This window comes from Micromonospora sp. BL4 (genome assembly GCF_003667505.1).
Classification (GTDB): Bacteria; Actinomycetota; Actinomycetes; order Mycobacteriales; family Micromonosporaceae; genus Micromonospora.
The window spans coordinates 1-57671 of sequence record NZ_RCVJ01000043.1 but is presented as its reverse complement, the minus strand read 5'-3'; the positions used below and the strand labels follow the sequence as shown (position 1 = coordinate 57671).

Genomic DNA, 57671 nt, shown 5'->3' with positions numbered 1-57671 from the left:
TGTCGAGCAGGGTGACCTCGTCCGACTCCGCAGTCGGCTCCGGCTCGGTCACCTGGACGTCCACGTTGTAGAGGAAGCCGACCGTCTCCTCCTTGATGCCGTCCATCATGGTGGCGAACATGTCGAAGCCCTCGCGCTGGTATTCCACCACCGGGTCGCGCTGGGCGTACGCCCGGAGGTTGATGCCCTCCTGGAGGTAGTCCATCTCGTAGAGGTGCTCGCGCCACTTGCGGTCGATCACCTGGAGCAGCACCATCCGCTCCAGCTGGCGCACCCCCTCGGCGCCGAGCTGCTCCTCGCGCCGGTCGTACGCGGCGTGCGCGTCCTCCTTGAGCCGGGCCACCAGGAAGTCGGCGTCCATGCCGGCACGGGAACCGCCGGCCTCCTCCTCCAGCTCGTCGATCGTCACACCGACCGGGTAGAGCTGCTTGAGGCTGGACCAGAGCTGCTCCAGGTCCCAGTCCTCGCCGTAGCCCTCGGAGGTGGCGCCGCGCACGTACGCCTCGACGGTTTCGTCGATCATGTTGCGGACCTGCTCGGAGAGGTCTTCCCCGTTGAGCACCCGGAGCCGCTCGGCGTAGACGACCTGGCGCTGCTTGTTGAGCACTTCGTCGTACTTGAGCACGTTCTTGCGGATCTCGGCGTTCTGGCCCTCGATCTGGGCCTGGGCGCTCTTGATCTGCCGGGTGACCATCTTCGACTCGATGGGCACGTCCTCCGGGATGTTGAAGCGCTCCATCACCGCCTCGACCGCGCCGGCCCGGAAGCGCCGCATCAGCTCGTCCTGGAGCGACAGGTAGAAGCGGGACTCGCCCGGGTCACCCTGCCGGCCGGCGCGACCGCGCAGCTGGTTGTCGATCCGCCGGGACTCGTGCCGCTCGGTGCCCAGCACGTACAGGCCCCCGGCGGCCGCGACCTCGTCCGCCTCGGCGTCGCAGGCCTGCTTCCAGTTGGGCAGGACCTCCTCCATCGCCTTGGCGTACTCTTCCTCGTTCTCCAGCGGGTCGAGGCCACGCTGGCGCAGCTCGTTCGCGGCGAGGAACTCGGCGTTGCCGCCGAGCAGGATGTCGGTGCCGCGGCCGGCCATGTTGGTCGCCACGGTGACCGCGCCCTTGCGCCCCGCCTGGGCGACGATCTCGGCCTCCCGAGCGTGGAACTTGGCGTTCAGCACGTTGTGCGGGATGCCACGGCGGCGCAGCAGCTGGGAGAGGATCTCGGAGTTTTCCACCGAGACGGTGCCGACGAGCACCGGCTGGCCCATCTGGTGCCGCTCGGCGATGTCCTCGATGACGGCGTTGAACTTGGCCTTTTCCGTCTTGTAGATGACGTCCGGCCGGTCCTCGCGAACCATCGGGCGGTGGGTCGGGATGGTCACGACGCCGACCTTGTAGACCTTGTTGAACTCGCTCGCCTCGGTCTGCGCCGTACCGGTCATCCCGGACAGCTTCTCGTAGAGGCGGAAGTAGTTCTGGAGGGTGATGGTGGCCAGGGTCTGGTTCTCCTGCTTGATCTCCACCCCCTCCTTGGCCTCGATCGCCTGGTGCATGCCCTCGTTGTAGCGACGGCCGTGCAGGATGCGACCGGTGAACTCGTCGACGATCAGGACCTCACCGTCGCTGACGATGTAGTCCTTGTCGCGCTTGTAGAGCTCCTTGGCCTTGATGGCGTTGTTCAGGTAGCCGACCAGCGGAGTGTTCACCGACTCGTACAGGTTGTCGATGCCGAGCCGGTCCTCGACCTTGGCGACGCCGCGCTCGGTGACCGCGATGGTGCGCTTGGAGTGGTCGACCTCGTAGTCGCCCTCGCCGTCGGTGCCGGCCTGGAGGCGGGCCACCACGCCGGCGAACTCGCCGTACCAGCGGGCCGAGTGCTCGGCCGGGCCGGAGATGATCAGCGGGGTACGCGCCTCGTCGATCAGGATCGAGTCGACCTCGTCGACCACCGCGAAGTTGTGACCCCGCTGGACCAGTTCGTCCTTCGACCAGGCCATGTTGTCGCGCAGGTAGTCGAAGCCGAACTCGTTGTTGGTGCCGTAGGTGATGTCGCACTCGTAGGCGGCCTTGTGCTCGCTGGCCGGCCGGTTGGGCAGCACCACGCCGACGGTCAGCCCGAGGAACTCGTGCACCCGGCCCATCCAGGCCGCGTCGCGCTGGGCGAGGTAGTCGTTGACCGTGATCACGTGGACGCCCTTGCCGGAGAGCGCGTTGAGGTAGACGGCCATGACCGAGGTCAGTGTCTTGCCCTCACCGGTCTTCATCTCGGCGATGTTGCCGAAGTGCAGCGCCGCGCCGCCCATCACCTGGACGTCGTACGGGCGCTGGCCCAGCACCCGGGCGGCCGCTTCGCGGGCCACCGCGAACGCCTCCGGCAGCAGGTCGTCGAGGGTCTCACCCTCGTCGAGCCGCTCCCGGAACTGTTCGGTCATGCCGCCCAGTTCCTCGTCGGTGAGGTTGACGTAGTCGTCCTCGATCGAGCTGACGGCGGCGGCGATGGCCTTGAGCCGGCGCACCATGCGGCCCTCGCCCGCGTTAAGGACCTTTTCCAGAATCGACACGGATCAACGCTCCCCTAGACAGTCTCGAACCATCGTAGGCGCTCCACCGGCGCGATGGTCACTGGTGGCGGCGGTCCACCCCGCCGAACCCGACATAACTCGCGCAGCGGGTGCGTCGCGCAGGTTATCCGGTTACGCCGTGGGCGAACGTTCCGGCACGATGCACGGGTGGAGCCTGTGGAGATCATCGAGGACGGCCTGCTGCTGCGGCCCTGGCGGGACACCGACGCCGACGCCGTGCACCGCGCGTGCCAGGACCCGGACATTCAGCGCTGGACCACCGTACCGCGCCCGTATCTGCCGGAACACGCCTACGGATTCGTGACCGAGTTGAGCGGGCGGGCGTGGGCGGAGGGCACCGGCGCGCCATTCGCGGTCTGCGACCCGGTCACCGGCGAACTCCTCGGCTCGTGCGGGCTCGTCTCGATCACCAGCGCCGGCACCGGCGAGATCGGCTACTGGACGGCCCCGTGGGCGCGCGGGCGGGCGGTGACCGTCCGGGCCGCCCGCGCGGTGGCCCGCTGGTCCTTCGACACGCTCGGGCTGCGCCGGCTCATCTGGCAGGCCGAGGTGGGCAACCACGCCTCCCGGCTGGTCGCGCTCCGCGCCGGGTTCCGGATCGACGGCCGGCTGCGGCTGGCGGACCCGGCGTCCGGCGGCAGCGCGGACGGCTGGGTCGGGTCGCTGCTGCCCGGCGAGGTGCCCGCCCCCGGGGCCACCGGGCCGGCCGGCCCGGGCACCCTGGCCGCTCGGCGGGCCGCCGCCTTCGGCCGCCCGCAGCCCACCCTGTTCGCCACCGCCGGGGCCGGTGAGCTGCTGCTACGGCCGATGGAGGAGCAGGACCTGGACGCCGTGGTGGAGACCTGCCGCGATCCGGAGACCATCCGCTGGACGACGGTGCCGGACCCGTACGAGCGCGCCGACGCGCAGTGGTACCTCGGCTTCATCCGGGACGCCTGGGCACGGGGGGACGCCGCCTGCTTCGTGATCGCCGACCCCGATGACCGGTACGCCGGCTCGATCGACCTGCGGCTCTCCCCCGCTGATCCGCTGCTCGCCGACGTCGGCTTCATGGCCGCCCCGGCGGCCCGTGGCCGCAGCTACATGCCGGCCGCGCTGGCCGCACTGAGCGCATGGGGCTTCACCACGCTGGGCCTGGCCCGGATCGAGTGGAAGGCGCACGTGGGCAACACCGCCTCCCGCCGGGTCGCCGAGAAGGCGGGCTTCGCATTCGAGGGGACGGCCCGGGGTGGCCTGCAACACCGAGGTGAGCGGGTCGACGTCTGGACGGCCGCGATGCTCGCCCAGGACCTGACGTGACTCCGCCGCAGGTGATCGAGGCGCACGGGGTGCGGCTGCGGCCGTTCCGCGCCGAGGACACCGCCGACGTGGTCGACGGCTGCGCCGATCCGGCGAGCCAGCGGTTCGTGTCGAGCCTGCCCTCCCCGTACACCGAGGCCGACGCCCGCTGGTGGATCGACGCCGGCGCACCGGCGGCCTGGACCGGCGGCGGTGCTGCGTATGCCATCGCCGACTCGGCCACGGACCGGCTGCTCGGCGCGGTGGGTCTCAACAACCCGCTGCCCGAACGGGGTCAGGCCGAGATCGGCTACTGGGTGCGGCCGGCAGCGCGCGGACGCGGGATCGCCGCCGCGGCCACCCGCGCGCTGAGCGAGCACGCGTTCGCCACCGGAACCGTCCGGCTGGAGCTGCTCACCGAGGCGGAGAACGCGCCCAGTCAACGGGTCGCGCTGGCCGCCGGCTTCGGGTACGAGGGCGTACGCCGGTCGGCCGGCTCAGGTCGGGGCGGTGGCCGGCACGACCTGCTGGCTTGGGTACGCCTCGCCGACGACCCGACCGGCCCGACCGCCCGGCTGCTGCCGGACCTGCCCGGCGGGGCGCTCACCGATCAGGTGGTGGCGCTACGCCGGCTCGCTCCGGACGACGCCGAGCTGATGTACCGGTTGCACAGCCGGCCGGAGGTGGTGGCGAACCAGGCGCCGCCGGTGCCGCCGGAGCGGGCCGCGATCGAGCGGCGCTGCCGGCTCGCGGAGAGCGCGTGGCTGACCGGGGACATCGCCCGACTGCTGATCACCGACGTGGCCACCGGCGAGCCGGCGGGCAGTTGCGGGTTGTCGTACACGGATGTGGCCAGCGGGGAGGCGTCGCTCGGCTACGCGCTGCTGCCCGACTGGCGGGGCCGGGGGTACGCCACCCGGGCCGTCCGGCTGCTCGCCGGTTGGGCGTTCGGGCCGGCGGGTATCGCCCGGCTGACCGCCGGCACCGTCCCGGAGAACACGGCCTCCCACCGGGTGCTGGAGCGGGTCGGCTTCGAGCGGGAGGGCCTGCAACGTGGCCGGCTGCCGGGTCTGGCCGGCACCCGCCTGGACGACCTGACCTTCGCCCTGCTACCCGCCGACCTCCGCTGAGCAGATCACGGAGTCGTGGTGGACGGTCCGCACCGGTTCGCGGCTCCCGTACCACCACGACTCCGTGGTCAACGCGGGTCGGAACCGGTCAGGTGGCGAGGGAGATGATGCCGTAGTCGTAGGCGTGCCGGCGATAGACGACGCTGGGGCGGCCGGACTCCTTGTCCTGGAACAGGTAGAAGTCGTGGCCGACCAGTTCCATCTCGAAGAGCGCGTCGTCGATCGTCATCGGTTCCGCCGGGTGCACCTTTTCCCGGGCGATGTGCCACGGCTGCTCGTCGTACTCGTCCTCGGCCCGCTCGGCGACGGCCGTGCCGGCGCGGGCGCCGTCACCCGGCGCGCTCAGCGGGGCGGCCACCAGATCCGCGACCGGTAGGCCGGCGGTGGCGGCGGAGACGGAGATCGGCGCGTGCCGGCCCCGGTGTACGCGGCGACGGTCGGCCGCACGGCGCAGCCGGGTGTCGAGCTTGGCGATGGCCGCGTCGAGCGCGCTGTAGAAGTCATTCGTGCACGCCTCGGCCCGGATCACCGGGCCTCGGGAAACGCAGGTGATCTCCACCCGCTGGCAGTGGTCGGCTTGGCGCGGATTGCGCTCGTGAAACAGCTCGACATCGACACGAATGAGTTTGTGGTCGTAGCGTTCGATCTTTGCGAGTTTCTCGGCTACGTGCACCCGGTAATGGTCCGGCACTTCGACGTTACGGCCCTTGACCACGATGTCCACGTGACCTCCCTTGTTCGGACGGTCTTCGATCCGGTTACCCGGCCGCGCGCCCTGGGGAGCCCCGCTGGCGTCGACCGGTCAGTGCGGCTACGCCTCCTCTCACCGCCGGAGGCGGGTGGAATGACCTCCTACCCCCGACAGCGAAACGCTAACTCCTGTTCGCCCGGCAGTCACCCCATGTTGCCGAGACCGCCCGGGATTTTTCGCAGCTCATACACCAACGGGTGAAACGGAAACACGAACGGTTACGAACGGCGTCTTTTCTCGGTCGCCGCGAGCACCGCGGCGACACCCGGCGCCTGCCCGGTGGCGGCCAGCACCCGGGCCGACGCGGCCAGGGTGACCCCGGTGGTGACGATGTCGTCCAGCAACACCACGACGGGCGCCACGCCCGACGCGCCGCCCCCACGCCGGGCACCCGGACGCGGCCGGAAGGCCGCCTCGGCCGCCGCCGCCCGGCCGGCGCTGTCCAGCGTCACCGAGTCGGGCCGGGGCAGCGCCCGCAGCGGCCGGTGCACCCGAACCGGCCAACCGGCCCGGCTCAGCCGCGCCGCGCAGTGCCGGGCCAGCCGGTCCAGGTGGTCCCCGTAGCGGGCCCGGGCCGCCGCCGCGGTGTCCGGCACCGCCACCAACGCCAGCGGACGGGCACCGCCGACCGCCGCCGCGACGACCTCGGCGAGCAGCGCGCCGAGCGGGCGGGCCAGCCCGTGCCGGCCGTGCTCCTTGTACGCCAGCAGGGCCTCGCGCAACGGGCCGGCGTACGGACCGAGGGCGACGCAGGGCGGCAGGCCCGGCGGGGCGGGAGTCGGACGGACCGGGCGCGGACGCAACGCGCTCAGCGCCGTCACGCAGGTCGGGCAGATCCCGTGCCGCAGACCGGGTCGACGCTCTCGACAGCCCGCGCAGTCGGTGGGCAGGACCAGGTCGCCGAGATCGGCCCAGAGCCCGCGCACGACGTCAGTAGAGGAAGAACGGGGCCGACGGGTTGCTCGGGCGGAGCCCGGCCGGCGGTGGAGCGACGTCCCGTACCTGTCCGGGCTCGATCCGCTCGAACGGGCTGCTGCGGTAGGCCACCCCGTTCGCCTCGTACATGTATCCCACGCTGGGTGACGGCACCTCGTCGTTCGTCGGGTACGCCGTCAGGTGGTTGACCTTGGCACCCACGTCGGTCTTCAGCGGCGTCTCCAGGGCCCCGTCCACGCTGATCCCGTAGATCGCCGGCTGGCCGGCCGACCCGGCCACCACCAGGCGGCCCTCCCCGCTCCAGTCCACGGCGCTGAGGCCGGTCAGCGAGGTGACGAGCGCCCGCGGCGGCCCGATGGAGACCCCGCCGCCGTCCAGGTTGACCGCCGCGACGTACAGCCGGCCGCCGGCGATCAACGCGACCCGCTGGCCGTCCAGAGCTGCGGCCACCGCGGTGACCTCCGGGGTGGGCAGGTTCAGCGGCACCTGGTACATCCCGGCGGCCTCGTCGAAGCGGTAGAGACGGCCGTCGGCCACCACCAGGCCCCGGCCCGGGCGGGAGTCGACCGTGCGCAGCCAGACCGGACGGCTGATCGAGGCGTAGTCTTTCCCGCTCCGGTTGAGGGCGGGGCCGGTGCCCACCGCGAGTCGGTGCCTTCCCTTGCCGCTGTTCACCACCATCGCGGCGAGGATCCGGCCCTCGGCCCGCGCGAGCCCCGCGGACACGATGTTGCGGTTGACCTCGGCCGACAACGGCACGTCGCCGCTGGGCTCGCCGGGGAAGTCGAGCGGGCGGATGGCGCCCTCGTAGACGCCGTACCGCTGCGGGCCCTCGATGATCGGGTAGAGCGCCTCGGAGTTTCGGCGCGCCTCCAGATCCTGCACGGGCAGCGCGTTGTTGCGGATCTTCAGCGCCAGCTCGCCCCGCAGGTCGCCCAGCGACCAGGCCAACTGGGTGATCAACCGGTCGATCTGGGTCTGGTCGTCACCGGACATGTCCAGGTTGACCTCCCACCGGTTGTGCGCGCCGGTGGCGTTGTTGACCAGCTCGGTGCGGTCGGGCAGCCCGACGACGCCGGGGCGCAGCCAGTCGGACGGGCCACCGACCAGCCACTTCACCACCTCGTTGACCCGGCGTTCGTCCGGTACCGCCGCCGGCAGATAGCGCTGATCGGGCACCAGACGGCTGCCGTCGGAACTCCAGAAGTAGATCGACTCGTCCTGGTAGTACTGCTGTAGGGCGTTGTCGCTGAGCAGCAGCACGTTCGGCGGGTCGAGGACGTACAGGCCGGCGCGCTCGTCGTCGCCGCCGAACGCCGCGCTGCGCACCCGGAACTCGTACCCCGTCTCGGTCGCCACCGGCGGGGCCAGGGTGCCGTTGGACCGCAACAGGCCGAGCTGTTGCACCTTGATCTTCACGGTGGTGGTCAGGTCGCTGTTGCCGGTGAAGACCGCCTCCCGCAGCCGGACCACGTTCAGCGCGACCTCGCTGCCCTTCTTCTCCTGCAGTTTGGACTGGTGCTCCGGCGCGACGAACAGCTTGACCCGCTCGTAGGCCCGGTCCGGCTCACCAGCGGCGGCGTCCAGGAAGTTGCGCACGAACGCGTCGATGTCGCTGCCGCTGGCCGTGCGCGTCGGCGGCTCACTTCGACCGCCGTTGTTCGAGCCGGCCTCCGTCGCGGTCCCGCCCTTGCCGTCCACCCGCACGTCGGACGACGCCGGGATGCCGCACGCCCCGCCGAGCAGCAGCGCCGCGCCGAGTGCCCCGACCATGACCTGGCGCCTCACGATCGCACCTCCGCACGGTGGCCGTCCTCGGCGGGCGCCGGGGCGATCGCCAGCGTGCCGTCGGCGCCGGGACCGATGGCCAACGGGCCGCCATCCCGGGGGCCACCGAACGGCAGTGCGGCGTCGGCGGGCACCAGCCGCAGCGGCGAGGTGGTCAGCCGGTCGCCCGCGCGGGCCGGCAGGGTGAGCCGGAACTGCGCGCCCTGCCCGGGCGCACCCCACGCCTCCAGCCAGCCGCCGTGCAGCCGGGCGTCCTCGAGGCTGATGGACAGGCCCAGACCGGTGCCACCGGTCTGCCGGGCCCGGGACGGGTCCGCCCGCCAGAACCGGTTGAACACCAACTTTTCCTCGCCCACCTTGAGCCCCACGCCGCGATCCCGGACGGTGATCGCCACGGCGGTCTCGTCGATGCCGAGAGTGATCAGCACGGGACGTGCCTCACCGTGCTCGACGGCGTTGCCGACCAGGTTGCGCAGCACCCGCTCGACCCGGCGCGGGTCGACCTCGGCGATCACCGGCGTGCCCGGCAGGTCCAACTCGATCGGGACGCCCACGCGCTCGGCCAGGCCGGCGAGCCGGTCGACCACCCGGTGCACCACCGGCACCAGGTCGGTTGGCTCGGCGTCCAGCATGGCGAAGCCGGCGTCGAACCGGCTGATCTCCAACAGGTCGGTGAGCAACTCCTCGAACCGGTCCAGCTCGGCTTGGAGCAGCTCGGCGCTGCGGGCCACCGCCGGGTCGAACTCGTCGCGCTCGGCGAAGATCAGGTCGGCGGCCATCCGGACCGTGGTCAACGGGGTACGCAGCTCGTGCGAGACGTCGGACGTGAACCGGCGCTGCAACCGGGACATCTCCTCCAGGCGGAGGATCTGCCGTTGCAGGTTGGTCGCCATCTGGTTGAACGACGCGGCGAGCAGGGCGAGGTCGTCCTCGCCGTTGACCACCATCCGCTGGTCGAGCAGGCCGGCGGAGAGCCGCTGGGCCGTCCGCGCGGCGACCCGGACCGGATTGACCACCAGCCGGGTGACCAGGGCCGCGAGCAGCCCGAGCAGGATCACCAGGGCGACCCCGGTGGCCACCACGGTGGCTCGGGCGTCGGCGGCGGTGCGGTCCTGCTGGGTCAACGGCACGAGGTAGTAGAGCTCGATCTGACCGAACCGGGTGGGCACCGGCGAGCCGTAGACCAGATATTTGGTGGGCTCTCCGGTCAGCCGGCCGGTGCGGATCTGGCTGGCCACCTTGCCGCTGGCGACCGCGGCCCGCAGCTCCTGGCTGATCAGCGGCTGGACGTTCGCCGCGGGCGCGGTGCGGGCCTGGATGACGTTCGGATAGCCGTCGGCGGTGATCGCCACCACCACACCACTGATCTGCTCGGGGTCGCCGCCGGCCAGATAGTTGACCGTGTCCTCGATGGTCTCCTGGAGCTGCGCCTCCTGCGGCTGGCCGTACAGCGAGACCTGCTTGGCCGCGTAGCCGGCGCCGCTGTTCACGCGCTGCCGGACGTCGGTGCGGGCGCTGTCGAGCAGGATCGTGGTGATCTTGTCAGCGATCAGGTACGCGAAGCCGCCGACCAGCAGGCTGGAGGCGACGAGCGTGATGGTCACCACCCGGACCTGGAGCGAGCGGCGCCAGGTCTGGTGCACCCGCGCCACCATCCGGGCGGCTCGCCCGCTCAGCGCACGCCAGAGCTCCCAGCCGGCGCGGGGCCGGCGGGCAGTCGTCTGAGGGTGCGGGGGCGGGGAGCTTGACACAGTGTGACCAGGCTATCCGGTCCCCGCCTTGTAGCCCACGCCCCGCACGGTGAGGATGATTTCCGGCCGCTCCGGATCCGGCTCGATCTTGGCGCGCAGCCGCTGCACGTGCACGTTGACCAGCCGGGTGTCGGCTGCGTGCCGGTAGCCCCAGACCTGCTCCAGCAGCACCTCGCGGGTGAAGACCTGACGCGGCTTGCGGGCGAGCGCGACCAGCAGATCGAACTCCAGCGGAGTCAGCTTGACCTCCTCGCCGTTGCGGCTGACCGTGTGCGCGGGCACGTCGATGGTGATCTGGTTGCCGGGTGGCCCGATGGTCAGCATCTCCGGTGCCACGTCCTCGCCCCGGCGCAGCCGAGCCCGCATCCGGGCGACCAGCTCCTTGGGCTTGAACGGCTTGACCACGTAGTCGTCGGCGCCCGACTCCAGGCCGAGCACCACGTCGACGGTGTCGCTCTTGGCGGTCAGCATCACGATCGGCACGCCGGACTCGGCTCGAATCGACCGAGCGACATCGATGCCGCTCATCCCGGGCAGCATCAGGTCAAGCAGGACGATATCGGGACGACTATCGCGGAACGCCGCCAACGCCCGCTCGCCGTCGGCCACGAACGAGGGCAGGAAACCCTCGCTGCGCAGCACGATGCCGAGCATCTCGGCGAGTGCGGGGTCGTCGTCGACCACCAGTACCCGGGCTCTCATGGGATTAATATTGCATCCCCGTTCAGTTCGGTGGGACCGGCGTCACCCGGTAACGGATAGCGCCGCCGGCAAGCGTCGCACCGCGACCCGCGGCGGCGGCGCCACGTGATGCGGGCCCGGCAGGGAAGAAATCCTGGCCGGGCCACCCATGATCCCCCTTCGGTGCCGCCCGGCGCCACCGCTGCCTCGGCCGGTCGGCCTGTCGCGATCCGGACGGCCGTCAGCCGAAGAGCGTCCGCCCCCAGTGGTCCCCGCCGTCACGCACACCGGGCGGGCAGGCGAACAGGCCGCTGGAGACGTGCCGGAGGTACTCGTTCATCACGTCGTGCCGGGCCAACTGGGTCTGGATCGGCACGAACTGCCGGCGCGGATCCCGCTGGTAGGCGATGAAGAACAGACCCGCGTCGAGCCGGCCGAGGCCGTCCGAGCCGTCGACGAAGTTGTAGCCGCGGCGCAGCAGGTGCGCGCCGTTGTTCCGGCTGGGGTGGGCCAGCGTGACGTGGGCGTGCTCGGCGATCAACGGCTGCCCGTCGTCACCGCGCGCGACGAAATCCGGCTCGTCGAACTCGTCGGTGCGGCCCAGCGGGGCGCCGCTGCCCTTCGTCCGACCGACGATCTCCTCCTGCTCGGCCAGCGAGGTCCGGTCCCACGTCTCCACGAGCATCCGGATCTTGCGGGTGACCAGGTACGAGCCTCCGGTCATCCAGTCCGGCCCGTCGCCCGGCTGCACCCACAGCTGGTCGCGCAGCAGGTCGGTCTCCTCGGCCTTGAGGTTGGCCGTGCCGTCCTTGAACCCGAACAGGTTGCGCGCCGTGGCCTGGTCGCGCGAGGTCGACGAGGTACGGCCGAAGCCGAGCTGCGACCAGCGGACGCTCACCACGCCCATGCCGAGCCGGGCCAGGTTGCGGATCGCGTGCACCGCCACCTGCGGATCGTTGGCGCACGCCTGCACGCAGAGGTCGCCGCCGGAGAGCTGCGCCTGCAACGCGTCGCCGGGGAACTTGGGCAGCTCGGCCAGCGCGGCCGGGCGCCGGTCGGCGATACCGAACCGGTCCCGGCCGTCGGCGTCGCGGAACAGGGTCGACCCGAAGCCGATGGTGAGGGTGAGCTGCGAGGGGGGCAGGCCGAGCGCCTCGCCGGTGTCGTCCGGCGGGGCCTCCGGCACCCCGCCCACCGCGCCGAGCACCCCGGCGTCCCGCCCGGCGGTCATCCGGGCGGCGGCGGCCGTCCACTCCTGGAGCATCTCGACCAGCCGGGCGCGATCCTTGGTGATCACGTCGAAGGCGACGAAGTGCAGCCGGTCCTGGGCCGGCGTGACGATGCCGGCCTGGTGCTCGCCGTGGAACGGCACCGCCCCCGCCGGATGGTCGCTGGCCGCGGCCGGGTCACGGGAGCCGTTGATCAGCGCGCCCGCGCCGGCCGCCACCCCGGCGACTCCGGCCACCCCGGCGCCGGCGAGCGTGATCGCTCGCCGGCGGGTCAACCTGCTCCCGCTCATCGACTCGACCCTCCCTGACGTCCGGTCACTTGGCGACGACTGCGGCGACCTTGCTGATCGGCTCGGCGAGCGCGTTGATGCCGTCGGAGAGCTCCTTGAGCTCGGCCTTGCTCAACGCGGTGTGCAGCTTCCAGCCGTCGCCGTCGCGGTGCTTGCCGAGCAACGCCTCGACGTTGGCGAACTCGGTGTCCAGCTGCTTGACCAGCTCCGGCGAGCGCTGCTCCAGCGCCGGACGGAGGGCGGACACGGCAGCCTTGGAACCTTCCAGGTTGGCGGCGAAGTCCCACAGGTCGGTGTGCGAGTAGCGGTCCTCCTCGCCGGTGATCTTGCCGCTGGCCACCTCGTCGAGCAGTTCCTTGGCGCCGTTGGCGAGCTGGAGCGGGGAGAGCTTCTCCGCGTTGGCCTTGGCGACGATCTCCTTGACATCGACCAGCAGCCGGTCGGCGATCGGGCCGTCCTTGCTGATGTCGCCGGACTGCCAGAGGTCCTTCTCGATGCGGTGGAAGCCGGTGAACTCCATCCCCTCCTCGATGACCTCCTCGCGACCGTCGATCTTGGGGTCGAGGTCGCCGAAGATCTCGGCCACCGGCTCGATCCGCTCCCAGTAGGTGCGGGCGACCGGGAAGAGGGCCTTGGCCTTCGCCACGTCGCCGGCCTTGACCGCGGCGACGAACTCCTCGGTCTTCTCCAGCAGCGCGGCGGTCTGGCTCTTGACGTAGCGCTGGTAGTTGTCGGTCGCGCCGGCCAGCGCGGCGTCGGCGGTCAGCGGCTCGGCCGATCCGCTGACCTTGAGCGCGCCGCGGATGCCCTTGCCGCTCATACCCGGCTTGCACGCCGTCTCGTACGTGCCGGCCGGCAGCTCCACGTGCAGCTCGCGGCTCAGCCCGGGGGCGATGTTCTCGACCTCGCCCATCACCCGGTCGCCGGAGGCGTACACGTAGAACTCGGTCACCTTCGCACCCGAGTTGGTGATCTTGAAGGTGGCGGTTCCGGCGCCGAGGTCGGTGGTGCCGACCTCGCAGGCGGTGTCGCTGGCCTTGACCACGATCGGGCCACCGGCCCCGGTCGCCTCACCCTTGTCGGAGTCGGAACAGGCGGCGACGCCGGTCGTGGCCAGCACGCCGGCAGCGGCCAGCGCGAAGAATCGGGTGGTACGCATCTGAGCTGTCTCTCCTCGTGGGGTCAGGCACGCTGCGGCGTGGACGCCGCCTCGGCCCCGGTGCCGGTGTCGGCCCCGCGCTCGGTGACGGTGGTGGTGGTCGCGGTGTCGCTCGCGCCGGTCGTCGGGACCGCCTCGGCCGCGGGTCCGGTCGGCGCCGCGACGGGCGCCGGCGTACGACGGGCCGGGCGCAGGAAGAGCAGGAGGACCGGTACGGCGTACCCGATCCAGGCGATCGTCTCCAGCACGGTGGGCGCGGGGGTCACGTTGAACATCCCGGCGAGCAGCGCGGCGTACCAGGTGCTGGGGTCGAGCGTGGTGGTGATGTCGAAGGCCAGGTCGTTCAGTCCGGGTAGAACGCCGGCCTCCTGGAAGTCGTGCACGCCGTACTTGAGGATGCCGGCGGCGACCAGGATCAGCAGCGCCCCGGTCCAGGTGAAGAACTTGCTGAGGTTGATGCGCAGGGCGCTGGCGTAGAGCAGCACACCGAGGGCCACGGCGGTGGCGATGCCGCCGATCAGCGCGAGCAGCGGTCCGCTGTCGCCGGCCGCGCCCTGGGCGGCGGAGTAGAAGATCAGCGCGGTCTCCAGGCCCTCCCGGATCACCGCGAGGAAGGCCATCCCGGCGACCGCGAGGGACCCGACGGCCAGCGCCTCGGTGAGCTTGCCGCGCAGCTCGCCGGCGATGGTGCGGGCGGCCCGGCGCATCCAGAAGATCATCCAGGTGACGAAGACCACGGCGGCCACGGAGGTGATCGCCTCGAACAGCTCGCGGTCCTCGGAGCGGGCCAGCAGCGAGCTCGAGGTGTACTCGATCAGCCAACCGAAGAGCACCGAGAGCGCAACGGCCAGGGCGACGCCCGCCCAGACCTGGGGCAACCGGTCCCGACGCTGCGACTTCACCAGGAAGGCGACCAGGATGCTGACCACCAGGGTCGCTTCCAGACCCTCCCGCAGACCGATCAGGTACGTGGCGAACATCCGAGCTCCGAGATCATTAGGAACGCCTCAACTAACTTAGGGCAGCCATACCTTGCTCCTGTTCAGAGGCCTCGTCAAGTCGTTCTTGACGAGGTCACCGGCCCTGGGCGGATCGAGGATCAACCGGCGCCGCGCCGCTGTGAAAAGATGCCCGCCGTGAAGGCATTCCTGCCGTGGCTGGCGGTGCTGGCCGTTGTGCTGCTGCTCAGCGCCCTGCGCCTGCGGCCGCTGGCCACCGCCGTCTCGCTCGGCTGGCTGGCCTGGTGCGTCTGGACCTGGTTCCGGCCCACCCGCCGCCGATCGGGCTGACCCGGCGGCAACTCCGCCCGCCCGCACCGGGTGCGGAAACGACGAACCGGGCCGGCCGCGAGAGCAGCCGACCCGGTACGCGAGCGTCGATCAGTAGCGGTAGTGGTCCGGCTTGAACGGACCCTCGGTGGAGACGCCCAGGTAGGCGGCCTGCTCCTTGGTCAGCGTGCTCAGCTTGGCGCCGAGCGCGCCCAGGTGCAGTCGGGCCACCTTCTCGTCCAGGTGCTTGGGCAGCACGTAGACGCCGACCGGGTACTCCTCGGTCTTGGTGAACAGCTCGATCTGGGCGATCGTCTGGTTGGCGAACGAGTTCGACATCACGAAGCTCGGGTGCCCGGTGGCGTTGCCCAGGTTCAGCAGGCGGCCCTCGGAGAGCACGATGATGGCGTGCCCGTCGGCGAAGCGCCACAGGTCGACCTGCGGCTTGATGTTGACCCGCTCGACGTCGGAACGCTTGGCCAGACCGGCCATGTCGATCTCGTTGTCGAAGTGGCCGATGTTGCCGACGATGGCCTGGTGCTTCATCCGGGCCATGTGCTCGTTGGTGATGACGTTGAAGCAGCCGGTGGCGGTGATGAAGATGTCCGCCTGCTCGACCACGTCGTCCAGGGTGGCCACCTGGTAGCCGTCCATCGCCGCCTGGAGCGCGCAGATCGGGTCGACCTCGGTCACCACGACCCGGGCGCCCTGACCGCGCAGCGACTCGGCGCAGCCCTTGCCCACGTCGCCGTAGCCCATCACGACGGCCATCTTGCCGCCGATCAGCACGTCGGTGGCCCGGTTGATGCCGTCGATCAGCGAGTGCCGGCAGCCGTACTTGTTGTCGAACTTGCTCTTGGTCACCGAGTCGTTGACGTTGATGGCCGGGAAGAGCAGCGTGCCGGCGCGGTGCATCTCGTAGAGCCGGTGCACGCCGGTGGTGGTCTCCTCGGTGACGCCCTTGATGCCGGAGGCGATCCGGGTCCAGCGCTGGCCGTCCTCGGCGATCGAGCGGTGCAGCAGCTCGAGGATGACCGCGTACTCCTCCGAGTCCGCGGACTCGACCGGCGGAACGACCCCGGCCTTCTCGAACTCGGCGCCCTTGTGCACCAGCAGGGTGGCGTCGCCGCCGTCGTCGAGGATCATGTTCGGGCCCTGCCCGTCCGGCCAGGCGAGCACCTGCTCGGTGCACCACCAGTACTCCGGCAGGGTCTCGCCCTTCCAGGCGTAGACCGGGACGCCGGCGGGGGCCTCGGGGGTGCCGTCCGGGCCGACGACGATCGCGGCGGCGGCGTGGTCCTGGGTGGAGAAGATGTTGCAGGACGCCCAGCGGACCTGTGCGCCGAGGGCGACCAGCGTCTCGATGAGGACGGCGGTCTGGATGGTCATGTGCAGCGAGCCGGTGATCCGCGCGCCGGCGAGCGGCTGCGCCTCGGCGAACTCCCGACGGATCGACATCAGGCCGGGCATCTCGTGCTCGGCGAGCTGGATCTCCTTGCGCCCGAACTCGGCGAGCGACAGATCCGCCACCTTGAAGTCGCCCTCGGCGAGGGTGCTCGGCCGGGCCTCGGACGGCGTACCGCTGGCGGACGCCGGGAGGGTGCTGGTCATGAAAGCTCCTGTCGAACGATGTCTGCGCCGACCTTCCACCTTACGCGCGCCTGCGACGGGCGCCCGGGGGACGGTCGGCGAACAGCGCACGGGGCGGTCGGTGATGGACAGAAATTCTGTCCACTCCCGCCGCCCCGTGCATCCCCCCGGTTTGGTTCCCCGCACGTTGTCGGACCGTCGTCGCGATAACGCTGCGTACTCATAGAGTCACACTCCGGCACGACAGCGTCAAGCTATTCCGGGAAAGTCGGACTTGTGGCGTGGCGGCGAGGGCGTCAGCGCAGCCCGGCGGTGGCCACGTACGCCTCACCGTCACCGCTGATCCGCAGCGGCTCGCCGGCCGCGGTGCCGATCGCGGCCTGGCCGGACGCGAGCGTCACCGCGCCGGCGCCGTCGTCCACGGTGACCGATCCGGCGCTGCAGAGCACCACCCGGGGCCCGGGGAGCGGCAGCGTGACCGACGGCACGGTCGTTCCGACCCGCACCCGGTGCAGCGCGAAGTCGTCCACCGGCACCGACCAGCAGTCCAACCCCGGCCCGACCGGCTGAGCGGTCCGTACCGGATCCTCCAGCACCTCGAACCGCAGCACCCGCAGCAGCTCGTCGACGTCGACCCGCTTCGGGGTCAGCCCGCCGCGCAGCACGTTGTCGCTGGCCGCCATGATCTCCACTCCACAGCCGCTCAGGTAGGCGTGCAGGTTGCCGGCGGGCATCCAGATCGCCTCCCCCGGCGTCAGCCGCACGTGGTGCAGCAGCAGCGCGACCAGCACGCCCGGGTCCCCCGGGTAGGCCACGGCCAGCCGGGCGGCCAGCTCCGCGTCCGGACCGTCGACCGACGCCGCCAGCACGGAGCCCAGCAACTCGTCGCGCTCCGCGACCGGCCAGGCGAGCAGCGTCTGCACCGCCGTGCGCAGCCCCGCCGGCCCCGTCCGCAACGCGGCGACGACCGGCGCCAACGCCGGTACGTCGAACGCGGCGAGCGCCTCGGCCGACACCGTCGGGTCCCGGAACCCGCACAGCGCCTCGAACGGGGTGAGCGCCACCAGCAGCTCCGGCTTGTGGTGCGGATCGGAGTAGTTGCGCTCCGCCGGAGGGCGGCCCGCGTCCGCCGCGTAGCCCACCCGGGCCTGTTCGGCGTCCGGGTGGGCCTGCAGGCTCAGCGGAGCGTCGGCGGCGAGCACCTTGAGCAGGAACGGCAGCCGGGTGCCGAAGCGCTCCGACACCCGCTGGCCGAGCCACTGCCCCGGCTCGTCACGCACCAGGTCGCAGAGGCTGACCCGGAGACCGGCCCGATCCACGCTGGCCGGTGCGCCCGGGTGGGCGCCCAGCCACAGCTCCGCCTCCGGGCCGGCACTGGGCACCGGCCGCCCCTGCAACAGGGCGATCGCGGAGCGGGACCCCCAGGCGTAGTCCCGGATCGGCCCGTAGAGCAGTTCCACCCGTCAGCCCCCGGGCCGCCCGGCCGCCTCGCCCGACGCGTTCTGGGGTTGCGGTACGGCGGTGTCGGCGGCGGCGCCGGTGCCGGCCTCGGCCGCGGCGGCGCTGAAGATGTCCGGCTCCAGGTAGATCACCCGGGCGATCGGCACCGCGACGCGGATCCGCGCTTCCACGGCGTTGATGCCCCGGGCCAGATCCTGGGCGCTCTCGCAGGCCGGCACCCCGATCTTCGCGGCCACCATCAGCTCCTCCGGCCCCAGGTAGAGCGTCTTCATATGGATGATCCGCTCCACCTCGGGGCCATCGGTGATCGCACGCTCGATGGCCGCCACCTCGGTGGCTTCGGCGCCCTCACCGAGCAGCAGACTCTTGGTCTCGATGGCCAGCACGACGGCGATGGTCACCAGCAGAATGCCGATCATGGCGGTGCCGGCCGCATCCCAGCGGCCGTTGCCGGTGATCAGAGTCATCCCGACGCCGAACAGCGCGAAGACCAGACCGACCAGCGCGCCGAAGTCCTCCAGCAGCACCACCGGCAGCTCCGGCGCCTTGGCCCGGCGGATGAAGCGCACCCAGGACTGGTTGCCCCGGATGTGGTTGGACTCCTTGATGGCCGTCCGGAAGGAGAACGACTCCATGATGATCGCCGCCACCAGCACGACCACCGGCAGCCAGTGCCAGGACTTGATGCCCTCCTCGTGATCCCACTTGTGGTACGCCTCGTACAGGGCGAACAGGCCACCGACGCTGAACAGCACGATCGACACGATGAACGCGTAGATGTAGCGCTCCCGGCCGTACCCGAACGGGTGCTGCGGGGTCGCCTCCCGCCTGGCGCGCTTACCACCGAGCAGGAGCAGGCCCTGATTGCCGGAGTCGGCGACCGAGTGGATCGACTCGGCCAGCATCGACGACGAACCGGAGAGCAGGAACGCGATGAACTTGGTGACGGCGATGCCGATGTTGGCCAGCAGGGCGGCGACAATCGCCTTCGTCCCGCCGTTCGCGCTCACGCCACCGCTCCGCTTCGCCGCGCCGCGTTGCCCGGTGCGCGCGTGCCGCGTCGCCGCCTAGGTCCGTTCACTGGTTCGACAGCTCCTTCATCTCGGTGATGGCGGGGACCGCCATCGGGTCCAGTCCGTGGGCCAGGGCGAGGTAGATCGAGGCGAAGTCCGGTACGGCGATGAGCGAGGCCAGCCGCTCCAGCGCGGACCCACCCTCGGCGGTCACCACGTCGCAGCGCACACCGCGGCGTTCGGCGAGGGTCTGCACCGCGTCGGCCCGGCGCTCCTCGACGGCCAGCGGCTCGTCCGTGTCGTCCTCGGCGTTGAGCCCGCCGTCACGCAGCAGCACCAGCCGCAGCCGGGTCCCCTCGCCGTCGTCCTCCGCACGATCGGCGAAGATGTCCCGCTCCCCCTCGGCCAGGCCACCGAAGACACCGTCCAGCAGCCCGACCCGGCCCCGGCCGGCTTCGCCGAGCGCCCCGGTGACCACCGGGTAGCGGGCGTTCGCCGACAGGGTGTCGCCGAACCGGCGGGCCGCCACGGTGGCCAGCGGGGATGAGCCCCAGACGATCGGGACCGAGCCGGCCAGGCCCAGGGCCAGCGACTTCGCCGGGTTGACGAAGGACTCCGCGGTGGACCGGCAGCGGTCCGCGTCCGCGTCCAGCCGGGCCGCGGTCTCCGCCAGGTCCGCCTCGTTGACCTTCACCAGCCCGAGGGTACGGGCGGCGAGCAGGACCGGCACGGTGAGCGCCCACAGGCTGGCCCGGGCCGGAGCGCGCCGGGGCACCGGGATGAACGGCGCCCGGGCCCGCTCGGCGACCGACTGCAACTGCGAGTCGGGTGCGCCCACCGCGACCAGCCGGGCGCCACGCCGGTGCGCCGCCTCGGCGGCGCCGAGCGCCTCCGGGCTGCGGCCGGACGCGCTCACCGCGATGACCACGTCGGCCGCGCCGACCCAACCGGGTACGCCGGCGCTGCGGTGCGCGATGACCGGCACCGGGCAGCGCGGCCCGGCGACCGTGGCCAGCACGTCCCCGGTACGCCCGGCGGTGCCGATGCCGGCGATCACCACGGCCCGGGGCCGCCCGTCGTCGGCGAGCACCGCAAGGTTCGCCTCGGCGGCCAGTGCGGCCGACTCGCGGACCTGCGCGCCGGCCGAGGCGGTGTGCCGGAGCATGCCACCCGGGTCGTGCTCGGCCAGTGCCTCCGGGCTGTCGAGCAGGGCCTCGTCGGCGTCGCGACGTCCGCTGACCCCGGCCGTACCGTCGATCATGACGACTGCCCGGGGCCGCCGCGCGCCTCGTCGAGCAGCAGCACCGGCACGTCGTCACGGACCTCGAAGATCCGGCCGCACTCCGTGCAGGTCAGCGTCTGCGCCTCGGCGTCGTAGGTGAGCGGGGCGTGGTGCGTGTCCGGACAGGCGAGGATCTCGAGCAACTGCGGATCCAGGGCCATGGCGCGGCTCCTTCCACGTGTGCGGCTTCACCGGCGGCGGTGCCGACCGGCGCAGGCGATCTTATCGGCGAACCCGGCCCAGCACCTCGTCGCGGAGCGAGACCATCCGCTCGCGGGTGGGCGCCTCCACGTTGAGCCGCAGCAACGGCTCCGTGTTGGAGGCTCGCAGGTTGAACCAGGCCCCGTCGGGGAAACGCAGGGTGAGCCCGTCCATCTCGTCGGCCACCCCCTCGGGGTACGCGGCCCGCACCTCGGCCACCGCCGCCGCCTGGTCGACGACCGTCGAGTTGATTTCACCGGAGGCGACGTAGCGCTCGTACTCGCCGGCCAGCACGGACAGGGGCAGCGACTGCTCGCCGAGCGCGGCCAACGTGTGCATCGCGGCGAGCATCCCGGTGTCGGCGAACCAGAAGTCCCGGAAGTAGTAGTGCGCGGAGTGCTCCCCGCCGAAGACGGCGTTGGTGCGGGCCATCTCCGCCTTGATGAAGGAGTGCCCGACCCGGGCGACCACCGGTTCCCCACCGTGCTCCCGGATGATCTCCGGCACCGCGCTGGACGTGATCAGACCGTGGATCACCGTGGAGCCCGGGTGCTTGGCCAGCTCACGTGCGGCGACCAGGGCGGTGATCGCCGACGGCGAGACGGGCTCACCGCGCTCGTCCACCACGAAGCAACGGTCGGCGTCGCCGTCGAAGGCCAGCCCGATCTCGGCGCCGTGCTCGACCACGGCGCGCTGGAGGTCGACCAGGTTCGCCGGGTCCAGTGGGTTGGCCTCGTGGTTGGGGAAGGTGCCGTCCAGCTCGAAGTAGAGCGGCACGATGTCCAACGGCAGGGCCGACAGGGCGGCGTCGCCGAGGACCGTGGGGACGGTGAAGCCGCCCATCCCGTTGCCGGCGTCGACCACCACCTTCAGTGGCCGGATGCCGGAGAGGTCGACCAGCTTGCGCAGGTAGGCGGCGTAGTCGGGCAGCAGGTCCCGCCGCTCGGCCGGCCGGACCGGCTCGCCGGCCGGGCGGGCCGCGCCCGAGTCCAGCAGGGCCTGGGCCCGCTCACGGATCTCCGCCAGACCGCTGGCCTGGCCGATCGGCCGAGCACCGGAGCGACACATCTTGATGCCGTTGTACTGCGCGGGATTGTGACTGGCGGTGAACATCGCGCCGGGCAGATCGAGGGAGCCGGACGCGAAGTAGAGCAGGTCGGTGGAGGCCAGCCCGATCTCGATCACCGAACGCCCCTCGGCGCGTACGCCGGCGGCGAAGGCCGCGGCCAGCCCGGGCGAGGTGGCCCGCATGTCGTACCCGATGACGACCGCGTCGCCCGGCTCGTCGGTGCTGTTGAGCAGCTGGGTGAAGGCCGCACCGAGGGCTTCGGCGACCCGTTCGTCCCACTGGTCCGGCACCGTCCCTCGGACGTCGTACGCCTTCACGATCTGGGACAGACCAGACACAGGTTCCGCTCCTTGGCCGCAGGTTCCACCGGACCTGAGCGTATCGGAGGGTCAGGGTCGGACCCCGCTCAGCCGGGGAGCCGAGGCATGAACACGGTGTGGTCGCCCCCGCCCTCGGCGGGCGGGTCGTCGGGCCCCGACTGGCCACCCGGAGTACCCGGCATGGCCTGCGTCGCCTCGGGCGGCGACGCGGGCCCGGCCGGGCGGGCGCCGTAGACCCCGCCGGTCGCGGGCCGGGGAGCCGGCACCGCGCCGTAACCGCCGGGCGGCGGCTGCTGCCCGTACACCGGGCCGGGCTGGCCGGGCACGGCCGGCGACCCACCACCGGAGCGGTAGGTGGTGCCGCCGGGGTTGCCCGGCAGCGGCGCGGTCAGGTCGTCGGTCGGCTTCCGGTCCTGACGCGAGCGACGGAACAGCAGCACGATGAGCAGCAGTCCGACCGCCACCATCGCGATGCCGAAGAACATCACCGGCGAGCCGCCGGACGATTCGGCCGCGGTCGCCGTGGTGTCGGGCCCGCGGGACACGCCACCCAGCGCGGCCTCGTTCACCGCGTCGCCGGCCGGAGCGGCCTCGGTGGTCACCCTCGGGGTGGGCGACGGCTTCTTCGACGGGGTCGGCGTGGGCGAGGCGGAGGCCCGGCTGTTCAGCTTCGACGAGTCGGAACCCCGACCCAACTCCTGCCCGGCCGCGCTGAGCGCCACGCCGGTCACCGCGAGCCGCCCAGCCGGCGCACCGGCGGCGAACGCCACCCGGTACCGCACGGTGATGCCCTTGCCCTTGCACAGGGTCGGCTTCGCCGGCGAGGTCTGCCCGGTCGCCACGCTGCCGCCACCGCCGGCGACAGGCACCGGGAACCAGCGCCCACCCGCGTTGACGTGCACCGCCACCTGGTCCGGCCGGAGACCCTCAAGGCGCAGGCCCAGGGCGGTACGCAGCAGGACGCACCCGTCGGAGCGCTTGCGCACCGCGACGTTCACCCCCTGCGGGGAGCCGCCGGCGGCGAAGCTGCTGGCCGCACCCACCCGGACGGAGTCGTCGTCGGCCAGCGCGGGCGACGCACCGAGCATCACCAGGCCGCCCACCAGACCACAGACCGTCGCGAGACGCGCCACGCGCCGACGTACCGTCATGATCACCTCACCGTTCCTCCCCGGGTGGGGTCCGCGGTCAGGCTACTACCGGGCCACCCCCACCACCGGTCATAGAGCGGCCCGCATGTGTGCGGCGTTACGGTTTGCCACCCCGACCCGCCGACCTGCCACGCTCGCCCCGTGCCGTCGCTTCCCGGCTGGTCAGACCGCACCGGCGAGGGCGTCCCGGCAGAGCCGGTCGGCGGTGCGGGTGGTCTCCGGCAACCGGTAGCGCGGCGTCAGCGCGAGCACCTGCGCGGTGGCGTTGGCCAGACTCATCCGGTGCCCGACGCTGACGAAGACCGGCTTCACCCCGGCCTGGGTCCGCAGCACCCGGCCGACGACGTCGCCCCCGTCACGCAGCGGCGACCAGGCACCCCGCTCGGTGGGCGGCGGCGCCCACTCGCCGACCAGTGGCGTCTTCCCCACCCCGATCGCGGGCAGCCCGGTGACCACCCCAAGATGACAGGCGAGCCCGAACCGGCGCGGATGGGCCAGCCCGTGCCCGTCGCAGACCAGCAGCGCCGGAGCGGTGGTCAGCCGGTCCAGCGCGGCGAGCAACGCAGGCAGCTCACGGAAGGCGAACAACCCCGGGACGTAGCCGAACGCGGGCCGGCCCACGCTGACCGCGGAATCCACCACCGCCAACGTCCGGGCGTCCAGCACGGTCACCGCCGCCGCGAGAAGGTCGCCGCTCTTCGCGTACGCGACGTCCAGGCCAGCCACCGTGGCCGGCGCGGCCGGCCCCGGCCCCACCAGGTCGACCAGCGGCCGCAACTCCTCCTGCACGGCCACCGCAGCCGCCACACTGCGCGGCCCCGCCCCCTGCCGCGCCTCCGCCCCCGCGTCCGCGTCCGGCCATGATCCACTCGGGTTCAGCGGAATCGGGCTGTCCCACCGCCCTCGATGCCGCGATATTCCTGATCCGGAGTCGTTCATCCTTGGCGCGAGCCGCCGGCGTCGTCCTCAGTGGCGTTGTCCTCCGGCCCGCCGCGGGTCGGGCCGCTCCCGGTGGCGCCGTCGCCGTCGCCCGGGCCACCGTCGGCGACGTCGGTGCTGCCAGCCCGGTCTCCGTCGTTGGCGCCGGCACTGCCACCCCGGTCACCGGTGTCGGCCTGCTCCTCGGCGCGATTCTTCGTAGCACCGAAGGCGATCGCGAAGGCGATGCCGATCGCGACACCGAAGGCGACGCCGCCCGTCGAACCGAACACGGGGATGCCGATCGCCAGACCGAGCAGGATGCCCACCGGCCAGGCCCAGGCATGGGACTTGCTGCTCTCCGTCTCGGGCTCTGCCATCCCTCGATGTTATTCGGCGCGGCAACGTCCTTTCGCCACCAACCTGCTGACGTCTGAGAGGCTGCCTCACTTGTGCGACCTCTGCGGTTGTGTGGCCCCCGCTCCGTATCACCGATGGGGCCACCCACCCGGTCGGACGTGCTGTCCGACCAGTCGGAGCGCCTCGCCGGTCTTTGCGCCCACTCAGGCGGTGGCTGCCCCTTCCGTACGCCCCAGTCAGGCGGTGGCTGCCCCTTTTCGTGCGCCCGCCGTCCACGCCGCCCTGGCCTGACGCTTAATTCGTCGTTTTTGCCCGATCCATCCGCCCTGTCAACCGCTGATCAACTCGTTATCGCTGACATGGGGGTATCCCAACGCCGTGATACCGCGATATCGGCGAAACCGAGTCGATCAAGCCGCTCGATGCGGCTCAGGCCCACAGTCACCAAGGCGGGCCCGGGCCGAGGCCGGCGCAAGCATGTCCGACTAACTAGCCGCCAGCTCGGGGTCCGCGCCTGGGTCACCGGCAGCGCGCAGCTGCTCCTCGAACATGACGAACGTCCGCTGCCGGATGCCCCGGATGAGAGCCTGCTCTTTCGGCGTCAGATGACGCCCCTCGGCGTCTGCCTGATCCTCGATCGACCGCACCGTCTCATAAAGCGCGAAGACAGGCCCCTCACCACGAAGGTAATGAGCCCGGAACGCCTCGACTTCCTGCACGAAGTCCTCCCGGGTGCGGCCGAAAATCTCGCCGCCGACGCCGAGCGTGATCTCCACAAAGAGGTCGTTCTTTTCCTGCCACCCGCCGGTGTCGATACCCACCCGCCATACCCGGGCGCCACCGTCAGGGGTCTCCACGATCTTCACCGGCGACTGGTAATAGAGGTAGAAGGAGGGAAGCACCAGGCTGGGCATTTCCGTCATCCGGACTTCTCCTCGTACGTCGACTGCAACGCTTGCCAGAACAGTTGTTGCTCGCGAACACGGATGCCATCTGTGATCGCCCGCTCACGTGGTGTCAAGGCTCGCATCTGCACGTCAGCGAGGGCTTCCACATCACGACGCACCTCGTAAAGCACATGCTCCCAAACTGCTACAGCATCAAGCGCGGCCAGGTGTAGGCGGAGCTCAGCTATGTGCCCGTTTCGCATCCGCAGCCCGAGCTGCACATCCCGGTAGCCGCTGCTCATCGGGAACACGAATCTGTCCTCGAAGCTCACGATCACGACGTCTGGGTGATCGCGCAACCGAGCCAGAGCCACGTAAAGATCATCGAGGCAGCGGAACTCGACCTTCGCGGCGGCAAGGTCGAGCAGCTTCGACGCATCACCCTGATGCTTGTGCACCTTGTCCAGAGCCCGACGACGATCCTTGGGCTCAGGACGCCAGCCGGGCTCACCGACACGTAGGTCACCGACCTGAGCCAGTGACACCGCGAGTTGGTTCAGCTCGACTTGCGCCACGGCTGCCGCAGAGTAGAGGTCGTCGAGGTAACGGCTTGCATAGGCAACGTCGACGCGCCGACGATCATCGAAGCCTGCCTGCGCGATCGGACCCTGCTGCACCTGAATGCTCGCGCTGACCACTCGCTGCTCGTCGGTGAGGGGCGTCGGATTCGGCTGAGGCACCCCCTGGGTGCTCCTTGCCGACAACGTCGCAGCGTCCTGCCGGGAGACGTCGTCGAGCACCTCTGCCAAGACGTCGATCGCCTGCTGATGATCCGCCAGGTGATGCAGGGTCAGCGGGCGAGCCGTCAGCGAGTTCGCGAGTTCCGGCGTGGTCAGGATCATGCGCACCAGATCCGGTTGCCGTACCAACTGCCGGACCAGGGTCTCGGCCAGCTTCGGCGCGGTCGGCGGCGGCTCCCGTTCGGCGCTGTCCAGCATGTCGCGGACCCGGTCGTCGGCGAACAGCCGCGTCAGGTCCCGGGCCGACGCCTCGTCCAACTCCGGCACCAGCCGCCGCAGGGTCGGCAGATCCACGGTCGTCGCGAACTGGGCGGGACTCACCCCGGCCGCGAAGATCTCGTCCAGGCTGCCAGCCACCGATACAGCTCCAGCCGGGCCGCCTCTCGCTGCCACCTCCTCGTGAGCGCGGTCCGACGGCTCGGCCTCCTGCGATGGCGAGGGCTTCTCAGCCGAGCCCGGGCCGTCCAGCAGCAGGTGCATCCGGTTGATGTACGGGTCGCCGTGACCGCCGTCCTCGTTTGCCGGCGGATGGTCCGGCAGGTCGGGGCGTTCACTGAACCGGCCTCGGGGCAGCCCGCCGAGCGGCATCGGCCGGCCGTCGCCGCTCAGCACCAGCGCGTCGATGCCGACCACGTCGGGGTATAGCGGCCGGTCCCGGATGAGGCCGGTCTGCGGGTCGACGTAGAGGACCGTGCCGTTCTGGTTGAGCGCCACCCAGGCGTGCGAGCCACCGTGCGCCCACTCGGTGACCAGGAAGGCGTAGCTGCCGTGGCCCCCCAGCAGCAGTTGGTCGTGCAGGTTGGCGTAGCTCCGCTCGGCGGTACGCCGTGCCTGCTCCGGGTGCGGCCGTTGGCCGGTGGGCGGGGCGAGGAGTTGCTGGAAGCGGCCACCGGTCACGTCCTCGACCCGGCCCGGGCCGCCCGCCTCGCCGCGGATCGGGCGGCGGGTGTCACCGTCCAGGTAGCCGTCGAAGGTACGCGGCGCCGACACCCGTGGCCGTCCGTGCACCCATGTCTCGAACAACGACAGGGTGCAGTCGAGGCAGTTGATGCCCCGGGTGGCGTCGGCTCGGGGACCGCCGTCGTTCAGGAGCCGGAACCAGCCGCCGCGGCGGGGATCGGCGGTGCGGGTGACGGTGCCGTCCGGCTCGCGGGGCATCCGCCGTTCGACGTCGACCTGATGGAGGGCCAGCGGCGGTCGGAGCCCGCCGGGCCGCCCGTACGGACGGGAGTCGTCGATCGGCGGCGGCACGTCGTCGCCGGTCAGCACCGACCGGTCGACGGTCTCCACCGCGCCGAGGGCGAGGGCGCCGACGTCCTCGTTGGCCTGCCGGAAGTGGGCGTCGCCGATGTCCACGACCCGTGGCGCCGTGGTGCCGGCCAGCACCGCGTCGGCCAGGTCATGCCATTCGGAGTACGCCCGCAGCTCGTCGTACGCGGTCCGCTGCCAGCCGTCGGCCCAGCGCGGGTGACCCGCTTGGCGCAACTGCCGGGCGTAACTGGAGTACTCGGCGGCGCGGCGGTCGTGCTCCGCGGCCCGGGCGCGCATCCGACCGGCCTCGGACTGCCGGCGGTTGTTCTCGAACGAGGTCCGCTGCGACTCGTAGTAGCCCTGGTACCGCTGCCGCTCGACGGCGTCCGCCTCGGCGGCCCACCGGGCCGCGTACCAATCGCTGTCTTGCGGGGCGGGCAGCGACGGGTCGTCGAACGCCGCCACGTCGGCGGGGATCGGCGCCCGGCCGCGAGCCGGATGCGCGGGTACGCGGACCGGCGCGGGCGCGTCCCGGGCCGGGGAGCGCGAGGGTGCGGCGTTCCCATAGCGGCCCAGTCCGGTGGCCGTTGTGCTCCAAGCGCCAGTGAACGGCGCACCGGGCGGAGTCCCGGCGCTCGGCGGCGAGCCGGTCGACGTGACCGGCGGCGGTGGACCGGACACGGTGGGGGCAACCGCCCCGGGGGTGCTGGCGTGCGGGCTGGCCGGGGCACCGGCGGCCGGTCCGCTGATCGCCTCGAGGCTTGCGGGCGCGGGCGCGGCGACCGAGGAGAGCGTGGGATCGGCGGCCACGGGGAAGGACGTGGGGTCGGCGGCGACCGGGGACGACGCAGCCGATCGGTCGGCCGCAGGCATCACGGGCACGCCGCCCGGCTCGTCCGACGACGGCCCGGTCGCGGGTGGAAGCAACGCATGGGCCGGGCCGTTTGCGAGCTCGGACAGCCCGGTGGCAGCCGGTGGCGACGACCCGTTCGGGGCTTGCGCCAGGTCGACCGCGTGCGGCAGGCCGGCGCCCGAGTACGGCGGATCCTCTCCGCGCACCGGAGGCCCGTGATCGGTCTCGGGCGAGGCGACCACGTCCACCCCGGCGACGAAAGCCGACGCCTGCGCCGGAACGACCGACGATGGAGCAGCCGAGGACGGAACAGCCGACGACGGAACAGCCGACGACGAACCGACCGAAGACGGAACAGCCGAAGACAAACCCACGGAGGACGAACCCACCGAAGACGATCCCAACGAGGACGGATCCGCTGAAGACGAATCCACCGAGGACTCGACCGCCAGGGAGGGATCCGCACCGGTCGAAGCCACCGCAGAAGCCGCCTCAGCGGGAAAGGCCGCCTCGGAAGAGGCCACCTCGGAAGAGGCCACCTCGGAGGAGGCCACCGCGGCAGGAGTGACCGGTGCGAGGGAGGGTCCGGTGGGTGGAACCCCGTTGAGGGCGGCGGTCTGCGCGTCGAGCCGGGCGTGCAACGCGCGGTCGGCCTGCCCGGTCGCCGAGCCGGTGGCCCCGGACGCGGCGGCCCGCACCGCGTCCTCCACGGAGGTCAGGCCCTGACCGGTGGCGAGGCTGGCGGCGCTCTCGGCCAGCATTTCGCCGGTCATCTCCCGACCGAGGTGCTCGCCGACCCGTGCCGCGCGCCCGGTCGCGTGCCGGCCGAGTCCGGCCAGCGGCGCTACCGCCCCGCCGGCGAGCCCACCGACCGCCGACGCGCCGAGGTCGGTGAGGTCGAGGCCATGCGCGCGTCCGGTCGAGTTCTGGTACGCCTGGGTGGCGAGGCTGACGCCGGCCTCCTCCGCCGCCTCCTCCAACCCTCCACGGGCGGCGCGCGTGGCCAGCCCACGCACACCGCCCCGCGTGACCTCCTTGGCCGCCCGCTCGCCGGCCTCCTTGAGCCCGTGCTTGAGGGACTTACTGGCCAGCTGTCCCATCAGCCGCTTGACGATCTGCTGGATCAGCAGCCGGGTCGCGGTGATCGCCGCGCCGGCCGCAGGGGATGCGGCACCGGCGGTGAGCAGGGCCGCCACCGCGACCGCGAGCAGCTCGATGACCAGGATGCCCAGCTCGATCCAGACTTCCAGCTTGGCCCCCTCGATGTCGCAGCCACATTCCTCGACCAGGCGGCCCAGGTCGGCGGTGACCGCGAGCAGCACCGGCAGCGGCGCGTCGTCGCCCTCGGCGATCGCCCGCCAGGCCGCCTCGAACGCTGCGTCGACCATTCCGACGCCGCCGTATCCGCTGCGTACCTCGGCGGCGGCCGCGGCGGCGTCGGTGTGCGGGCCGGCGAGCAGGGCGGCGACGTCGTACCACCGGTCGGCGACGTCCCAGACGGCCCGCTCGTTCCCCTCGGGCCACTGCACGCCGACCGCCCAGTCGAGGGCCTCGTAGATCCAGCCGGGCACGTCCCAGGGTGCGTAGTCCAGTGGGTGCGGAATCGGGCTGGGCAGCACGCTCATCCGGGTCGGCCCGCCGTCAGCGCTGGTCGGCGGCCCGGTCGAGCCGGGCGGCGCTGGTCCCGTCGGTCTGCACGCTCGCGTCGACGGCGCGGACCACGTCGGTGCCCAGCTCGGCGAGTCGGTGCCCGACGCCCGTCCAGGCCCGCAGGACGGTCTGCTCGATGCCGCGGTAGTTCCGCTCGAACGCGGCGCCGATGTCGTCGCGGCCCCAGGGCCGCGCGGCGCTGGCGGCCTCGATCTCGCCGCCCTCCGCCGCGCGGCGGGCCGTCACCGCCTCGCCGGCGAGCGCCAGATCGGCACCGCCCCGGCGGGCCCGGCCCGGATCGAGCCAGAGCTGCTCGGCGGTCATACCGCCCCCTCGCCCCGCCCGAGCACGGCGTCGGCACGGCCGAGCAGCGCGCCGTAATCACCGGTACGCAGGAACTCGGCCGACCCGGAGCCGGTCGGCATGCTGCCGGCCACCAGCTCACGGGTGGCTTCGGTGGCGGCGGCCGTGGCGGCGCGGACCGTCTCGGTGATCTTCCGGCTCAGCGCCCCGGCGTCCCGGTCCCGGTAGACGGCCGGGTCCAGCTCGACCGCGACCACCTCGCCGCGGGCGCCCACGGTCGCGCTCACCTGACCGTCGGCTGACCGCCGGGTCACCCGCAGCTCGGCGAGACGCGTCCGCAGATCGTCCAGGTTGGACCTGAGCTGCTGGTACTGGCCGTACACGTCGTCGAATCGGGCCCGTAGCTCGCGATTGGCGTCCCGGTCCGCGCGTTCGCTCACCGCCGCTCCTCCCGTCACCGTCGGTAGGGCGAACCATACCGGCTGCCACGGGTCCGCGTAGTCCGGTAGTTTCGGTGCGTGATCGACCGCCAACAGGCCGAGCAGCTCGCGGCCGCCTGGGCCCACCGGGATTCCCTGCGCCTCGGCTACGAGTGCACGCCGACGGTCGACGAATTCGACCTCGGCTACGTCATCCTGTCCACTGTGGCCACCCGGGAGCGGGCGCTCCCCGGCGACCTGCCGACCACCGTGGTCGACAAGGCGACCGGCGAGGTGACCACGTGGCCGCGGGTGCCGACCCAGGTCGTGGCGGAGATGTACCGGCGCAGCCGGCCCGAGGGCCCCACCGCCCCGCGCACCGTCGAGCCGGAGGGCCGGCTACTGCGGGAGATCCACCGGCTGCCGACCCCGGACACCGTCGCGCACCTGACCGTGGGAGGTCGGATCTGGACGGCCCAGGGCGCGAAGGGCGACGTACGACTGCGTCACCATCCGCTGGTCCGGGCCTACCTGGACGGGCTGCCGGCCGGTGCGCTGGTGCGCGGCGGCGACCGGCACGCCGAGCTGATCGTCGTCTCCGACGTGCTGCACGAGTACGACCACCGCCGGGCCGCCGAGGGCATCGCGCCGATGGGTCCGGGCGAGGCGGCGACGCTGTTGGAGGACGCCCGGTTCGAGACCTTCCGGGTGCGCGAGCCGGGCGATCCCGCCGGCGGTCCGGCCGAACGCCCCTGCGATTCCTGCATCAACTTCCTGGTGCACGCCAACGTGTTGCCGATCTCGCAGCGGGCCTTCTCGCAGCCCTGGCACCCGGAGGCCGCGCCCGACCCCGACCCGGGCCGCTTCCCGCCGGAGGTCACCAACGCGCTGGTGGCGGCCGGTTGGCGACCGCACATCGGGGACCAGCTCATGGCCGCCGCGGCGGTGCGGGACGTCACCGCCGTGCCGGGGCGGGCCCATCAGCACGCGGTCTTTCCCGCCGCGGTGGAGGCGCTGACCGCGTTTCCCAGCCTGGTCGGCGCGCGGCGCGGCCCGGGCGAGCAGGTGTGGATCTCCCGCTTCGACATCCGCCCGCACACCATCGCGCGCACCGCCGACACGCTCGCCGACTTCGGGACGGTGCTCGGCGTACGGCTCTTCCCGATCGGCACCGAACAGCAGGACAGCATCCTGGCGGTGGACGAGCGTGGCCGGGTCTTCGCACTGGACCAGGCCGGCGAGTGGTTCCTCGGCGACACCATCGACGCCGCGCTGATCACCCTGCTGCTCGGCCGTGCCCCCGCCCGGGTCCGTGACGACGGCACCTGGCAGATCGGCTAGAGCGCGAGCCCGGTCAGCACCATGACCCGCGGTTCGGTGTAGTCGTCCATCGCGCTGCGCAGCCCCTCCCGGCCGACGCCGCTGCCCTTGACCCCGCCGTAGGGCATCTGGTCCGCCCGGTACGACGGCACGTCGCCGACGATCACCCCGCCGACCTCCAGCGACCGGGCGGCGGCGAAGGCCACGTCGAGACGGTGGGTGAACACGCCCGCCTGCAACCCGTACGCCGAATCGTTGACCGCCGTGAACGCGGCCTGGTCGTCGGCGACGGGGGCGACCACGAGCACCGGGCCGAACACCTCCTCGGCGACGACCTTGGCGCCCGCCGGCACGCCGGTGAGGACGGTCGGGGGGTACGTCGCGCCGTCGCGCTCGCCGCCCACCTCGACGGTGGCGCCGGCCGCCACCGCCTCGGCCACCCACGTCTCGACCCGGCGGGCCGCGTCCTCGGACACCATCGGGCCGACGTCGGTCAGTTCCGAGGCCGGATCGCCGGTACGCAGCGCGCGTACCGCCGCCACCAGCCGGGGCAGGAAATCGGCGAAGAGTTCGTGGTGCACGTACACGCGTTGGACGGCGATGCACGACTGGCCGGCCTGGTAGTTGGCGAAGGTGGCGATCCGCTGCGCGGCGAAGGTCAGGTCCTCGTCGGTCGTCCAGTCCGCGCAGATCACCGCGGCCGCGTTCCCGCCCAGCTCCAGCGTCACGTGCTTCTCCGGCGCCTGCCGGCGGATGGCCGCGCCGACCGGCCCGGAGCCGGTGAACGACACGACCGGCAGTCGGGGGTCGGTGACCAGTTCGGCGGCGCGGGAGTTCGGCAGTGGCAGGACGGAGAACATGCCGGCCGGCAGCTCGGTCTCGGCCAGCAGCTCGCCGAGCAGCAGCGCGGACAGCGGCGTCGCCGGGGCCGGCTTGACGATGATCGGCGCGCCGACCGCGATGGCCGGCGCCACCTTGTGCGCGACCAGGTTGAGCGGGAAGTTGAACGGCGTGATGCCCAGCACGGGCCCCTTGGGCACTCGCCGCACCAGCGCGATCCGCCCGTTGGCGGCCGGGTCGGTGTCGAGGCGTTGCAGTTCCCCGGAGAAGCGCCGAGCCTCCTCCGCCGCCCACCGGAAGGTGGAGACGGCCCGCCCGACCTCGGCGCGGGCCCATTTCACCGGCTTGCCGTTCTCGGCGGTGATCAGCGCCGCGACCTCGTCGGCGCGGTCGGCGAGCCGCCGGGAGATGTGGTCCAGGGCCGCTGCGCGCGCGTGTGCGGGCAGGGCCGCGGCCTGCGCGGCCACTGCGGCCGCCGCGGCGACGGCGGCCTCGACCTGGTCGGTCGTGGCGAGGGTGGTACGCCCCACCGCGCGACCGTCGAACGGGTGGTGGACGGTCAGTTCGCCCTCGCCATGGGCGGGGCGGGAGGCGACGAAGAAGGCTGCGGGCTCCACGCCGAGCAGCGTAGACGAGAGAGCAGCCGACGGAAACAGTCGCCGCAGCCCTTGTCTGCCGCGAATTCAGTAGCCAAGATGGCAGACAGATTGCGATAACCGCCGCCGACCGCACCCCGACCCCCTTCGGGAGAGATCCAGTCATGAGTGACCAGCAGCAGCTGCGCAACTTCGTCAACGGCTCCTACGTCGAACCGGTCGACGGCGGCTACGCCGACCTGATCGACCCCTGCACCGGTGAGGTGTTCGCCCAGGCCCCGGTGTCCGGCGTGGCGGACGTGGACGCGGCGATGACCGCTGCCGCGACCGCTTTCGAGAGCTGGCGGGAGGTCACCCCGGCCGAGCGGCAGCGGGCCATGCTCAAGCTCGCCGACGCGGTGGAGGCCCGGGCGGCGGAGCTGGTCGACGCCGAGGTCCGCAACACCGGCAAGCCGCGCCAGCTCACCGTCGAGGAGGAGCTGCCGCCGGCGGTGGACCAGTTCCGCTTCTTCGCCGGCGCCGCCCGGCTGCTGGAGGGGCGGTCCGCCGGGGAGTACCTGGCCGGCCACACGTCGTACGTGCGACGCGAGCCGATCGGTGTCTGCGCCCAGGTCACCCCGTGGAACTACCCGCTGATGATGGCGGTCTGGAAGATCGCCCCGGCGCTCGCCGCCGGCAACACGGTGGTGCTCAAGCCGTCGGACACCACGCCGGTGTCGACGCTGCTGCTGGCCGAGATCGCCGCGGAGTTCTTCCCGCCGGGCGTGTTCAACGTGGTCTGCGGTGACCGGGACACCGGTCGTACCCTCGTGTCGCACCCGACCCCGCAGCTGGTGTCGATCACCGGCTCGACCCGCGCGGGCATGGAGGTCGCCGCCGCGGCGGCCCCCGACCTGAAGCGGACCCACCTGGAGCTGGGCGGCAAGGCCCCGGTGGTGATCTTCGACGACGCGGACGTGGCGGCGGCGGCCGAGGCCATCGCGATGGGCGGCTACTTCAACGCCGGGCAGGACTGCACGGCGGCCACCCGGGTGCTTGCCGGGCCGGGCGTCCACGACGACTTCGTGGCGGCGCTCGCCGAGCAGGCCCGCGGCACGAAGACCGGCGCACCGGACGACGCCGACGTGCTCTACGGCCCGTTGAACAACGCCAACCAGCTCGCCCGGGTCAGCGGTTTCGTCGACCGGCTGCCGGACCACGCGGCGATCCAGACCGGGGGCTCCCGGCAGGGCGAGCGGGGCTACTTCTACGCGCCGACCGTGGTCTCCGGGCTGCGCCAGGCCGACGAGATCATCCAGGACGAGGTGTTCGGGCCGGTGATCACCGTGCAGCGGTTCTCCGACGAGGACGAGGCGGTGCGCTGGGCCAACGGCGTCGACTACGGCCTCTCGGCGTCGGTCTGGACGAAGGACCACGGTCGAGCCATGCGGATGACCCGGCGGCTCGACTTCGGCTGCGTCTGGGTGAACACGCACATCCCGTTCGTCTCCGAGATGCCGCACGGCGGGTTCAAGCACTCCGGGCACGGCAAGGACCTCTCGGTCTACAGCCTGGAGGACTACACCCGGATCAAGCACGTCATGCACAACATCGAGGGCTGAGCCATGCCGTCCTCCGAGGAACTGCGCAAACGGCGCGGCGGCGCCGTCGCCCGGGGTGTCGGCAGCGTCATCGGGTCCTACGTGGACACCGCCGGCGGCGGGACGCTCACCGACGTGGACGGCCGCGAGTGGATCGACTTCGCCGCCGGCATCGCGGTGACGAGCGTCGGCAACTCCGCGCCGAAGGTCGTCGAGGCGGTACGGGCGCAGGTCGAGCGGTTCACCCACACCTGCTTCATGGTCGCGCCGTACGAGTCGTACGTGGCGGTGTGCGAGCAGCTCAACGCGTTGACGCCCGGCGGGTTCGAGAAGCGCTCGGCCCTGTTCAACTCCGGGGCAGAGGCGGTGGAGAACGCGGTGAAGATCGCCCGACACGCCACCGGACGGCCGGCGATCGTCGTCTTCGACCACGCGTACCACGGCCGCACCAACCTGACCATGGCGTTGACCGCGAAGAACATGCCGTACAAGCACCGGTTCGGGCCGTTCGCCGGTGAGATCTACCGGGTGCCGATGTCGTACCCGCTGCGCGACGGTGGGCTGTCCGGCGCGGACGCGGCGGCGCGGGCGATCGAGATGATCGAGAAGCAGGTCGGCGCGGAGAACGTCGCCGCACTCCTGATCGAGCCGATCCAGGGCGAGGGCGGCTTCGTGGTGCCCGCGCCGGGTTTCCTGCCGGCACTGCGCGACTGGGCGACGGCGGCCGGAGTTGTCTTCGTCGCCGACGAGATCCAGACCGGTTTCTGCCGCACCGGCGACTGGTTCGCCAGCCAGCACGAGGGCGTCGAGCCCGACCTGGTCACCCTGGCCAAGGGCATCGCCGGTGGCCTGCCGTTGGCGGCGGTGACCGGCCGGGCCGAGCTGATGGACGCGGTGCACGTCGGCGGGCTCGGCGGCACGTACGGCGGCAACCCGCTCGCCTGCGCCGCCGCGCTGGCCACCATCGAGACCATGCACGAGCTGGACCTGGCCGGCGCGGCACGCCGGATCGAGGCCCTGCTGGCGCCGCGGCTACGGGCCATCGCCGAGCGGGACCCCCGGATCGCCGAGGTACGCGGTCGGGGCGGGATGCTCGCCGTCGAGCTGGTGCAGCCGGGCACGCTCGTTCCCGACCCGTCGGCCACGGCGGCGGTCTCGGCCGCCTGTCACGCCGCCGGCCTGCTCACCCTGACCTGCGGCACGTACGGCAACGTGCTGCGCTTCCTGCCCCCGCTGGTGATCTCCGACGGACAGCTCAACCGCGGCGCCGACATCCTCGACGCCGCCTTCGGCTGACTCCGAGGCAGGGGCCCCTCTCCGGCTCCGAGGCAGGGGCCCCTCCCCGGACGGGGCCCCTGCTCATCACAGGGTCAGCGGAGCACCTCGACGGTGTTGCGGCGGACCACGTTCTTCCCCGGCTCACGGATCTGGTCCATGGCCGCGGTGTTGAGCAGCACGCAACTGCCCGACACGCCGGTCACCGTCACCGTGGTCGCCCGGTTGTTGTCCAGGTTGGTCACCCGCAGCCGCGTACCCACCGGGAACTGCCCGCTGGTCGCCGCCGGCGCGGCGTTCTCGGCGAAGAAGGTGACCGAGCCCGAGCAGGCCGAACGGGGCGCCGGGCCCGGCGCGCCGGGAGACGCGGCACCGGGGCGGACCGTTTCGGCTGCCGGCGGCCCGGCGGGCGGCGCGGCCTCGCCGTCGAGCCGCTCCACCACGTTGCGGCGGATCACGTTCTTTCCGGGCTCACGGACCAGCTCCATCGCGGCGGCGTTGAGCAGCACACAACTGCCCGACGGGCCGGTCACCGTCACCGTGGCCGCCCGGTCGTTGTCCAGATTGGTCACTCGCAGGCGCGTACCCACCGGGAACCGGTCACTGGTCGCCGCCGGCGCGCCGCCCTCCGCCGAGAAGGTGACCGAGCCCGTGCAGGCGGACTGCCGGGCCGGTGCGGTGCCGGCGAACCCGAAACCGGTCCCCACCGCCACGCCTCCCGCGGCGAGCACCGCCACGGTCGCTGCCAGCACGTGCTTGCGCTGCACCCTCATCGCCGTCACTCCCGTCCTCGGTGTGTCCTTCACCGCCTGGTACGGATGGGAGCGCCCTACCGTTCAGCCCACACGGGCACCGATCGACGTGGCGGCCAGGTCCACCGGCCCGTACCGGGTGCGCGATGCCCCGGTGGTCAGCGCCCAGTAGCGGTCCCCGTACGACCAGTGCCACCACTCGGTCGGGTAGTTCACCAGCCCGGCGCCGCCGAGCGCGTCCACCATGAGCTGCCGGTGCCGCCGGGCGGCCGCGCCGATGGTGGGAGCGTCGGTGAAGCAGGCGTCCGCGCTGTCCTCCGGCGTGGCGTCGACGGCCGTGCCCAGGTCCAGCTCCACGCCGTCGTCGGTGCACAGGGTCAGATCCACCGCCCCGCCGGTGCTGTGCGGGGCCACCTCGACCGGCGACACGAACTTGGTGGTCTCCCGGTGCAGCCGCTCCGGGGTCCAGTCCGGATGCCGCCGGCGCAGCTCGTCCCGGTAGCCGGTGAAGATGGCCAGCTGCGCCCGGTACGGCCGGTACCCCTCGATGACCAGCAGGCGCACCCCGCTGGGCAGCGCACGCTGCGCGGCCAGCAACCGGTCCGCGACACCGGCGCGCAGCCGGGCGTACGCGCCGGACGGGTCTGCCGCGCGTTCGTCCAGCCGCAGCTCCGGCAGCTCACGCAGGTCCACCAGCGGGTCGCCGTCGTCGCCGCCGGGCACCGCCGCCACCCGGGGGTCGGACAGCAGGATCATCGGGCGCCCCGGACAGCGGTCGCGGCGCGCTTCGCGTGCCGGGTACGGGCCAGCTCGACCAGCCGGTCCACCACCTCCCGGTAGCCGACGCCGGCCGCCGCCCACACCTTCGGGTACATGGAGTGCGCGGTGAAGCCGGGCATCGTGTTCAGCTCGTTGACGTACAGCTCACCGGTCGTCTCGTCGTACAGGAAGTCGACCCGGGCCAGGCCCCAGCCGCCGATCGCGGCGAACGCGCGCAGCGACAGCTCGCGAACCCGCTCGGTCACGTCGTCGGGCAGCACCGCCGGGACGATCATGGGGTCGGCGTTCCCGAAGTACTTCTGCTGGTAGTCGAACCAGCCGCCGGCGACGCGCACCTCGCCCACCGCCGACGCCTCCGGGCGCCAGCCGCCGAGCACCGCGCACTCCAGCTCACGGCCGGTGACGCCCTGCTCGACCATGACGAGCTGGTCGTGGCGGAGCGCCTCCTCGATCGCGGCGGCCAGATCGTCGCCCTCCGCGACCCGGGAGATGCCGATCGAGGAGCCCATGCTGGCCGGCTTGACGAACAGCGGGCGACGCAGCCCCAGCACCAGCTTCTCCGGGTCGTCGGTCGCCCGGTAGGTGTGCGCGTCGAACGCGACGTGCGGGGTGATCGGGATGCCGTCGGCGCGCAGCGCCCGCTTCATCGCCACCTTGTTCATGCCCACCGCCGAGGCCAGGATGCCGCACCCGACGTACGGCACGTCCAGGGACTCCAGCAGCCCCTGCACCACCCCGTCCTCACCGAACGGACCGTGCAGCACGGGGAAGACCACGTCCAGCTCCGCGTGCACCGCGCCGGGGGCGTTCACCGCGGACACCTGCACGGTGCCCGGGCGGGGACCGGCGCGCAGCTCGACCGCCGGCCCGGTCACCGTCAGCCGGTCGTCGATGGCCCGCTCGGCGGCGGGCCGGTCGCGCAACTCGGCCAGCACCGCGTCCGGCACCAGCCGGAACCCGCCGGTGCGGGTGACACCGATGGCGACCGTGCGGTATCCCCCGCCGGCCAGCGCCCGGGCCACGCCGAGCGCGGAGGCGCAGGAGACCTCGTGCTCCGCCGACGGGCCACCGAACAGGATTCCGATCCGAATCGGCGCGCTCATGCCGCCGCTCCTTCCACAGTCGTCACCTCGGCGAGCCGCTGGACCGTCAACCGGGCCACCAGCTCCGCCTCCACGTTTCCGCCGGTCAGCACCACGCCGACCGTTCGATGCCGCCGCACACCGGCCTCGGTGGCGAGCCGCAGCGCGCCGGCCAGACCGGCCGCCCCGGACGGCTCGACCAGCACCTTCAGCTCCATCAGGAGCAGCCGGAAGGCCGCCGCGATCTCCTCGTCGTCGACCCGGACGACCCCGCGCAGGGCGGTCCGCAGGATGGCGAACGGCAGTTCACCCACGCAGGACGGCCGCAGCCCGTCGGCGATCGTGGGCGCCGGCGCGACCGGAACCCGCTCGCCGGCCGCGAGGCTGCGCGCCAGGGAGTCGCAGCCCACCGGCTCCACGCCGTACACCTCGATGCCGGTGCCGGCGGCGGCCAGGCAGGCGCCCGCCACCCCGCCGCCACCACCAACCGGAACCACCAACGCGTCAAGCGGTGTGCCGGCGCGCTCGGCCTGCTCGATCAGCTCCAGGCTGGCGGTGCCCTGCCCGGCGATCACGTCCGCGTGGTCGTACGCGTCGATCACGGGGTGACCGGTCTCGTCGGAGAGCCTCCGGGCCGCCGCCACCCGCTCCTCGACGCCGGTGCCGGCGAACACCACCCGCGCGCCGGCCGCCCGCGCCCGCTCGACCTTGCTCGGGGACGCGTCGACCGGCAGCACCACGGTGGCCGTGAGCCTGTGCTGCCGGGCCGCCAACGCCACCGCCACCGCGTGGTTGCCGGTGCTCTGCGCGATCACCCCGTCCTGGCCGGCCGCGGCGAGCCGGCCGACCGCCCGTAGCGCGCCGCGCATCTTGTACGAGCCGCCGTTCTGGAGGTTCTCCGCCTTGAGCAGGACCCGGGCCCCGGCCAGCCGGTCGATCACCGGGGATCGCAGCACCGGAGTACGGACCACCCGGCGGGACAGCCAGCGGGCGGTCTCCTCGATGTCGGCGCGGTGCAGGACGGCCGGCGCGGCGGTGGGTGACATGGGTTCTCCTTCGGTCGAGGCTGGCGCCGGTTCGGTCCGCACAGCTGGTCGTTTTCGGGCACGCCGGAGGCAGGGATGCCGCGAGACGCGGACCCTTGGGCTGGTGGGTTCTGGGTGCTAGGGCGGGGTGGGTAGCTGCACGTCCACCCGCAGGCCGCCGTGCTCGGCGGGTCGGGCCGCGATGATGCCCTCGTGCGCCTGGGTGATCGAGCGGGCGATGGCCAGGCCGAGGCCGGCCCCGCCGCCGTGCGAGGTGCGGTCCCGGGCGAGGCGGCGGAACGGCTCGAAGAGGCTGGCCACCGCCTCGGCCGGCACGGGCTGCCCGGTGTTGACCACGGACAGCGCGGGCGTGCCGCCGACCGTGACGGTCAGCGAGCCGCCGCGCCGGTTGTACTTGATCCCGTTCTCCACCAGGTTGGTGACCAGGCGTTCCAGCAGCACCCGCTCGCCGACGACGACCCGGGGCGTGAGGTGGCTGTCGATCGTCACGGCGGCGTCCCGGGCGCGGTCCAGGTACCCGGTGAGCACCGAGGTGACGATCTCGTCGAGCCGCTGCGGCGTACGCGAGCGCAGTCCCTCCTCGCACTCGCTGAGCGCGAGCAGCCCCTCGATCAGCCGCTCGTTGCGCTCGTTGGTCTCCAGCAGCTGGCCGGTCAACAGCTCCAACTGCTCAGCGGTGAGCGACCGGGCCATCCCGACCTCGATTAGCGTCCGCTGCACCGCCAGCGGAGTGCGCAGCTCGTGCGAGGCGTTCGCGGCGAACCGCCGCTGCCCCTCGTACCCGGCGGAGACCCGCTCCATCATCTCGTCGATCGCCCGGGCCAGCCGGGCCAGTTCGTCGCTGCCGCGGGGCCGGATCCGGTGGCCGAGGTTCTGCGGGCCCAGGTGCTCGATCGGCCCGGCCAGGTCGCGGACCGGACGCAGGCACCACGCCGCACCGAACCAGAGCGCCACGAGGGTGGCCAGGACCACGACCAGCACGGCCCCCACGGGCAGCACGAACGCGCTCTGGCGTACCGACCCGCAGACGTCCAGCAGACCGGGCACGGGCAGGTCGCAGAGCTCCTGGCCACGGAACCAGATCAGCCCCGCCAGCCACCTGCCGACCGTCGGCAGGAGCGGCCCGGCCAGCAGGGCCAGCAGGCCCACCAGCAGCACCCGGCGACGGGGGGTCCAGCTCACGCCGGGCCGCCGAGCCGGTAACCGGCCTTGGGCACGGTGTGGATGACCGCCGGGTCGCCGAGCTTCTTGCGCAGGGTCATCACGGTGACCCGTACGGCGTTGGTGAACGGGTCGGCGAACTCGTCCCAGGCCTGCTCCAGCAGTTCCTCGGCGCTGACCACCTGCCCGGCGGCACGCAGCAGCACGTGCAGCACGGCGAACTCCTTCGGGCTCAGCGCCAGCGGGCGGCCGTCCCGGGTGGCCACGTGCCGGGCCACGTCCAGCACCACACCGTCCCGTTCGAGCACCGGCGGGAGCGCCGGGGTGGACCGCCGGCCGAGGGCCTGCACCCGGGCGACCAGTTCGGCGAACGCGAACGGCTTGGTCAGGTAGTCGTCCGCGCCGAGGTCCAGACCTGCCACCCGGTCCCGGATGCCCGCCGCCGCGGTGAGCAGCAGCACCCGGGTGCCCACCTGGGAGCCGGCGATGCTGCGGCACACCTCGTCACCGGTGTGCCCCGGCATGTCCCGGTCCAGGACCGCGACGTCGTACCGGTTCACCCCGATCCGCTCCAGCGCACCGTCGCCGTCGTAGCAGACGTCGACGGCCATCGAGAGGCGTCGCAGCCCCTCGGCCACCGTGTCCGCCAACAACCGCTCGTCGTCCGCCACCAGCACCCGCACGCTTCCGCTCCCCGTGGTTCAGCTCGTCCGGCATACCGTCGCAGGCCGGGGTTAAGGGTTCTGTAAGCACCCGCCGAGCCATCCTCCACCGCACCGCCCGCCGGACAAACCAGTGCAAGCCAGGCTGCGTCGGCTTCGTCCCCACGCCATGCTCCTTGCGCCATCCGTCCCCGGGAGACCGGGCGGTTGGCGATCGAGGGTGAGCTGCGTCACGATGGGGGCCGAGGAGGTCGCCCGATGGCTGACCCGTGGCTCGCCCTGGAATTCGGCGTCGATCCGGCGGAGCGGATCGCGCAGGTCGGCGCCGCCCACGAGGCGTTCCTCGCCGCCGGCGCCGCACCGCACCGGGTGCGGGAAGTGGTCCGCCGCTCGTGGGAACGGTCGGCGCGGCTCGACCCGGAGGCCACCCCGCCGATCGACCTGACCGACGACGCGCTGGCGGGCTATCGGGCCGCTCACCCGCTGGCCCGGGTGCTGCCGCTGTTCCGGGACCTGTTGGGCGGCATCGCCCAGGACGGCGCGCACCTGATGGCGGTCTGCGACGCGTACGGGCGGCTGCTCTGGGTGGAGGGCCACCCGGGGGTGCGCCGGCACGCCGAGCGGATGAACTTCGTGCCCGGCGCCCTGTGGGACGAGCGGCACGCCGGCACCAACGCCCCCGGCACCGCGCTGGCCGTCGACCACAGCGTGCAGATCTTCGCCACCGAGCACTTCAGCCGGCCGGTGCAGCGCTGGACCTGCGCCGCGGCCCCGATCCACGACCCGGCCACCGGGCGGCTGCTCGGCGCCGTCGACATCACCGGCGGCGACCACCTGGCCAACCCGCACAGTCTGGCGCTGGTCCGGGCCACCGCCCGGGCCGCCGAGGCGCAGCTCGCCACCGACCGACCGGTGGAGCCCGGCGTCGCCACGGTGACCGCGCTCGGCCGGGACGAGGCGGAGCTACGGGTCGACGGGCGACGGCTCCGGCTCGGCCGACGGCACAGCGAGCTGCTGGTGCTGCTGCTGCACCATCCCGAGGGACGTACCGGCGAACAGCTCGGCCTCGACCTGTACGGAGACGACCGGCTGCACCCGGTCACCCTGCGCGCGGAGCTGTCCCGGCTACGCCGGGTGCTCGGCCCCGAGCTGCTTGACTCCCGCCCGTACCGGCTGCGCGGCACCGTCCGCGCCGACTTCACCACCGTCGCCGACCGGTTGGACCAGGGCGATCCGGCGGGCGCGCTCGACGCGTACTCCGGGCCGTTGCTACCCGGCTCGGACGCGCCGGGAGTGACGCGACTCCGCCGGCTCATCGACGGCCAGCTCCGCGCGGCCGTGCTGGCCACCGCGGACCCGGCGCTGCTCGCGGCCTGGACCGCGACGTCCGCCGGGGCCGACGACCTGACCGCGTGGCAGGCCCTGGCGCGGGCGTTGCCCACCGGCGCGCCACGCCGGCCGCTCGCGCTCGCCCGCATCGACCAGCTCGCCGGGGAGTACGACCTACCGCGCGCAACGTGGCTGCAACGTTCCTGAAACTACCGTCGCCGTCGGCACACCCGCACAACGACGGCGGAGGTAACCATGACGCGCTACGACGCGCCCACCCACTGGCAGTCCCGTTACGACCACTTCATCGGCGGCGAGTACGTCAAGCCGCACGGTGGCGACTACTTCGAGAACCCGACCCCGGTCACCGGGCAGACCTTCACCGAGGTGGCCCGGGGCACCGCCCCGGACGTCGAGAAGGCCCTGGACGCCGCGCACGGCGCCGCCGACGCCTGGGGGCGCACCTCGGTGGCCGAGCGGGCGCTGATCCTCAATCGCATCGCCGACCGGATGCAGGAGAACCTGGAGTCGCTGGCCATCGCCGAGACCTGGGAGAACGGCAAGCCGATCCGCGAGACGATGGCCGCCGACATCCCGCTGGCCATCGACCACTTCCGCTACTTCGCGGGGGCGATCCGGGCGCAGGAAGGCTCGCTCGGCGAGATCGACGACGACACCATCGCGTACCACTTCCACGAGCCGCTCGGCGTGGTCGGGCAGATCATCCCGTGGAACTTCCCGATCCTGATGGCCACCTGGAAGCTGGCGCCCGCGCTGGCCGCCGGCAACGCCGTGGTGCTCAAGCCGGCCGAGCAGACCCCGGCATCGATCCACTACTGGCTGTCGCTGGTGGCGGACCTGCTGCCGCCGGGCGTGCTCAACATCGTCAACGGCTTCGGCGTGGAGGCCGGCAAGCCGCTGGCATCCTCGGCACGGGTGGCCAAGGTGGCGTTCACCGGTGAGACCACCACCGGGCGGCTGATCATGCAGTACGCCAGCGAGAACATCAAGCCCGTCACCCTGGAACTGGGCGGCAAGAGCCCGAACATCTTCTTCGACGACGTCAGCGCTGCTTCCGACGAATTCCTGGACAAGGCGCTGGAAGGCTTCACCATGTTCGCCCTCAACCAGGGCGAGGTCTGCACCTGCCCGTCACGGGCGCTGATCCAGCAGGGCCACTACAGCGACTTCCTCGCCGCGGCGGTGGACCGCACGAAAGCGATCGTCGCCGGGCATCCCCTGGACACCGACACGATGATCGGCGCGCAGGCCTCCAACGACCAGTTGGAGAAGATCCTGTCCTACCTGGACATCGGCCGGCAGGAGGGCGCCAAGGTGCTCACCGGTGGCTCCCGCGCGGACCTGGGCGGCGAACTGTCCGGCGGGTACTACGTCGAGCCGACGATCTTCGAGGGCGACAACTCGATGCGGGTCTTCCAGGAGGAGATCTTCGGCCCGGTGGTCTCGGTGACCTCCTTCGCCGACCTCGACGACGCCGTGAAGACCGCCAACGACACCCTGTACGGGCTGGGCGCGGGCGTGTGGACCCGGGACATGAACACCGCGTACCGGGCCGGGCGGGCCATCCAGGCGGGCCGGGTGTGGACCAACTGCTACCACGCGTACCCGGCGCACGCCGCGTTCGGCGGGTACAAGCAGTCCGGCATCGGCCGGGAGAACCACAAGATGATGCTGGAGCACTACCAGCAGACCAAGAACCTGCTGGTCAGCTACTCGACCCAGAAGCTCGGCTTCTTCTGATGTCCGTCGTCTCCGTGACCCCCGCGGCGGCCGACCTGATCCGGTCGCTGCGGGGGCGGCACGGGCCGCTGATGTTCCACCAGTCCGGCGGCTGCTGCGACGGCAGTGCCCCGATGTGCTACCCGGCGGGTGAGTTCCGTACCGGCTCGTCCGACGTCCTGCTCGCCTCGCTCGTCGTGGACGGGGTGCCGGAGCCGGTCGAGTTCTGGATGTCCACCGCCCAGTGGGAGCTGTGGAAACACACGAGGCTCACCGTCGACGTGGTCCCGGGCCGAGGCAGTGGCTTCTCCCTGGAAGCCCCCGACGGCCTCCGCTTCCTCATCCGCTCCCACCTGGCCGCCTAGGTCACCCCTTACCAGCGGCGTGGGCAGCGGAGGCATGCCGCGCTGGAGAGCGTGATACCTCTGAGGCATAAATATGACTCAGAGGTATCACGCTCGAAACCCAGTCCCCCGCCGCACGAGATGACGCTGCGTGACCGTTGGGCGCGCCGCGGGATCAGTCGCAGCCGTAGCCGTCGTTGTCGCGGTCCAGGTCGTAGATGTCGTCGCCGATGACCCTGACCGGGCCTGTGACGTAGGCGGGGCCGTTGCCGCTGCCGGGCTTGCAGTCGACGTCGCTGGCGATCGGGACGCAGCCGCTGTAGTTCGGGTCGCACGTCGCCTGCTGCGGTTTCTTGGTGCCGACGGCGACGACCTGGGTCACCGGTTGCTTCGTCACGACGGACTTGACCAGCTTCTTGGCCGTCCGCACGCCGTCGGTGGTGGTCACCTCGTAGGTCAGCGTCTTCACACCGTTGACGCCCTTGGTCCGCACGACCCGCTTGCCCTCGGCGAGGGACGAGTCCTTGACAGTCCGCTGGCCGTACCGGATGGTGGCTCGCTCCGTCACGGTGGTCACCTGCACCACGGGCGCGGCTGCGGCGCTGGACGCGGCTGCGGCGCTGGACGGGGCTGAGGTCGGCGAGGGAGCGGCGGGAACAGAGGGTTCGGCGACCGGCGACACCTCCTGCGCGGGGGCTTCCTCGGTCGGCTCGGCGGGCGCCGCCACGATGGGCTGCTGCGGTTGCTCGGCCGCGGTGCCGGTCCGGGTGGGCTCCGGATCGCCGACCAGCGCGCCGACGATGGCGGTACCGGCGCAGCAGAGCAGCAGGAACGACAGGGCAACCGAGCCGAGGATCACGGCCACGCGGCGGCCCGGGCTGGCCCGGCGGAACCAGTTCGGGGCGGCGGGCGGGCGGGGCGCGGGCGGCGGATACATCGTCACGGCGATGAGTGTCGTCGCAATCACGACGTGCAATATCCACCGTAGCGCTCGTCACCTGCGCCGTTCGCTCCCTCGCCGCTGATCGAGGGGCGAAGCCCCGCCGCCCGACCGTTTCTGGCCGGCGACGGGACGACATGCCTGGCCTCCGCTCGGCCGGACCGGGCGGGGCCGATCGTGCGGCCCCACACGGGCATCAACGCCGCGAATCACCGTTTATCAGCGGGCGTCCAGGAGAGGCTGTCGCGGGTTCCACGGTGGACCGCCGGCCGCGTCTCGTCGGCGGCGCGCGATCGCCGAGAGCGCCTCCAGGACCACGCGGTTGCCCAGGTACGCGGTGATGTCGGCGTGGTCGTACGGCGGGGCGACCTCGACCACGTCCACCCCGACGACGGGCAGCTCGTAGCAGACCCGGCGGACCGCGTCGAGCAGTTGCCGCGAGGTCAGGCCGCCCGGCTCGGGCGTGCCGGTGCCGGGCGCCATCCCCGGGTCGACCACGTCCACGTCGACGGAGAGAAACACTCCCTCGCACTCGTCGACCGCGATGGCGAACGCCTCGGTGAGGCACGGGTCGAGGCCACGAGCGACCAGCTCGGTCATCTCGTACGACCGCATCCGCTGCTCCGCCATCCAGGACAGGATGTCCGGGCCGGGCCAGTAGCCGCGCAGCCCGATCTGGAGGAACCGGTCGCCGCGTACCGCGCCGGACTCGATGAGCCGGCGCATCGGCTGGCCGTGCCCGTGCAGCGAGCCGAACTCGATCTCTCCGGTGTCGGCGTGCGCGTCGAAGTGCACCAGCGACACGCGCCCGTGCCCGTGCTGCCGGGCCACACCGGTGGCGTCCGGCAGCGCGATGGAGTGGTCCCCGCCGAGCACCACCGGGATGGCGCCGGAGGACGACACGGCGTACACCGCGGCTTCCAGTGCCCCCAGCGAACGTTCGATGTCCCCGGAGAACATCTCCACGTCGCCGGCGTCGTACACCCGCAGGTCGCGCAGCGCGTCGACACGCAGGGCGAGCGACGGGCGGGAGCCGTCGTGGGCCAGGTAGCAGGCCTGGCGGATCGCCGACGGCCCGAACCGGGTGCCGGGCCGGTGCGAGGTGCCGCCGTCGAAGGGAGCACCGACGATCACCACGTCGGCGTCGGCGTACGACCCGGCGTCGTCGAGCGCGCACCGGTCCACGCCCAGGAAGGTGACGTCCGGCCCGTACATGGCTCCGTAGCGGCTCATCGCTCCTCCATCCCCCATGGCGACCCGTAGCCGGCCAGCAGGTCGAGGAACGGCACCGGGGGCAGCGCCTCCGGGCCGAGCACCCCGACGCCGGACCAGGCGCCGCCGGCGAGCAGTTCCAGCGCGACCACCGGGTTGACCGCCGTCTGCCAGACCACTGCCTGGTGACCGTACTCCCGCATGGACCACTCGTTGTCGACCACGTGGTACAGGTAGACCTCCCGCGGCTGCCCGTCCGGGCCCAGGCCGCGCACCCACGTGCCGGCGCAGGTCTTGCCGCGCATCCGCTCACCGAGGGTCGCCGGGTCGGGCAGGCAGGCGGCCACCACGTCGCGCGGGGACACCTGGACGCCGCGCACGTTGACCGGCGCCGTCGAGTCGAGCCCGAGCTTGTGCAACGTCCTGAGCACCTCGATGAACTCCTCGCCGAGGCCGTACTTGAAGGTGACCCGGCGGGCCTTGACCCAGCGCGGGATGAGCAGCACCTCCTCGTGCTCCACGTTGACGCACTCGACCGGCCCGATCCCGTCGGGGAAGTGGAAGACCTCCGGCTCGCTGAACGGCTCGGTGGTGTACCAGCCCCGGTCCCTCTCCCAGATCACCGGCGGGTTGAGGCACTCCTCGATCGTCGTCCAGATGGAGAACGAGGGCGCGAAGTCGTATCCGTCGACGGTGAGGTTCGCCCCGTCCCGGACGCCGATCTCGTCGATCTCGCTGAACAGCTCGTCGGCGGCGTACCGGGCGAAGACGTCGGACAGGCCGGGCTCGACACCGATGCCGCACAGCGCCAGCCGGCCGGCCGCGGACCAGTCGTCGGAGAGCGCGAACTGCGCGTCGCCGAGCATCACCCCGGTCTCGGCGTACGGGCGGGACGGGTGCGGGTGTGACAGCGACATCGCCATGTCCAGGTAGTCCGCGCCGGCCGCGAACGCGCCGTCGAAGATCGGCATGACGAAACGCGGATCGACGGCGTTGAGCACGTGGGTGATCCGGTGCTCCCGGCAGAGCGCGGCGACCGCCTCGGCCGAGGACGCGTCCACCTGGGCGGCGACGAAGCGGTCCCCGTGCCCGGCGACGGCGCGCTCGGCGCGACCCGGGTCGTGGTCGGCGACCACGATGGTCTCGAAGAAGGAGCGTCGGGCGGCGATGGCTACGGCGGCGGAGCCGACGCCACCGGCGCCGACGAGCAGGACACGCATCAGGAATCAAACCCCAAACCGAGACGATCGAGAGTACGGAGCCAGAGGTCGCGCCGGCCCTCGCGCGCGTCGGCGCGGGCCAGTGACCAGCGGGTGAGATTGATGCCGACCGAGCGGACGGGTTCCGGTGGGAACGGCAGTGGCTTACGGCGGACCAGATCGAGCCCGGTCAACGGGGTGTCCCCGCCGTCCAGCAGGTCGAGCAGCACCCGGGCGCCGAAGCGGGTGGCGCCCACGCCGAGACCGGTGTAGCCGGCCGCGTACGCCAGCCGACCGCCGTACGCGGTGCCGAAGAACGGGCAGAACCGGGTGCAGGTGTCGATGACGCCACCCCAGCGGTGGCTGAAGCGCACGTCGGCGAGCTGCGGGAACGTGGTGAAGAAGTGCTCGGCGAGAGTCGTGAAGGTGGCCTCGCGCTGCTCCAGCTCGGGGGCGACCCGGTTGCCGTAGTGGTAGACCGCGTCGTAGCCGCCGAAGAGGATCCGCCCGTCCGAGGTGATCCGGTAGTAGTGGAACTGGTTGCCGGTGTCGGCCAGCCCCTGCCGGTTGCGCCAGCCGATCGCGTCGCGTTGGGCCGGGCTGAGCGGCTCGGTCATCAGCACGTGGTCGTAGACCGGCACCAGGTACGCCCGCAGCCGGCGCAGCAGCGGCGGGAAGGCGTTGGTGGCCAGCACCACCCGCCGGGCCCGCACCGACCCGGGCGCGCCGTCCGACCCGCCGGCGGTCCGCGCGTGCAGCGCGGGGCCGTCGGCGCGCAGCCCCGTCACCCGCGTGTGCTCGTGCACCCGGACGCCGAGGTGGAGGCAGGCTCGGCGCAACCCCCACGCCAGCTTCGCCGGGTCCAGCATGGCCACCCGGTCGGCGTCGAACATCCCGCCCAGGTACGTCGGCGAGTTCACCTCGGCGCGCACCTCGTCCCGGTCCAGCAGCCGCACCCGGTGGCCGTACCGGCGGGCCAGCTCCGCGTCGTCGGCGAGCCCGGCCAGTTGGTACGGCTCGACGGCGACCGCCAGCTCGCCGGTGCGCTCGAAGTCGCAGTCGATGTCGAACTTCGCGACCGTGGCGGCGATGGCGTCCAGGTTCTCCCGGCCGAGGCGTTCCAACTCACCGACTTCGTCGGGGAACCGGTCGACGCCGTTGGCCAGGCCGTGGGTGAGCGAGGCGGCGCAGAACCCGCCGTTGCGCCCGGACGCGGCCCAGCCGCAGGTGCCCGCGTCGACCAGCAGCACGTCACGGTCGGGGTCGGCCTGCTTGGCCAGCAGGGCGGCCCAGAGCCCGCTGTACCCGCCGCCGATCACCAGCAGGTCGGCGGTCCGCGGGCCGGTGAGCGGCGGCAGCGGGTCCGGGCGGTCCGGACGGTCGAGCCAGTACGGCACGGGGGCCGCGTCGGCGAGCGCCCGGCCGGTGTGCGGAAGGGTCATGACGACCGACGGGCCGGATGAGCCGGGGCCGGACCGGCCAGCAGATCGGCGCGGCGGGCCCGCCGCCCCCGCAGCGAGCTGAGCCCGACCAGCAGCAGCGCGATCGCGAACATCGCGGTGCCGATGACGTTGACCTGCGGTGGGATGCCCCGCTGGGCAGCGCCCCAGACGTACATCGGGAACGTGACGGTGGTGCCGGCGTTGAAGTTCGTGATGATGAAGTCGTCGAAGCTGAGCGAGAAGGCCAGCAGCGCGGCGGCCACGATGCCGGGCAGCACCAGCGGCAGGGTGATCCGCCGGAAGGTCTGCCACTCGCTGGCGTAGAGGTCCATGGCGGCCTCCTCCAGCCGCCGGTCCATCCCGGCCAGCCGCGCCTTGACGGTCACCACCACGAACGAGACGCAGAACATCACGTGCGCGATGACGATCGTCCAGAAGCCCAGCGGCACCCCGGCGGAGACGAAGAGCGCCAACAGCGAGGTGCCCATCACCAGCTCCGGGGTCGCCATCGGCAGGAAGATCAGCACGTTGACACCGGAACGACCGCGGAAGCGGTGCCGGACCAGCGCGAACGCCATCAGGGTCCCGAGCACGGTGGCGACCACCGTGGCGATGAAACCGATCTGCACGCTGCGGACAACCGCGTCGCACATGTCCGACGTGGCGCACGGCTGACGCCAGTTGTCCAGGGTGAACTCGTTGAAGTCGTACGACAGCCGGCTGGACGGACGGTTGAACGACAGCCCGGCCACCACCAGGATCGGAAGCGCCAGGTAGCCGAGCACCAGCAGCGCCACGATCATCACCCAGCGGTCGGCCAACCAGCGGGACACTCTCATCTAGAGCACCTCCTCCGTGCCGGCCCGACGGAGGTAGCCGAAGACCACCGCGAGGATCGCCGCCATCAGCAGGAACGACAGCGCGGCGCCCTGCGGGTAGTCCAGCCGGACCAGGAACGCCGAATCGATGACGTTGCCGATCATGTACTCGTTCGGGGTGCCGAGCAGCTCGGCGTTGATGTAGTCGCCGCTGGCCGGAATGAAGAACAGCAGCGTGCCGGCGACCAGGCCCGGCATGGACAGCGGCAGCGTCACCCGGCGGAACGCCTGCACCGGGCTCGCGTACAGGTCGCTGGCCGCCTCCAGCAGCCGGTGGTCCAGCCGCTCCAGGCTCGCGTACAGCGGCAGCACCAGGAACGGCAGGAAGTTGTACGTGAGGCCGAGCACCACCGCGAACGGGGTGGCCAGCAACCGGCCGTCCGGGGCGAGCAGGTGCACGTCGCGCAGCACGCCGACCAGCGCGCCGTTGTCCGACAGGATGGTCTTCCAGGCCAGCGTGCGGACCAGGAAGCTGGTGAACATCGGCGCGACCACGCAGACCAGCAGCAGGTTCTTCCAGCGGCCGGCCTTCTGCGCGATGGCGTACGCCAGCGGGTAGCCGAGCAGCAGCGCCAGCACCAGGGCCACGCCGGCGTAGCCGAACGAGCGCAGGAACTGCGGCCAGTACGCCTGCAACACGTCCGGGTAGTTGCCGAACGCCCAGGTCATCGCGTACCCGGTGGAGAGCGAGCCGCTGGGGTCGTAGAGGCTGGCCGCGGCGAGCTGCAGCAGCGGCACGCCGAAGAAGATCAGCAGCCAGGCCGCGCCCGGCAGCAGCAACAGGTACGGCAGCAGGCGGTGCCGCCCGGACCGGGCTGCCGGCGGCGTGGGCGGCGGCTGGCCCGATCCCGTCGGCACCTGGGCCAGGACGGTCACGACGACGCACCCACCGGCTCGTCGACCACCGGCGCGGTCCGGTCGCTGTCGGCGGCGTCCCGGGGCAGCAGGAACGCGTGCCGCGGATCCCAGTACGCGACGGCCTCGCTGCCGACCGGCACCTGAGCCACCGCTCCACTGTTGGCCGTGAAGACCGACAGCTCGGTGCCCCAGCCGGTCCGCAGCAGGTACTGCGTGCTGACGCCGACGTAGGAGGCGTCGGTGACCACCCCGGTCACGTGTTGCTGGCCGGCGGGCACCTGGTCGGCGGAGCCGACCAGCTGCAGCTTCTCCGGGCGTACCCCCAGGTGGACCGGGCCACGGTCGGCCCGGGCGCGGCCGGCGGGCACCGAGAACCGCGCGTCGTGTGCCGTCACCGCCACCTCGCCGCCGGCGGTGCCGGCGGCCTCGCCGGCGAGCAGGTTGGACTGGCCGAGGAAGTTCGCGACGAACGCGGTGGCCGGGAACTCGTAGATGTCGGCCGGCGCGCCGAGCTGCTCTATCCGGCCGGCGTTCATCACGGCGACGGTGTCGGCCATGGTCATGGCCTCCTCCTGGTCGTGGGTGACGTGCACGAACGTGATGCCCACCTCGGTCTGGATCCGCTTCAGCTCGATCTGCATCTGCCGGCGCAGCTTCAGGTCGAGCGCACCCAGCGGCTCGTCGAGCAGCAGCACCTGCGGCTGGTTGATCAGCGCACGGGCCAGCGCCACCCGCTGCTGCTGGCCGCCGGAGAGCTGTGCCGGGCGGCGGTTGCCGTAGCCGTCGAGCTGCACCAGCGACAGCATCCGCAGGACCTCGTCGTCGACCGAGCGGATGCCGCGCCGGCGCAGCCCGAACGCCACGTTCTCGAAGATGTTCAGATGCGGAAAGAGCGCGTAGCTCTGGAACACGGTGTTGACCGGCCGCTTGTACGGCCGCAGCCGCGCGATGTCGCGGTCGCCGAGCAGCACCTGACCGCTGGTCGGCTCCTCCAGGCCGGCGATCATGCGCAGCGTGGTGGTCTTGCCGCAGCCGGACGCGCCGAGCAGGGCGAAGAACGAGCCCTGCGGAACGGTCAGGCTGAGGTCGTCGACGGCGGTGAAGATGCCGAACCGCTTGGTGAGGTTGGCCAGGCGCAGGTCGCCGGCCGGTGTCTCGCGCGTCATTCCGTCACGCCCCGATGACCTGCTGGAACTTGCCCTCGTACTCCTTCTCCTGCTTCTCGTCCAGGGCCATGAACACCTTGGACTTCGACAGCAGCGCCTCATCGGGGAAGATCAGCGGGTTGGCGGCCAGCTCGGGGTCGATCTTCTCCATCTCGGCCTGGGCGCCCTTGACCGGGCAGATGTAGTTGACGTACGCGGCGAGCGTCGCGGCGACGGCCGGCTCGTAGTAGTAGTTGATGAGCGCCTCGGCGTTGCCCTTGTGGGTGGCCTTGTTGGGGACCATCATGTTGTCGCTGAACAGCATCACGCCGGAGTCGGGCGCGACGAACTGCACCTTCTCGTTCTCGCTGGAGAGCTGGATGACGTCCCCGGACCAGCCGATGCACGCGGCGATGTCACCCTTGGCCAGGTCGGGTGCGTAGTCGTTGCCGGTGAACTTGCGGATCTGCCCGGAGTCGACGGCCTTCTTCAGCTTGTTGAGCGCGTCGTCGAACTGGGCGGTGGTGAAGTTGGCCGGGTCGTGCCCGTTGGAGCCGAGCAGCAGCCCCATCGTGTCGCGCATCTCGCTGAGCGCGGTCACCTTGCCCTTGAGATCGGGACGGGTGAGCAGCTCGTCGACGGTGCGCAGCTCCTTGGTGACATCCCCGTTGTACGCCAGACCGGCGAGGCCGGACTGCCACGGGATGGAGATCCGGTTCTCGGGGTCGAAGGAGCGGTTGAGCAGCGACGGAAGCAGATTGGCCTGGACGTTCGGGATCTTCGCCGGGTCGAGCTTCTGGATCCAGCCGAGCCGGATCATCCGGGCCGCCATCCAGTCGGTCAGCACGATGAGGTCCCGGTCCGTGCTCTGGCAGGCCGCCAGCTGGTTCTGCACCTTGCCGAAGAACTCGTTGTTGTCGTTGATGTCCTCGGTGTACGTGACCTGGATGCCGGTCTTCGTGATGAACCCGTCCAGGCTGGGTCGCTTGGACTCGTCCTTCTCGTCCACGTCCATGTACTGCGGCCAGTTGGAGAAGGCAAGCTTCTTCTCGGTGCCGGAGAGGTCTTCGCTGACGCAGCCGGCCTCGGTCTGCTGCGCGCCCTTGGTGCCGCAGCCGGCGAGGCTGCCGCCCGTGGCGAGGAGCGCGGCCGAACCGAGAGTGCCGGTGAGCAGTCCACGCCGGGTGAGGGGCCGGAGGGGAGTACGCATGACGACTCCTAAAGGGTCATCGTCGGCGGGCGGGACGGGGGTGGCGCGCCGGCGGGAGGGTCAGGTGCCATGGACGACTGATCCTGACATGAGGTGACCTTCCTTACAAGGGATTCCGTTGCGGTGTTAGCGATGCACGACGAAATACGCCAGACTGCGCGAGGACACACGCGCGACATCACGATTCAGGACATGGGGAGCGGACGATGACGAACCGGCAGCACGAGAACGGCAACGGCGGCCGACGCGTCGCTGTCCGTGAAGGCGCCAATCACGCTCTGCTGGACGACGTGGCCAAGCGGATCATCGAACAGCTCCAGGAGGACGGCCGCCGGCCGTACGCCACCATCGGCAAGGCGGTCGGGCTCTCCGAGGCGGCGGTTCGTCAGCGGGTACAGCGGCTGCTCGACTCCGGCGTGATGCAGATCGTCGCGGTGACCGATCCGCTACAGCTCGGCTTCCCCCGCCAGGCGATGATCGGCCTGCGTACCGACGGCGACCTGGAGGCGGTGGCCGACCGGCTGGCCGAGCTGGAGGAGGTCGACTACGTGGTGATCACGGCCGGGTCGTTCGACCTGCTCACCGAGGTGGTCTGCCGCAACGACGACCACCTGCTGGAGATCCTGCAACGGCTGCGCGCGGTACCCGGCGTGCTGTCCACAGAGGCGTTCGTCTACCTCAAGCTGCGCAAGCAGACCTACACCTGGGGTACGGCCTGACGCGCACGCCGTCCCTTGATCCACTCGACTTTCCGGAAGTCGCGGTGTCCACGCCGCGCCGACAGCCCGAATTCCTTGATCCCGAGTGGATCAGCACCCCAACATCGGCGAAACGGAGTGGATCGTGGCCGACGAACAACGGATCACCCGGCAGGCCCACCCGGCCGACAATCCACCAACCTGACAGGCCGACCGCGGCGTGCGGATTCCGTCGCGAGTAAGGCAGCTTATCGCTGAATCCGTCGCCATGCCGCCCAACTACCATCGATCACACTTGCTTTCACGGGTCGTGCTGTGCGATAACCGTGGGCAGAGCGGCCGGCGTCACCCCTTGGACCGGCCCGACGACCGATGGGGCTGACATGGCCAACGCCACCGACCACCTCTGGATGCACTTCACCCGGATGGCGAGCTACTCCGCCGGCGAGGTGCCGACCATCGTGCGCGGCGAGGGCGCGTACGTGTGGGATGCGCAGGGCCGCCGCTACCTGGACGGGCTCGCCGGGCTCTTCGTCGTCAACGCCGGCCACGGCCGCACCGAACTGGCCGAGGCGGCCGCCAAGCAGGCCGGCGAGCTGGCGTACTTTCCGCTCTGGTCGTACGCCCACCCCAAGGCCGTCGAGCTGGCCGAGAAGATCGCGTCACTCACCCCCGGCGACCTGAACCGGGTCTTCTTCACCACCGGCGGCTCCGAGGCCGTCGAGGCGGCGTGGAAGCTGGCCCGGGCCTACTTCAAGCGCACCGGCCAGCCCAACAAGCACAAGGTGGTCAGCCGGTACATCGCTTACCACGGCACCTCGATGGGCGCGCTGTCGATCACCGGCCTGCCCGGGATCAAGAGTGACTTCGAGCCGCTGGTGCCCGGCGGGATCAAGGTGCCGAACACTAACTTCTACCGGGCGCCCGAGCACGGCGACGACCCCGAGGCGTTCGGCCGCTGGGCCGCCGACGAGATCGGCCGGGCGATCGAGCGGGAGGGGCCGGACACGGTCGCCGCGGTCTTCCTGGAGCCGGTGCAGAACTCCGGCGGCTGCTTCCCACCACCACCCGGCTACTTCGAGCGGGTACGGGAGATCTGCGACGCGTACGACGTGCTGCTCGTCTCCGACGAGGTGATCTGCTCCTGGGGGCGGCTCGGCGAGTACTTCGGCGCCGTGCGCTACGGCTACCAGCCGGACATCATCACCACCGCCAAGGGCATCACCTCCGGGTACGCCCCGCTCGGCGCGATGATCGCCAGCGACCGGCTGATGGAGCCGTTCCTCACCGAGACCGGCATGTTCGCCCACGGGGTGACCTTCGGTGGCCACCCGGTCTCCTGCGCGGTCGCCCTGGCCAACCTGGAGGTCTTCGCCCGCGAGGACCTGGTCGGTCACGTACGGGCCAACGAGAACGCGTTCCGGTCCACTCTGGAGAAGCTCAACGACCTGCCGATCGTCGGCGACGTGCGCGGCGACGGCTACTTCTACGGCATCGAGCTGGTCAAGGACAAGACGACCCGGGAGACCTTCGACGAGGCCGAGTCGGAGCGGCTGCTGCGCGGCTTCCTCTCCACCGCGCTGTTCCAGGCCGGGCTCTACTGCCGGGCCGACGACCGGGGCGACCCCGTCGTGCAGCTCGCCCCGCCGCTGATCGCCGAGCAGCGGCACTTCGACGAGATCGAGCAGATTCTACGAACGGTGCTCACCGAGGCGTGGGCACGGCTCTGACCGGCGGTGCGGCCGTGACGTCCCACTATCGGGAGCTGTCGTACTGGTTGTCCACCCTGGACGAGCCGCTGACACCTCGGCCCGCGTTGCCCGGTGACGCGGACGCCGACGTGGTGATCGTGGGCGCCGGGTACACCGGGCTGTGGACGGCGTACCACCTGGCCCGGGCGGACCGGGCGCTGCGGATCATCGTGGTGGAGAAGGAGATCGCGGGGTACGGCGCGTCCGGCCGTAACGGCGGCTGGTGCTCCGCGCTCTTTCCCACGTCGCTGACCGGCCTGGCCCGCCGGCACGGCCGGGACGCGGCGGTCGCCATGCAGCGGGCCCTGCACGAGACGGTGCGCGAGGTGGGCCGGGTGGTCGCGGCGGAGGGCATCGACTGCGACTGGGCGGACGGCGGCACGGTCACCCTGGCCCGCACCGGCCCGCAGCTCGCCCGGGCCCGGGCCGCCGTGGACGAGGCCCGCGCGTTCGGTTTCGGCGCGGAGCACCTGGCGCTCCTCGACCCCGGCGAGGCCGCCGCCCGCTGCGCCGCCGAGGGGGTACGCGGTGGGACGTACACCCCGCACTGCGCGGCGGTGCACCCGGCGAAGCTGGTCCGCGGCCTGGCCCGGGTGGTGGAACGTCTCGGGGTCACCATTCACGAGCGGACCGCGGTCACCGCGGTCCGGGCCGGCGCGGCGGTCACCGCGGCCGGCACGGTACGAGCGCCGGTGGTGGTCCGGGCGACCGAGGGGTACACGCCCACGCTGCCCGGTCAGCGCCGCGCCGTGGCGCCGGTGTACTCGCTGATGGTGGCCACCGAACCGCTTGCGCCCGAGACCTGGGAGCGGATCGGACTGGCCCGCCGGGAGACGTTCTCCGACCACCGACACGTGATCATCTACGGGCAGCGCACCGCGGACGGTCGGCTGGCCTTCGGCGGGCGTGGCGCTCCGTACCATTTCGGGTCCCGGGTCTCCCCCGGCTACGACCGCGAGCCACGGGTCTTCGCGGCTCTGCGGCGGACGCTCGGGGAGCTCTTCCCGGCGCTCGGCCCGGATGTGCCGGTGACGCACACCTGGGGAGGCCCGCTGGGGGTGGCCCGGGACTGGGCGGCCTCCGTCGGCTTCGACCGGGCGAGCGGGCTGGCCTGGGCGGGCGGCTACGTCGGGGACGGGGTGGGTTCCAGCAACCTCGCCGGCCGCACCCTGGCGGACCTGATCCGGGGTGAGCGCACCGAGCTGACCGCCCTGCCCTGGGTGAACCACCGCTCCCGCCGCTGGGAGCCCGAGCCGCTGCGGTGGCTGGCCGTCAACGCCGCCCTACGCGTGCTGACCAACGCCGACGCGACGGAAATCCGCACCAACCGCCCCTCCCGCCGCGCAACAACCCTCTCCCGCCTCCTAGGCAACTGACCCCACCGGCGCTCGTACCGTGCCGGCCGCGGTGACCGCCGCGCCGGCCCGGACCGCGGTGACCGCGGTCCGCTCGTGAATGGTGACCCCG

The 57671-nt window shown here is 72.0% G+C and carries 49 protein-coding genes (1 of these 49 running past the window's edge); 12 read left to right on the top strand and 37 right to left on the bottom strand.

Translation table 11 applies throughout. The features are described 5' to 3' along the window. On the bottom strand, positions 1-2554 hold the 5' portion of the coding sequence (gene secA, locus EAD89_RS01610; RefSeq protein ID WP_121674425.1) for a preprotein translocase subunit SecA. Its footprint begins 371 nt before the window's first position; only the first 2554 of its 2925 coding nucleotides appear in the window; the start codon lies at positions 2552-2554; its stop codon lies off the left edge, out of view. Between the two features lie 168 nt (positions 2555-2722). On the opposite strand from secA, the gene EAD89_RS01605 reads away from it, so the two are divergent. Then, on the top strand, positions 2723-3874 hold the full coding sequence (locus EAD89_RS01605) for a GNAT family N-acetyltransferase (protein ID WP_121674424.1): 1152 nt from the start codon (positions 2723-2725) through the stop codon (positions 3872-3874). Next, entirely contained in the window at positions 3871-4983 is a 1113-nt protein-coding gene (locus EAD89_RS01600; protein ID WP_121674423.1) for a GNAT family N-acetyltransferase, read from the top strand. Before EAD89_RS01605 ends, EAD89_RS01600 begins: the two co-directional genes overlap by 4 nt. A gap of 88 nt (positions 4984-5071) precedes the next feature. Here the strand turns inward: EAD89_RS01600 and raiA are convergent, their stop codons facing one another. From raiA to efeU, 8 genes are all read right to left on the bottom strand, one after another. Continuing rightward, positions 5072-5707, bottom strand: coding sequence for a ribosome-associated translation inhibitor RaiA (gene raiA / locus EAD89_RS01595; RefSeq protein WP_121653947.1), 636 nt, complete (start codon positions 5705-5707; stop codon positions 5072-5074). A gap of 245 nt (positions 5708-5952) precedes the next feature. Next, positions 5953-6660, bottom strand: coding sequence for a ComF family protein (locus EAD89_RS01590; protein ID WP_121653946.1), 708 nt, complete (start codon positions 6658-6660; stop codon positions 5953-5955). Between the two features lie 4 nt (positions 6661-6664). Continuing rightward, a complete protein-coding gene (locus tag EAD89_RS01585) occupies positions 6665-8458 on the bottom strand; it encodes an LpqB family beta-propeller domain-containing protein (RefSeq protein WP_121674422.1) in 1794 nt (597 codons plus the stop codon). After that, positions 8455-10113: an MtrAB system histidine kinase MtrB gene (gene mtrB / locus EAD89_RS01580; protein WP_233578098.1), complete on the bottom strand. Its 1659-nt coding sequence runs from the start codon at positions 10111-10113 to the stop codon at positions 8455-8457. Before mtrB ends, EAD89_RS01585 begins: the two co-directional genes overlap by 4 nt. A gap of 108 nt (positions 10114-10221) precedes the next feature. Further along, positions 10222-10911, bottom strand: a complete 690-nt coding sequence (gene mtrA / locus EAD89_RS01575; RefSeq protein ID WP_109818783.1) for an MtrAB system response regulator MtrA — start codon at positions 10909-10911, stop codon at positions 10222-10224. A gap of 220 nt (positions 10912-11131) precedes the next feature. Further along, positions 11132-12409, bottom strand: a complete 1278-nt coding sequence (gene efeB / locus EAD89_RS01570; protein ID WP_121674420.1) for an iron uptake transporter deferrochelatase/peroxidase subunit — start codon at positions 12407-12409, stop codon at positions 11132-11134. Positions 12410-12434: 25 nt separating this feature from the next. Continuing rightward, the gene (gene efeO / locus EAD89_RS01565; protein ID WP_121674419.1) at positions 12435-13568 is read right to left on the bottom strand and encodes an iron uptake system protein EfeO; all 1134 of its coding nucleotides are present in this window, start codon (positions 13566-13568) and stop codon (positions 12435-12437) included. Between the two features lie 23 nt (positions 13569-13591). Continuing rightward, positions 13592-14548 (bottom strand): iron uptake transporter permease EfeU, encoded by a 957-nt coding sequence (gene efeU, locus EAD89_RS01560; protein WP_121674418.1) that lies wholly within the window; start codon positions 14546-14548, stop codon positions 13592-13594. Positions 14549-14704: 156 nt separating this feature from the next. Here efeU and EAD89_RS30650 point away from each other — a divergent pair, with 156 nt between their 5' ends. Then, the gene (locus tag EAD89_RS30650) at positions 14705-14857 is read left to right on the top strand and encodes a hypothetical protein (RefSeq protein WP_172899004.1); all 153 of its coding nucleotides are present in this window, start codon (positions 14705-14707) and stop codon (positions 14855-14857) included. A gap of 90 nt (positions 14858-14947) precedes the next feature. Here EAD89_RS30650 and ahcY read toward each other — a convergent pair whose 3' ends face one another. From ahcY to EAD89_RS01495, 13 genes are all read right to left on the bottom strand, one after another. Then, positions 14948-16447, bottom strand: coding sequence for an adenosylhomocysteinase (gene ahcY, locus EAD89_RS01555; protein ID WP_121653941.1), 1500 nt, complete (start codon positions 16445-16447; stop codon positions 14948-14950). A gap of 275 nt (positions 16448-16722) precedes the next feature. Next, entirely contained in the window at positions 16723-17886 is a 1164-nt protein-coding gene (gene manA, locus EAD89_RS01550; RefSeq protein ID WP_121674417.1) for a mannose-6-phosphate isomerase, class I, read from the bottom strand. 3 nt (positions 17887-17889) lie between these two features. Further along, on the bottom strand, positions 17890-18897 hold the full coding sequence (locus EAD89_RS01545) for a cation diffusion facilitator family transporter (RefSeq protein WP_121674416.1): 1008 nt from the start codon (positions 18895-18897) through the stop codon (positions 17890-17892). A gap of 67 nt (positions 18898-18964) precedes the next feature. After that, complete coding sequence (locus EAD89_RS01540) at positions 18965-20161, bottom strand: SIS domain-containing protein (protein ID WP_121653938.1); 1197 nt, start codon at positions 20159-20161, stop codon at positions 18965-18967. Next, positions 20158-20343 carry a Trm112 family protein gene (locus EAD89_RS01535; protein ID WP_091394023.1) on the bottom strand — a complete coding sequence of 62 codons (186 nt, stop codon included), beginning with the start codon at positions 20341-20343 and terminating at the stop codon, positions 20158-20160. The genes EAD89_RS01540 and EAD89_RS01535 overlap by 4 nt, the downstream gene beginning before the upstream one ends. 61 nt (positions 20344-20404) lie before the next feature. Continuing rightward, positions 20405-21790, bottom strand: a complete 1386-nt coding sequence (locus tag EAD89_RS01530) for a phosphomannomutase/phosphoglucomutase (protein ID WP_121674415.1) — start codon at positions 21788-21790, stop codon at positions 20405-20407. 68 nt (positions 21791-21858) lie between these two features. Beyond that, positions 21859-22923 (bottom strand): hypothetical protein, encoded by a 1065-nt coding sequence (locus tag EAD89_RS01525; protein ID WP_121674450.1) that lies wholly within the window; start codon positions 22921-22923, stop codon positions 21859-21861. 162 nt (positions 22924-23085) lie between these two features. Continuing rightward, the gene (locus tag EAD89_RS01520; RefSeq protein ID WP_233578097.1) at positions 23086-23718 is read right to left on the bottom strand and encodes an endonuclease V; all 633 of its coding nucleotides are present in this window, start codon (positions 23716-23718) and stop codon (positions 23086-23088) included. Between the two features lie 140 nt (positions 23719-23858). Further along, positions 23859-24221, bottom strand: a complete 363-nt coding sequence (locus EAD89_RS01515) for a hypothetical protein (protein WP_121674413.1) — start codon at positions 24219-24221, stop codon at positions 23859-23861. A 465-nt stretch (positions 24222-24686) separates the two neighbouring features. After that, on the bottom strand, positions 24687-25124 hold the full coding sequence (locus tag EAD89_RS01510; protein WP_121674412.1) for a hypothetical protein: 438 nt from the start codon (positions 25122-25124) through the stop codon (positions 24687-24689). Next, the gene (locus EAD89_RS01505; protein WP_121674411.1) at positions 25121-29617 is read right to left on the bottom strand and encodes a toxin glutamine deamidase domain-containing protein; all 4497 of its coding nucleotides are present in this window, start codon (positions 29615-29617) and stop codon (positions 25121-25123) included. Before EAD89_RS01505 ends, EAD89_RS01510 begins: the two co-directional genes overlap by 4 nt. A 16-nt stretch (positions 29618-29633) precedes the next feature. After that, the gene (locus EAD89_RS01500; RefSeq protein ID WP_121674410.1) at positions 29634-29966 is read right to left on the bottom strand and encodes a hypothetical protein; all 333 of its coding nucleotides are present in this window, start codon (positions 29964-29966) and stop codon (positions 29634-29636) included. Beyond that, positions 29963-30385: a YbaB/EbfC family nucleoid-associated protein gene (locus tag EAD89_RS01495; RefSeq protein ID WP_121674449.1), complete on the bottom strand. Its 423-nt coding sequence runs from the start codon at positions 30383-30385 to the stop codon at positions 29963-29965. Before EAD89_RS01495 ends, EAD89_RS01500 begins: the two co-directional genes overlap by 4 nt. A 78-nt stretch (positions 30386-30463) precedes the next feature. Between EAD89_RS01495 and EAD89_RS01490 the strand changes: the two genes are divergently transcribed. Continuing rightward, positions 30464-31705, top strand: coding sequence for an SUKH-3 domain-containing protein (locus tag EAD89_RS01490; RefSeq protein WP_121674409.1), 1242 nt, complete (start codon positions 30464-30466; stop codon positions 31703-31705). Here EAD89_RS01490 and EAD89_RS01485 read toward each other — a convergent pair. Then, on the bottom strand, positions 31702-33141 hold the full coding sequence (locus EAD89_RS01485) for an aldehyde dehydrogenase family protein (RefSeq protein WP_121674408.1): 1440 nt from the start codon (positions 33139-33141) through the stop codon (positions 31702-31704). The genes EAD89_RS01490 and EAD89_RS01485 overlap by 4 nt on opposite strands. Positions 33142-33284: 143 nt before the next feature. On the opposite strand from EAD89_RS01485, the gene EAD89_RS01480 reads away from it, so the two are divergent. Both EAD89_RS01480 and gabT read left to right on the top strand, forming a co-directional pair. Continuing rightward, positions 33285-34721 carry a gamma-aminobutyraldehyde dehydrogenase gene (locus EAD89_RS01480; RefSeq protein ID WP_121674407.1) on the top strand — a complete coding sequence of 479 codons (1437 nt, stop codon included), beginning with the start codon at positions 33285-33287 and terminating at the stop codon, positions 34719-34721. A 3-nt stretch (positions 34722-34724) separates the two neighbouring features. Beyond that, positions 34725-35996 (top strand): 4-aminobutyrate--2-oxoglutarate transaminase, encoded by a 1272-nt coding sequence (gene gabT / locus EAD89_RS01475; RefSeq protein WP_121674406.1) that lies wholly within the window; start codon positions 34725-34727, stop codon positions 35994-35996. A 74-nt stretch (positions 35997-36070) separates the two neighbouring features. On the opposite strand, the gene EAD89_RS01470 is transcribed toward gabT, so the two are convergent. The 6 genes from EAD89_RS01470 to EAD89_RS01445 all read right to left on the bottom strand — a co-directional run bounded on the left by EAD89_RS01470 (position 36071) and on the right by EAD89_RS01445 (position 41479). Beyond that, a complete protein-coding gene (locus EAD89_RS01470; protein WP_121674405.1) occupies positions 36071-36748 on the bottom strand; it encodes a DUF5979 domain-containing protein in 678 nt (225 codons plus the stop codon). A 63-nt stretch (positions 36749-36811) separates the two neighbouring features. Continuing rightward, positions 36812-37483 carry a M15 family metallopeptidase gene (locus EAD89_RS01465; protein ID WP_121674404.1) on the bottom strand — a complete coding sequence of 224 codons (672 nt, stop codon included), beginning with the start codon at positions 37481-37483 and terminating at the stop codon, positions 36812-36814. Continuing rightward, a complete protein-coding gene (locus EAD89_RS01460; RefSeq protein WP_121674403.1) occupies positions 37480-38610 on the bottom strand; it encodes a D-alanine--D-alanine ligase family protein in 1131 nt (376 codons plus the stop codon). Before EAD89_RS01460 ends, EAD89_RS01465 begins: the two co-directional genes overlap by 4 nt. Further along, positions 38607-39635: a threonine/serine dehydratase gene (locus tag EAD89_RS01455; protein ID WP_121674402.1), complete on the bottom strand. Its 1029-nt coding sequence runs from the start codon at positions 39633-39635 to the stop codon at positions 38607-38609. The genes EAD89_RS01460 and EAD89_RS01455 overlap by 4 nt, the downstream gene beginning before the upstream one ends. 117 nt (positions 39636-39752) lie before the next feature. Continuing rightward, positions 39753-40817, bottom strand: coding sequence for a HAMP domain-containing sensor histidine kinase (locus tag EAD89_RS01450; RefSeq protein ID WP_121674401.1), 1065 nt, complete (start codon positions 40815-40817; stop codon positions 39753-39755). Further along, positions 40814-41479 (bottom strand): response regulator transcription factor, encoded by a 666-nt coding sequence (locus tag EAD89_RS01445; RefSeq protein WP_121674400.1) that lies wholly within the window; start codon positions 41477-41479, stop codon positions 40814-40816. Before EAD89_RS01445 ends, EAD89_RS01450 begins: the two co-directional genes overlap by 4 nt. Before the next feature lie 237 nt (positions 41480-41716). Here EAD89_RS01445 and EAD89_RS01440 point away from each other — a divergent pair, with 237 nt between their 5' ends. Genes EAD89_RS01440 through EAD89_RS01430 form a run of 3 tightly spaced genes read left to right on the top strand, consistent with a single transcriptional unit; the run spans position 41717 to position 44892 of the window. After that, entirely contained in the window at positions 41717-42994 is a 1278-nt protein-coding gene (locus EAD89_RS01440; RefSeq protein WP_121674399.1) for a GAF domain-containing protein, read from the top strand. A gap of 48 nt (positions 42995-43042) precedes the next feature. Beyond that, positions 43043-44548: an aldehyde dehydrogenase gene (adh, locus tag EAD89_RS01435; protein WP_121674398.1), complete on the top strand. Its 1506-nt coding sequence runs from the start codon at positions 43043-43045 to the stop codon at positions 44546-44548. Beyond that, on the top strand, positions 44545-44892 hold the full coding sequence (locus EAD89_RS01430) for a DUF779 domain-containing protein (protein ID WP_121653971.1): 348 nt from the start codon (positions 44545-44547) through the stop codon (positions 44890-44892). The genes adh and EAD89_RS01430 overlap by 4 nt, the downstream gene beginning before the upstream one ends. 154 nt (positions 44893-45046) lie before the next feature. On the opposite strand, the gene EAD89_RS01425 is transcribed toward EAD89_RS01430, so the two are convergent. From EAD89_RS01425 to EAD89_RS01390, 8 genes are all read right to left on the bottom strand, one after another. Continuing rightward, positions 45047-45808, bottom strand: coding sequence for a G5 domain-containing protein (locus tag EAD89_RS01425; RefSeq protein WP_233578101.1), 762 nt, complete (start codon positions 45806-45808; stop codon positions 45047-45049). Positions 45809-46030: 222 nt separating this feature from the next. Next, complete coding sequence (speB, locus tag EAD89_RS01420; RefSeq protein ID WP_121674396.1) at positions 46031-47044, bottom strand: agmatinase; 1014 nt, start codon at positions 47042-47044, stop codon at positions 46031-46033. Then, complete coding sequence (locus EAD89_RS01415) at positions 47041-48243, bottom strand: saccharopine dehydrogenase family protein (RefSeq protein WP_121674395.1); 1203 nt, start codon at positions 48241-48243, stop codon at positions 47041-47043. Before EAD89_RS01415 ends, speB begins: the two co-directional genes overlap by 4 nt. Further along, positions 48243-49664, bottom strand: a complete 1422-nt coding sequence (locus tag EAD89_RS01410) for an FAD-binding oxidoreductase (RefSeq protein ID WP_121674394.1) — start codon at positions 49662-49664, stop codon at positions 48243-48245. The genes EAD89_RS01415 and EAD89_RS01410 overlap by 1 nt, the downstream gene beginning before the upstream one ends. After that, on the bottom strand, positions 49661-50503 hold the full coding sequence (locus EAD89_RS01405; RefSeq protein ID WP_121674393.1) for an ABC transporter permease: 843 nt from the start codon (positions 50501-50503) through the stop codon (positions 49661-49663). The genes EAD89_RS01410 and EAD89_RS01405 overlap by 4 nt, the downstream gene beginning before the upstream one ends. Further along, a complete protein-coding gene (locus EAD89_RS01400) occupies positions 50504-51418 on the bottom strand; it encodes an ABC transporter permease (RefSeq protein WP_121653913.1) in 915 nt (304 codons plus the stop codon). Continuing rightward, a complete protein-coding gene (locus EAD89_RS01395) occupies positions 51415-52566 on the bottom strand; it encodes an ABC transporter ATP-binding protein (protein WP_121674392.1) in 1152 nt (383 codons plus the stop codon). Before EAD89_RS01395 ends, EAD89_RS01400 begins: the two co-directional genes overlap by 4 nt. Positions 52567-52570: 4 nt before the next feature. Further along, entirely contained in the window at positions 52571-53755 is a 1185-nt protein-coding gene (locus EAD89_RS01390; protein WP_121653911.1) for a spermidine/putrescine ABC transporter substrate-binding protein, read from the bottom strand. Positions 53756-53961: 206 nt separating this feature from the next. Between EAD89_RS01390 and EAD89_RS01385 the strand changes: the two genes are divergently transcribed. The 3 genes from EAD89_RS01385 (at position 53962) to EAD89_RS01375 (ending at position 57580) form a co-directional block, all read left to right on the top strand. Next, positions 53962-54474 carry an Lrp/AsnC family transcriptional regulator gene (locus EAD89_RS01385; protein WP_089017637.1) on the top strand — a complete coding sequence of 171 codons (513 nt, stop codon included), beginning with the start codon at positions 53962-53964 and terminating at the stop codon, positions 54472-54474. Between the two features lie 362 nt (positions 54475-54836). Continuing rightward, positions 54837-56183 carry an aspartate aminotransferase family protein gene (locus EAD89_RS01380; protein ID WP_121653910.1) on the top strand — a complete coding sequence of 449 codons (1347 nt, stop codon included), beginning with the start codon at positions 54837-54839 and terminating at the stop codon, positions 56181-56183. A 14-nt stretch (positions 56184-56197) separates the two neighbouring features. After that, positions 56198-57580: an FAD-binding oxidoreductase gene (locus EAD89_RS01375; protein WP_121674448.1), complete on the top strand. Its 1383-nt coding sequence runs from the start codon at positions 56198-56200 to the stop codon at positions 57578-57580. Positions 57581-57671 lie beyond the last annotated feature (91 nt).

Coding starts and splice junctions, on each gene's coding strand:
- mtrB (WP_233578098.1), bottom strand. CDS start 10,113: ATGGTGGCGCGGGTGCACCAGACCTGGCGCCGCTCGCTCCAGGTCCGG.
- mtrA (WP_109818783.1), bottom strand. CDS start 10,911: ATGAGAGCCCGGGTACTGGTGGTCGACGACGACCCCGCACTCGCCGAG.
- efeB (WP_121674420.1), bottom strand. CDS start 12,409: ATGAGCGGGAGCAGGTTGACCCGCCGGCGAGCGATCACGCTCGCCGGC.
- efeO (WP_121674419.1), bottom strand. CDS start 13,568: ATGCGTACCACCCGATTCTTCGCGCTGGCCGCTGCCGGCGTGCTGGCC.
- efeU (WP_121674418.1), bottom strand. CDS start 14,548: ATGTTCGCCACGTACCTGATCGGTCTGCGGGAGGGTCTGGAAGCGACC.
- ahcY (WP_121653941.1), bottom strand. CDS start 16,447: ATGACCAGCACCCTCCCGGCGTCCGCCAGCGGTACGCCGTCCGAGGCC.
- EAD89_RS01540 (WP_121653938.1), bottom strand. CDS start 20,161: ATGATCGACGGTACGGCCGGGGTCAGCGGACGTCGCGACGCCGACGAG.
- EAD89_RS01535 (WP_091394023.1), bottom strand. CDS start 20,343: ATGGCCCTGGATCCGCAGTTGCTCGAGATCCTCGCCTGTCCGGACACG.
- EAD89_RS01525 (WP_121674450.1), bottom strand. CDS start 22,923: ATGACGGTACGTCGGCGCGTGGCGCGTCTCGCGACGGTCTGTGGTCTG.
- EAD89_RS01515 (WP_121674413.1), bottom strand. CDS start 24,221: ATGGCAGAGCCCGAGACGGAGAGCAGCAAGTCCCATGCCTGGGCCTGG.
- EAD89_RS01510 (WP_121674412.1), bottom strand. CDS start 25,124: ATGACGGAAATGCCCAGCCTGGTGCTTCCCTCCTTCTACCTCTATTAC.
- EAD89_RS01505 (WP_121674411.1), bottom strand. CDS start 29,617: ATGAGCGTGCTGCCCAGCCCGATTCCGCACCCACTGGACTACGCACCC.
- EAD89_RS01500 (WP_121674410.1), bottom strand. CDS start 29,966: ATGACCGCCGAGCAGCTCTGGCTCGATCCGGGCCGGGCCCGCCGGGGC.
- EAD89_RS01480 (WP_121674407.1), top strand. CDS start 33,285: ATGAGTGACCAGCAGCAGCTGCGCAACTTCGTCAACGGCTCCTACGTC.
- gabT (WP_121674406.1), top strand. CDS start 34,725: ATGCCGTCCTCCGAGGAACTGCGCAAACGGCGCGGCGGCGCCGTCGCC.
- EAD89_RS01470 (WP_121674405.1), bottom strand. CDS start 36,748: ATGAGGGTGCAGCGCAAGCACGTGCTGGCAGCGACCGTGGCGGTGCTC.
- EAD89_RS01465 (WP_121674404.1), bottom strand. CDS start 37,483: ATGATCCTGCTGTCCGACCCCCGGGTGGCGGCGGTGCCCGGCGGCGAC.
- EAD89_RS01460 (WP_121674403.1), bottom strand. CDS start 38,610: ATGAGCGCGCCGATTCGGATCGGAATCCTGTTCGGTGGCCCGTCGGCG.
- EAD89_RS01455 (WP_121674402.1), bottom strand. CDS start 39,635: ATGTCACCCACCGCCGCGCCGGCCGTCCTGCACCGCGCCGACATCGAG.
- EAD89_RS01440 (WP_121674399.1), top strand. CDS start 41,717: ATGGCTGACCCGTGGCTCGCCCTGGAATTCGGCGTCGATCCGGCGGAG.
- adh (WP_121674398.1), top strand. CDS start 43,043: ATGACGCGCTACGACGCGCCCACCCACTGGCAGTCCCGTTACGACCAC.
- EAD89_RS01425 (WP_233578101.1), bottom strand. CDS start 45,808: ATGTATCCGCCGCCCGCGCCCCGCCCGCCCGCCGCCCCGAACTGGTTC.
- speB (WP_121674396.1), bottom strand. CDS start 47,044: ATGAGCCGCTACGGAGCCATGTACGGGCCGGACGTCACCTTCCTGGGC.
- EAD89_RS01415 (WP_121674395.1), bottom strand. CDS start 48,243: ATGCGTGTCCTGCTCGTCGGCGCCGGTGGCGTCGGCTCCGCCGCCGTA.
- EAD89_RS01410 (WP_121674394.1), bottom strand. CDS start 49,664: ATGACCCTTCCGCACACCGGCCGGGCGCTCGCCGACGCGGCCCCCGTG.
- EAD89_RS01405 (WP_121674393.1), bottom strand. CDS start 50,503: ATGAGAGTGTCCCGCTGGTTGGCCGACCGCTGGGTGATGATCGTGGCG.
- EAD89_RS01395 (WP_121674392.1), bottom strand. CDS start 52,566: ATGACGCGCGAGACACCGGCCGGCGACCTGCGCCTGGCCAACCTCACC.
- EAD89_RS01390 (WP_121653911.1), bottom strand. CDS start 53,755: ATGCGTACTCCCCTCCGGCCCCTCACCCGGCGTGGACTGCTCACCGGC.
- EAD89_RS01385 (WP_089017637.1), top strand. CDS start 53,962: ATGACGAACCGGCAGCACGAGAACGGCAACGGCGGCCGACGCGTCGCT.
- EAD89_RS01380 (WP_121653910.1), top strand. CDS start 54,837: ATGGCCAACGCCACCGACCACCTCTGGATGCACTTCACCCGGATGGCG.